53 protein-coding genes and 10 pseudogenes (1 of these 63 running past the window's edge) are annotated in these 56666 nt (G+C 68.1%); 25 read left to right on the plus strand and 38 right to left on the minus strand.

Going from position 1 to position 56666, the window contains the following annotated elements; genetic code table 11:
* On the plus strand, positions 1-373 hold a 373-nt coding region (locus H293_RS0141765), incomplete at its 5' end, for an integrase core domain-containing protein (RefSeq protein WP_020123723.1).
* Between the two features lie 31 nt (positions 374-404).
* Positions 405-575: pseudogene (locus H293_RS0141770) on the plus strand (IS110 family transposase); the annotation flags it as partial.
* A gap of 126 nt (positions 576-701) precedes the next feature.
* Here the strand turns inward: H293_RS0141770 and H293_RS58720 are convergent.
* The 9 genes from H293_RS58720 to H293_RS51215 form a co-directional block, all read right to left on the minus strand.
* Positions 702-1700, minus strand: coding sequence for a hypothetical protein (locus H293_RS58720; RefSeq protein WP_020123725.1), 999 nt, complete (start codon positions 1698-1700; stop codon positions 702-704).
* A gap of 319 nt (positions 1701-2019) precedes the next feature.
* The gene (locus tag H293_RS0141780) at positions 2020-3042 is read right to left on the minus strand and encodes a methyltransferase (protein ID WP_020123726.1); all 1023 of its coding nucleotides are present in this window, start codon (positions 3040-3042) and stop codon (positions 2020-2022) included.
* Complete coding sequence (locus tag H293_RS0141785) at positions 3039-5786, minus strand: non-ribosomal peptide synthetase (protein WP_020123727.1); 2748 nt, start codon at positions 5784-5786, stop codon at positions 3039-3041. Before H293_RS0141785 ends, H293_RS0141780 begins: the two co-directional genes overlap by 4 nt.
* Before the next feature lie 41 nt (positions 5787-5827).
* Positions 5828-6814 (minus strand): quinone oxidoreductase family protein, encoded by a 987-nt coding sequence (locus tag H293_RS0141790; RefSeq protein ID WP_259294653.1) that lies wholly within the window; start codon positions 6812-6814, stop codon positions 5828-5830.
* Positions 6815-7828: 1014 nt separating this feature from the next.
* Positions 7829-8200 (minus strand): ANTAR domain-containing protein, encoded by a 372-nt coding sequence (locus H293_RS51205; protein WP_020123729.1) that lies wholly within the window; start codon positions 8198-8200, stop codon positions 7829-7831.
* Positions 8201-8245: 45 nt separating this feature from the next.
* Positions 8246-8563 (minus strand): STAS domain-containing protein, encoded by a 318-nt coding sequence (locus H293_RS51210; RefSeq protein WP_020123730.1) that lies wholly within the window; start codon positions 8561-8563, stop codon positions 8246-8248.
* A gap of 135 nt (positions 8564-8698) precedes the next feature.
* On the minus strand, positions 8699-8980 hold the full coding sequence (locus H293_RS0141805) for a hypothetical protein (protein WP_020123731.1): 282 nt from the start codon (positions 8978-8980) through the stop codon (positions 8699-8701).
* Positions 8981-9630: 650 nt separating this feature from the next.
* Positions 9631-10398 (minus strand): SDR family NAD(P)-dependent oxidoreductase, encoded by a 768-nt coding sequence (locus H293_RS0141810; protein ID WP_020123732.1) that lies wholly within the window; start codon positions 10396-10398, stop codon positions 9631-9633.
* A 132-nt stretch (positions 10399-10530) separates the two neighbouring features.
* A complete protein-coding gene (locus tag H293_RS51215; protein ID WP_199790258.1) occupies positions 10531-12018 on the minus strand; it encodes an MFS transporter in 1488 nt (495 codons plus the stop codon).
* 60 nt (positions 12019-12078) lie between these two features.
* On the opposite strand from H293_RS51215, the gene H293_RS51220 reads away from it, so the two are divergent.
* Positions 12079-12720: a TetR/AcrR family transcriptional regulator gene (locus H293_RS51220; RefSeq protein ID WP_051138236.1), complete on the plus strand. Its 642-nt coding sequence runs from the start codon at positions 12079-12081 to the stop codon at positions 12718-12720.
* Between the two features lie 279 nt (positions 12721-12999).
* Here the strand turns inward: H293_RS51220 and H293_RS51225 are convergent.
* Positions 13000-13323: pseudogene (locus H293_RS51225) on the minus strand (transposase); the annotation flags it as partial.
* Here H293_RS51225 and H293_RS51230 point away from each other — a divergent pair.
* Both H293_RS51230 and H293_RS0141830 read left to right on the plus strand, forming a co-directional pair.
* Positions 13316-13837: pseudogene (locus H293_RS51230) on the plus strand (ATP-binding protein); the annotation flags it as partial. The pseudogenes H293_RS51225 and H293_RS51230 overlap by 8 nt on opposite strands.
* Positions 13838-13935: 98 nt before the next feature.
* Entirely contained in the window at positions 13936-14448 is a 513-nt protein-coding gene (locus H293_RS0141830; RefSeq protein WP_020123738.1) for a DinB family protein, read from the plus strand.
* 204 nt (positions 14449-14652) lie between these two features.
* Here H293_RS0141830 and H293_RS0141835 read toward each other — a convergent pair.
* Positions 14653-15012 (minus strand): annotated as a pseudogene (locus H293_RS0141835) (IS110 family transposase); the annotation flags it as partial.
* A gap of 69 nt (positions 15013-15081) precedes the next feature.
* A complete protein-coding gene (locus H293_RS0141840; RefSeq protein WP_033416326.1) occupies positions 15082-15945 on the minus strand; it encodes a helix-turn-helix transcriptional regulator in 864 nt (287 codons plus the stop codon).
* A gap of 154 nt (positions 15946-16099) precedes the next feature.
* Between H293_RS0141840 and H293_RS0141845 the strand changes: the two genes are divergently transcribed.
* From H293_RS0141845 to H293_RS60750, 4 genes and pseudogenes are all read left to right on the plus strand, one after another.
* The gene (locus tag H293_RS0141845; protein WP_028808666.1) at positions 16100-17092 is read left to right on the plus strand and encodes an aldo/keto reductase; all 993 of its coding nucleotides are present in this window, start codon (positions 16100-16102) and stop codon (positions 17090-17092) included.
* Positions 17093-17101: 9 nt separating this feature from the next.
* Positions 17102-17536, plus strand: coding sequence for a nuclear transport factor 2 family protein (locus tag H293_RS0141850; RefSeq protein ID WP_078612840.1), 435 nt, complete (start codon positions 17102-17104; stop codon positions 17534-17536).
* A gap of 241 nt (positions 17537-17777) precedes the next feature.
* Positions 17778-18263 carry a LamG domain-containing protein gene (locus tag H293_RS0141855; RefSeq protein WP_028808667.1) on the plus strand — a complete coding sequence of 162 codons (486 nt, stop codon included), beginning with the start codon at positions 17778-17780 and terminating at the stop codon, positions 18261-18263.
* Positions 18260-18337: pseudogene (locus H293_RS60750) on the plus strand (hypothetical protein); the annotation flags it as partial. The gene H293_RS0141855 and the pseudogene H293_RS60750, both read left to right, overlap by 4 nt.
* Positions 18338-18679: 342 nt before the next feature.
* Here H293_RS60750 and H293_RS60755 read toward each other — a convergent pair.
* The 6 genes from H293_RS60755 to H293_RS0141885 all read right to left on the minus strand — a co-directional run bounded on the left by H293_RS60755 (position 18680) and on the right by H293_RS0141885 (position 23551).
* Positions 18680-18976, minus strand: a complete 297-nt coding sequence (locus H293_RS60755) for an ATP-binding cassette domain-containing protein (RefSeq protein ID WP_020123743.1) — start codon at positions 18974-18976, stop codon at positions 18680-18682.
* Between the two features lie 179 nt (positions 18977-19155).
* Complete coding sequence (locus H293_RS0141865) at positions 19156-20022, minus strand: MurR/RpiR family transcriptional regulator (protein WP_020123744.1); 867 nt, start codon at positions 20020-20022, stop codon at positions 19156-19158.
* Positions 20023-20073: 51 nt separating this feature from the next.
* On the minus strand, positions 20074-21018 hold the full coding sequence (locus tag H293_RS0141870) for an ABC transporter substrate-binding protein (RefSeq protein WP_199790259.1): 945 nt from the start codon (positions 21016-21018) through the stop codon (positions 20074-20076).
* Positions 21019-21066: 48 nt separating this feature from the next.
* Positions 21067-21756, minus strand: a complete 690-nt coding sequence (locus tag H293_RS0141875) for an ABC transporter permease (RefSeq protein WP_020123746.1) — start codon at positions 21754-21756, stop codon at positions 21067-21069.
* Entirely contained in the window at positions 21753-22418 is a 666-nt protein-coding gene (locus H293_RS0141880) for an ABC transporter permease (RefSeq protein WP_020123747.1), read from the minus strand. Before H293_RS0141880 ends, H293_RS0141875 begins: the two co-directional genes overlap by 4 nt.
* Positions 22415-23551 carry an ABC transporter ATP-binding protein gene (locus H293_RS0141885; RefSeq protein WP_020123748.1) on the minus strand — a complete coding sequence of 379 codons (1137 nt, stop codon included), beginning with the start codon at positions 23549-23551 and terminating at the stop codon, positions 22415-22417. Before H293_RS0141885 ends, H293_RS0141880 begins: the two co-directional genes overlap by 4 nt.
* Positions 23552-23687: 136 nt before the next feature.
* On the opposite strand from H293_RS0141885, the gene H293_RS0141890 reads away from it, so the two are divergent.
* On the plus strand, positions 23688-24689 hold the full coding sequence (locus H293_RS0141890; protein WP_020123749.1) for an ornithine cyclodeaminase family protein: 1002 nt from the start codon (positions 23688-23690) through the stop codon (positions 24687-24689).
* Positions 24686-26212, plus strand: coding sequence for an HAL/PAL/TAL family ammonia-lyase (locus H293_RS0141895; protein WP_020123750.1), 1527 nt, complete (start codon positions 24686-24688; stop codon positions 26210-26212). Before H293_RS0141890 ends, H293_RS0141895 begins: the two co-directional genes overlap by 4 nt.
* Positions 26213-26390: 178 nt before the next feature.
* Here the strand turns inward: H293_RS0141895 and H293_RS0141900 are convergent, their stop codons facing one another.
* Complete coding sequence (locus H293_RS0141900; RefSeq protein WP_020123751.1) at positions 26391-27158, minus strand: alpha/beta hydrolase domain-containing protein; 768 nt, start codon at positions 27156-27158, stop codon at positions 26391-26393.
* On the opposite strand from H293_RS0141900, the pseudogene H293_RS57840 reads away from it, so the two are divergent.
* The 3 genes and pseudogenes from H293_RS57840 to H293_RS0141910 all read left to right on the plus strand — a co-directional run.
* A pseudogene (locus H293_RS57840) lies at positions 27126-27224 on the plus strand (IS5/IS1182 family transposase); the annotation flags it as partial. The gene H293_RS0141900 and the pseudogene H293_RS57840 overlap by 33 nt on opposite strands.
* A 482-nt stretch (positions 27225-27706) precedes the next feature.
* Entirely contained in the window at positions 27707-28507 is an 801-nt protein-coding gene (locus H293_RS0141905; RefSeq protein ID WP_020123752.1) for an alpha/beta hydrolase, read from the plus strand.
* Between the two features lie 102 nt (positions 28508-28609).
* Complete coding sequence (locus H293_RS0141910) at positions 28610-29122, plus strand: transposase (RefSeq protein ID WP_078612842.1); 513 nt, start codon at positions 28610-28612, stop codon at positions 29120-29122.
* 83 nt (positions 29123-29205) lie between these two features.
* On the opposite strand, the pseudogene H293_RS53225 reads toward H293_RS0141910, so the two are convergent.
* Positions 29206-30062, minus strand: a pseudogene (locus H293_RS53225) (SDR family NAD(P)-dependent oxidoreductase).
* Positions 30063-30143: 81 nt separating this feature from the next.
* Between H293_RS53225 and H293_RS0141920 the strand changes: the two are divergent.
* Positions 30144-30758: a TetR/AcrR family transcriptional regulator gene (locus tag H293_RS0141920; protein WP_199790260.1), complete on the plus strand. Its 615-nt coding sequence runs from the start codon at positions 30144-30146 to the stop codon at positions 30756-30758.
* Between the two features lie 26 nt (positions 30759-30784).
* Here H293_RS0141920 and ssuE read toward each other — a convergent pair whose 3' ends face one another.
* The 11 genes from ssuE to H293_RS0141975 all read right to left on the minus strand — a co-directional run bounded on the left by ssuE (position 30785) and on the right by H293_RS0141975 (position 42435).
* Positions 30785-31339, minus strand: coding sequence for an NADPH-dependent FMN reductase (gene ssuE, locus H293_RS0141925; protein WP_020123755.1), 555 nt, complete (start codon positions 31337-31339; stop codon positions 30785-30787).
* 72 nt (positions 31340-31411) lie between these two features.
* Positions 31412-32182, minus strand: coding sequence for an alpha/beta hydrolase (locus H293_RS0141930; RefSeq protein ID WP_020123756.1), 771 nt, complete (start codon positions 32180-32182; stop codon positions 31412-31414).
* A gap of 132 nt (positions 32183-32314) precedes the next feature.
* Complete coding sequence (locus H293_RS0141935) at positions 32315-34063, minus strand: FAD-dependent oxidoreductase (RefSeq protein WP_020123757.1); 1749 nt, start codon at positions 34061-34063, stop codon at positions 32315-32317.
* Complete coding sequence (locus H293_RS0141940) at positions 34060-35388, minus strand: LLM class flavin-dependent oxidoreductase (protein ID WP_020123758.1); 1329 nt, start codon at positions 35386-35388, stop codon at positions 34060-34062. Before H293_RS0141940 ends, H293_RS0141935 begins: the two co-directional genes overlap by 4 nt.
* A 35-nt stretch (positions 35389-35423) precedes the next feature.
* Positions 35424-36251, minus strand: coding sequence for an ABC transporter ATP-binding protein (locus tag H293_RS0141945; protein WP_020123759.1), 828 nt, complete (start codon positions 36249-36251; stop codon positions 35424-35426).
* Positions 36248-37111 carry an ABC transporter ATP-binding protein gene (locus tag H293_RS0141950; RefSeq protein WP_020123760.1) on the minus strand — a complete coding sequence of 288 codons (864 nt, stop codon included), beginning with the start codon at positions 37109-37111 and terminating at the stop codon, positions 36248-36250. The genes H293_RS0141945 and H293_RS0141950 overlap by 4 nt, the downstream gene beginning before the upstream one ends.
* Positions 37111-37998 carry an ABC transporter permease gene (locus H293_RS0141955; protein WP_020123761.1) on the minus strand — a complete coding sequence of 296 codons (888 nt, stop codon included), beginning with the start codon at positions 37996-37998 and terminating at the stop codon, positions 37111-37113. Before H293_RS0141955 ends, H293_RS0141950 begins: the two co-directional genes overlap by 1 nt.
* Before the next feature lie 3 nt (positions 37999-38001).
* Positions 38002-39000 (minus strand): ABC transporter permease, encoded by a 999-nt coding sequence (locus H293_RS0141960; protein WP_020123762.1) that lies wholly within the window; start codon positions 38998-39000, stop codon positions 38002-38004.
* A 32-nt stretch (positions 39001-39032) separates the two neighbouring features.
* Positions 39033-40595 (minus strand): ABC transporter substrate-binding protein, encoded by a 1563-nt coding sequence (locus H293_RS0141965; protein ID WP_020123763.1) that lies wholly within the window; start codon positions 40593-40595, stop codon positions 39033-39035.
* Between the two features lie 479 nt (positions 40596-41074).
* The gene (locus tag H293_RS0141970; RefSeq protein ID WP_020123764.1) at positions 41075-42004 is read right to left on the minus strand and encodes a DsbA family oxidoreductase; all 930 of its coding nucleotides are present in this window, start codon (positions 42002-42004) and stop codon (positions 41075-41077) included.
* Positions 42001-42435: an RrF2 family transcriptional regulator gene (locus tag H293_RS0141975; RefSeq protein ID WP_020123765.1), complete on the minus strand. Its 435-nt coding sequence runs from the start codon at positions 42433-42435 to the stop codon at positions 42001-42003. The genes H293_RS0141970 and H293_RS0141975 overlap by 4 nt, the downstream gene beginning before the upstream one ends.
* A gap of 127 nt (positions 42436-42562) precedes the next feature.
* On the opposite strand from H293_RS0141975, the gene H293_RS0141980 reads away from it, so the two are divergent.
* The 3 genes from H293_RS0141980 to H293_RS60765 all read left to right on the plus strand — a co-directional run bounded on the left by H293_RS0141980 (position 42563) and on the right by H293_RS60765 (position 45654).
* Complete coding sequence (locus H293_RS0141980) at positions 42563-43084, plus strand: cupin domain-containing protein (protein ID WP_020123766.1); 522 nt, start codon at positions 42563-42565, stop codon at positions 43082-43084.
* Between the two features lie 669 nt (positions 43085-43753).
* Positions 43754-44944: a glycoside hydrolase family 64 protein gene (locus tag H293_RS0141985; protein ID WP_033416340.1), complete on the plus strand. Its 1191-nt coding sequence runs from the start codon at positions 43754-43756 to the stop codon at positions 44942-44944.
* 587 nt (positions 44945-45531) lie between these two features.
* Positions 45532-45654, plus strand: a complete 123-nt coding sequence (locus H293_RS60765; protein WP_259294655.1) for a hypothetical protein — start codon at positions 45532-45534, stop codon at positions 45652-45654.
* Between the two features lie 410 nt (positions 45655-46064).
* Here H293_RS60765 and H293_RS0142000 read toward each other — a convergent pair whose 3' ends face one another.
* The 3 genes and pseudogenes from H293_RS0142000 to H293_RS57845 form a co-directional block, all read right to left on the minus strand.
* Positions 46065-46505, minus strand: coding sequence for a hypothetical protein (locus H293_RS0142000; protein ID WP_020123770.1), 441 nt, complete (start codon positions 46503-46505; stop codon positions 46065-46067).
* 137 nt (positions 46506-46642) lie between these two features.
* Positions 46643-46864 (minus strand): hypothetical protein, encoded by a 222-nt coding sequence (locus H293_RS62040; protein ID WP_020123771.1) that lies wholly within the window; start codon positions 46862-46864, stop codon positions 46643-46645.
* Positions 46807-47012 (minus strand): annotated as a pseudogene (locus H293_RS57845) (helix-turn-helix domain-containing protein); the annotation flags it as partial. The gene H293_RS62040 and the pseudogene H293_RS57845, both read right to left, overlap by 58 nt.
* 222 nt (positions 47013-47234) lie before the next feature.
* Here H293_RS57845 and H293_RS53980 point away from each other — a divergent pair.
* Together H293_RS53980 and H293_RS53985 are read left to right on the plus strand one after the other, a co-directional pair.
* Positions 47235-47510 carry a hypothetical protein gene (locus H293_RS53980; RefSeq protein WP_158694515.1) on the plus strand — a complete coding sequence of 92 codons (276 nt, stop codon included), beginning with the start codon at positions 47235-47237 and terminating at the stop codon, positions 47508-47510.
* Positions 47507-47707: a hypothetical protein gene (locus H293_RS53985; protein WP_020123773.1), complete on the plus strand. Its 201-nt coding sequence runs from the start codon at positions 47507-47509 to the stop codon at positions 47705-47707. The genes H293_RS53980 and H293_RS53985 overlap by 4 nt, the downstream gene beginning before the upstream one ends.
* Positions 47708-47982: 275 nt before the next feature.
* On the opposite strand, the gene H293_RS0142020 is transcribed toward H293_RS53985, so the two are convergent.
* Both H293_RS0142020 and H293_RS0142025 read right to left on the minus strand, forming a co-directional pair.
* Positions 47983-48795: an alpha/beta fold hydrolase gene (locus H293_RS0142020; RefSeq protein ID WP_020123774.1), complete on the minus strand. Its 813-nt coding sequence runs from the start codon at positions 48793-48795 to the stop codon at positions 47983-47985.
* Positions 48796-49160: 365 nt separating this feature from the next.
* On the minus strand, positions 49161-49973 hold the full coding sequence (locus H293_RS0142025; RefSeq protein WP_020123775.1) for an IclR family transcriptional regulator: 813 nt from the start codon (positions 49971-49973) through the stop codon (positions 49161-49163).
* 643 nt (positions 49974-50616) lie between these two features.
* Between H293_RS0142025 and H293_RS53235 the strand changes: the two are divergent.
* The 4 genes and pseudogenes from H293_RS53235 to H293_RS51255 all read left to right on the plus strand — a co-directional run.
* Positions 50617-51152, plus strand: a pseudogene (locus H293_RS53235) (transposase); the annotation flags it as partial.
* 291 nt (positions 51153-51443) lie between these two features.
* A complete protein-coding gene (locus H293_RS57850; RefSeq protein ID WP_158694516.1) occupies positions 51444-51917 on the plus strand; it encodes a transposase in 474 nt (157 codons plus the stop codon).
* The gene (locus H293_RS53995) at positions 51859-52650 is read left to right on the plus strand and encodes a hypothetical protein (RefSeq protein WP_028808672.1); all 792 of its coding nucleotides are present in this window, start codon (positions 51859-51861) and stop codon (positions 52648-52650) included. The genes H293_RS57850 and H293_RS53995 overlap by 59 nt, the downstream gene beginning before the upstream one ends.
* 3 nt (positions 52651-52653) lie before the next feature.
* Positions 52654-53190, plus strand: coding sequence for an IS5 family transposase (locus H293_RS51255; RefSeq protein WP_259294658.1), 537 nt, complete (start codon positions 52654-52656; stop codon positions 53188-53190).
* A gap of 324 nt (positions 53191-53514) precedes the next feature.
* Here H293_RS51255 and H293_RS51260 read toward each other — a convergent pair whose 3' ends face one another.
* Positions 53515-55242, minus strand: a complete 1728-nt coding sequence (locus tag H293_RS51260; protein ID WP_020123776.1) for a ricin-type beta-trefoil lectin domain protein — start codon at positions 55240-55242, stop codon at positions 53515-53517.
* Between the two features lie 929 nt (positions 55243-56171).
* Here H293_RS51260 and H293_RS60775 point away from each other — a divergent pair.
* Positions 56172-56300, plus strand: a complete 129-nt coding sequence (locus H293_RS60775; RefSeq protein ID WP_020123777.1) for a hypothetical protein — start codon at positions 56172-56174, stop codon at positions 56298-56300.
* A gap of 233 nt (positions 56301-56533) precedes the next feature.
* On the opposite strand, the pseudogene H293_RS54000 reads toward H293_RS60775, so the two are convergent.
* Positions 56534-56666 (minus strand): annotated as a pseudogene (locus H293_RS54000) (IS5 family transposase); it runs 738 nt beyond the window's last position.

Below are 56666 nucleotides of genomic sequence, written 5' to 3' on the forward strand. Positions count from 1 at the left end.
CGATGCCCTGGCCGCCGCCGAACACACCCGAGGCAACCTCGCTGGAGCGCTCATACACACCAACCACGGAGCCCAGTACACCAGCCGGGCCTTCGCCGACGCCTGCCGTCAAGCCGGCGTCCGCCAGTCCATGAGCGCGATCGGCTCCAGCGCGGACAACGCACTCGCCGAGTCCTCCAACGCGACCTTCAAACGCGAGACGCTCCAGGGCCGCAAGACCTGGCCCAGCAAACGCGAGACCCTACTCGACGCGTTCGGCTGGCTCAACCGCTACAACACCCGACGCCGTCACTCCCACCTCGGACAACGCAGCCCCATCGCCTACGAGACAGCGCTCGCCACGACAGCAACTACCCTGGCCCAAGCCGCATAGCCCGTGTCCATAAATCCGGGTTAAGGCCCAGCAGATGCTCGCCCTCCTCGTCGTCCAGTTGGAAGCCGCCTGCACCGCGGCCGACGACTTCGCCGGGGTGGTGGAGCAGGCGTGGCACTCGGACGTTGAGAGCTTCCTCAGCTTCCCCGGCCTGGGCGTCCAACTCGCGACCCGGGTGTTGGCCGAGATCGGGGACGATCGGATCTTGCCCGCGTGGGTATAGACGGTGAGATCCTCGGGCCGGTCAACAACGTGGCCGAGGCCGCGGCGTTCCCGCGCCGCGCCCGGCTGGAGATGGGCCGACGGACGTGAGCGGGGTGCCGTGGATCTACTGGCGCGGCGCGGGACCCGAGCGCTGGGGCCCGCCGAGGGGTGGTTGGAGGCCGGTCCCGGTCGGCGGCACCGCAGGTCGAGCGCTCGGGGTGAGGACCCCACCTTGCGGTGCGTCGCCGTGCAATCGTGCGATCAGGGCGTGAAGTGCGGGCATCTCGGCGCCTTCGGCTTCTCCGTACCCCAGCACGTCTTGGATCAGCCGACGGTCCTGGCGGTTCATCTTGCCGCCGTGGTGATACCTGTTGAACTCGGGAAGATTGAGCGGCAGCATGTCATGCTCCCACTGACCGAAACACCTCGGGATTCCCTCGGCGGTGATCTGCGCGCCGGCTGTGCGCCCCGTCGGCCCATACACGGACAGACGCAGAACTTCACGCCGGGCCTCGATACCGAGCCACGTCTCGTCGTCCGGGTCCACGTCCGCGACCGACGGCCAGTCCAACAGCTCGCATGCCATTCGCGAACAGTGGTGGAGGCTCAATTCGTACGCTTCCGTCGGGGTGATCGCACACTTCGAGAGACTGTTGCCGTCCCACAGTGCGGCGAAATCGTGCGCCTCCTGTGGCGCGCTGTCGGTGACGATGAAGTCGTGCGGCAACGGACGCCTGCGGTAGGCGTAATCGGCCTCGGCGAGCAAGCCCGCGTTGACGCCGGCGTGCGGCGGCAAGGTCACGCACTGCGCCTCGTGGACATGGAGGCCGGTTCCGCCTGCGGTAACCTGTGTGTCCGCGAGCGCGGAGCGTTTTAGGAACCAGGACCTGAGCCCGATCCCCACGGAAAAGAGGATCACTCGCGTCGGTGTGTTGCGGAACGCACGTCCGACCTCGTCTACCAGTTTTTCGCCGGCTTCCGCTCGAAGGGCCGCCCCGTCGAGCGTGATGACCACGAATTCGAATGAGGTGCCCGCCAACTCGGTGGCGTCGGTGCGGGTGGTGTCCGTCACCGTGGTGACCTCCGGTGCGTGCCAGGACTCCAGCCTGGCGAAGGCCAGCACGCTGCCGTGTCTGCGGCCGCCCGCCCCAGGGGCCAGAGTGGGCGGGGCCCGCGTTGCGGAGCATGACACGATCCGAGCGCAGGCGCTCGATGAGGACCACGGGCAGGCTGGCCAGGGTAGGGGGAGAGGTAGGCGCTTGTCGTACCCGGCGTCCATCACGATCAGCATGTCGCGGTCGCGCAGGCCCAAGGCACCTGCATGCCGAAGTAGTTCACGGAAAGCAATCACACCCGCAGTGAAGGGATGGCCCACACGTCTATGTCATGGCACTGCAGCAAACCGTACGGTCCGATGGCTACGCCAGTACATGCTTTCTCATTTACTCCTGGTTCGGTTCAACGGCGATGGCCTCGATGAGGCTGGTGCTCGACGAAACCATAGGCAGCACGCGTTTGACGTGGAATCCTGCCCTGCCCAGTAGCGTCTCGAACTGCTCGCGCGTGCGCTCTTGTCCGCCGTTGAGGACGAGCATCACCATGTCCAGGATCTTGCTGGCTGCTGGATCGTTTCCTGGTTCGATGACTGACTCCGCGACGAGCAGTGTGCCGCCCGTGGGTATCGCCGCGCGCACACTCGTTAGAATCTCGATGCAGTTCTCGTCATTCCAGTCGTGCAGCACCCACTTGAGTATGTAGGCGTCGCCGCCCCCAGGAACGGAGTCGAAGAAGTCGCCGCCGACGACCTTTGCGCGGTCGGCCAGCCCTGCCGACCTCAGCAGCGCGTTACTGACCACGTGTGGCTGGTCGAACACGATGCCGCGGACGCCGGGAGTGGCGGCGAGTACGCCCGCGATGAGCGCGCCTTCGCCACCGCCCACGTCGACCACAGTGCCGAACGAGCTGAAGTCGTAGGCCGCCACCATGTCGTCGATCATCACCTCGGATTCGCGGGACATCACCTGGTTCATCAGGTCGTTCGCCTCGGACCGATCGGCGTGATACTGCCACACCGGTTCACCGAACGCTTTGGTGAACGCCTCCTCGCCGGTACGGATCGAATGCGCCATCTCGCCCCACGCGGGATACAGCAAGCCGAGGGTGTGCAGTACGAACGGTCTCAGTGAACCGGGAATGTCCGAGCGCAGCGCGTTCGCCCTCGGCGTTGTGATGAACGTGCGCGGAGCGGTCTCGCTGAACAGACCGACGCTCGCCAGCAACCGCAGCAATCGATACAGCGATGGTTCGTGCGTGCCGGTGGCCTCCGCGAGTCGGGCGCTGCTGGCGGGACCGGTAGCGAGGTGGTCGGCGATCCGCAATTCCGCGGCCACATGTATCGCCCGGGCGGTGAGCAGGTTCAAGGCAATGTCGAACAGGCCTGTGCGGTCGATGGTCACGTCGTTCATCGGGTGGCTCCGGGGTCAGGTGCGGTCTCTGAGAGGACGCGTGCCAGCTCCGCACGCAGGAGTGCGGCGAACACGTGAACATGCCGGGGGCCGATCATGGTGTAATGCTCGCCCGGCACGTCGACGTACTCGACAGGTTCGCGGGTGTGTTCGTCCCAGCGCCGCAGTTCCTTCTCGACCCAGTCATGACGGGTGCCGCGGAGAGGGTCGGCGCAGAACACGGTCATCGCCCGCACCTGCCCTGTGGGGTGGTAGGTGCGGCCGAGCGAGGTCAGACCGTGTGCGAGATCGGCCCATGCGCTGAGCTGGGGCAGATCCAGGTCCAACTGGGCGAGTCTGCCCGGCGGGGCGAGGTCCAGCAGTGTGGCGATCTGATCGGTCTTCGGCAGCGGTCGCAATCTGCTGGGCAGTCGGCCCGCGTCGTCGGCGCCCACCAGGCCCAGGAACATCGCCAGATTGACTGCGGTCTCGATGAAGTCGAGCTCGTCCATACGGTACTTGATGTGTGGCGGGAGGTTGAAGCTGCCGAGGAAGGCCACGTGTTCGCTATCGGCCTCCAGCACCTTGGCGATCTCGAACGCGACGGCCGCGCCGAAGGAGTATCCGGCAAGCGCGTACGGGCCGTGTGGTTGGACACGGCGGATCGCCGCGACGTACGACTGGGTCATCTCGGTGAAGCTACCGAAGGGCTTCTCTCCGGGGTTGAAGCCACGGGCTCGCAACGCGTGGAACGGCCGCTCGCGCGCGAAGTGCTTGGCCAGGTTGACGAACACCAGAACCTCGCCGACGCCGGGGTGCACGCAGAACAAGGGAATCCCCTGGCCACTTGCCTGCAGCGTCACCACGGGGTCGTAGTTGCTGCCGGCCATGGAAGGCGCCCCGATGAGCCGGGCCAGCTCACGTACGCTCGGAGCGCGCAATACATCGAGCACTGCTAGTTCGACACCCAGTCTGGCCCGTACCGTTCGCGCAAGGCGCAGCACGTCGAGCGAGGTCCCGCCCAGGTCGAAGAAGCCGATCGTGGCACTGATCGCGGTGCGACCGAACAGCTCGGCGTAGATCTCGGCCAGTACCGCCTCGGTCGGTCCCTGAGGAGCGCTGTACTCACCGACCGCATTGGCGACCAACGCAGAGACCTCGTGTTCTCGTTCGGTGTAGGTCTCGGCTTCCCAACGAGCTCGCAGCACGCCACGCTGCACCTTTCCCAGACTGGTCTTCGGGAACTCCGAGCGGGGCAGAGGAAGGAGCACCGCGGGCCGGAAACCCCAGTGCAGGACTACCCGATCGCGGACCCTGGCGACCACACGAGGCAGCTCTTCCTCCGGGACCGTGGCGGCGAACAGAACAGCCAACTCCTCGGTATCGCTGCCGGGCGGCCGGACGGGGAACACAGCCACGAAGGATCGGGCGACACCTTGGACGCCTTCCAGGACGGATTCGAGGTCGTGGCTGTAGTAGTTGACACCATTGACGATGATGCTGTCCTTGCTGCGCCCCGCCAGCGTAAGACGACCATCCTTGAGCCTGCCGATGTCACCGGTGCGGAGCCAACCCTCCGGCGTGAGCGCGGCAGCCGTGGCGGCGGCATCGCGATAGTAGCCAGGCGTCACCATGGGGCCACGCAGCCACACCTCGCCGGGTGTGCCTGCGGGCATCTTGGTACCAGTCGCCGGGTCGGTGATGCGGACGTCCAGCCCTGTCACCGGGCGGCCGACCGCCGCGAACTCGCCGTCCGTGTCGGCGTCAGGGAACTCACGGTTATAGAGGGACCCCGCGCAGGTCTCGGTCATGCCGAACGCGGGCCACAACGCCGTTCGCGGGAGCCCGTGCGGTGCGAGCAGGTCGAGGAAACGCTTCCCGGTGGCGACCGGATTGGCCTCGCCGCCGGAGACGATGCGGTCAACGTGGGAGAGATCGATTCCGTCGCCGAGCGGGCTGACACCGAGCCGGGCATTGATCAGACCCAGCAGGAAGTTGGGGGTGAACGTTGCTGTTACCCGATGGGCGGACAACGTGCGCAGGAACACCACCGGGTCGGAGAGTACCCGTTGCGGTGGTATGTGCAGCTGCATTGCACCAGTGGCGAGCGGTAGGAGATGTCCTTCCAGCACCGCCGCGACATGGTCGTAGGACACCCAATTGAATGTGACATCGTCGGGCCGTGCACGGTGAGCTTCGGCTTTCGCCCGCATTGACGCGACCAAGTTGGCGTGGGTGAGTTGCACGGCCTTCGCCGCGCCGGTCGATCCGGATGTCAGGACCAGCAGCGCCAGGTCCTCTGGTCGTGCCGTGACGTCTACGGAGGGCAGCTGTGTATCCCCGGTGGCGAGTTCGGTCAGGTCGGCGACATCGAGCCCGGCCACCGCAGGCATGCGCGCGCGCAGCTCGCGCGTGGTGAGTACGAGCGGATCGTCCAGCAGAACGGCAATGTGGCGGAGTTGGGTCACCCAGCGCTGAGGATCGTCGCGCAGTGGTGTCAGTGGACAGGCGGTGAGCCTGCCGAGCAGGCATGCCCACAGGGCAGGCAGAAAGTCTTGCGGCTCCTCGAGCACCAGCGCAACTGCCCGGCCTGGGCGTGCCCCACGGGCCCGCAGGGCGTAGAGCAGCCTGGTTGCCTCGGCCAGCAGATCCGGGTAGCGCATCGTTCGCGGGGCTGCCTCAGGGTCATCGCCGAGGAAGCCGATGCCGTTGTCGGGGTGCTCGCGCGCGGCGCGCCACAACAGTTCCGACGCGGTCATGGGCATGCACTGCTCGTCATGCGCGGAAGAGGGTGTACATTCCACGTTCACGTTCGTGCTCCCGCCTTGTTGGGGGTGGTCCGTCCGGGAAGAAGCACGATGCGAGCCGTGAGCCGGGACGCGTCCTGCCACGACTGTGCGACGTCGGCCAGGGGACGAGCCTCGGCTTCAACGATGAGGTCGCCCACCGCGACCGGAGCGGCCAGATCGGCCAGGCCGGCGACGATTGTGTCCGTGCTGAGCGCCCCTCGGCCGCTGCCGACGATGTCGATATGGCATGAACGCAACGCGGCCGACGGCAGCGATGCATGGGGGCCTGCAGCCGAACCGATCTCCACCCAGGTGAGCTTGTGGCCTGGATCGCGACGGTGGGCGGCGATGGCCGCCATGATGGCTGCGGTCGGAGTTCCCCACACGTAGTCGAGCACGACATCGACATCAGCCGCGGTGGCGCCGAGCAACTCGGGATCACCGATCGCTACGACATCGGTCGCGCCCAGTGCGGGAAGTTCCGCGAGCCTCCCGGAATCGCGGCCTGCGGCGATCACCTTCCGGGCGCCCAGCAGCGCCGCGATGCGCACGGCCATCCGGCCGGAGTTGCCTGTGGCGCCGAGTACGAGCACATCCTGGCCGGCCCGGAATTGAGTGCGTCCGCGCAGTGCCAGCCACGCCGACATGGCGGGGTTCATAGTGGCGGCCACAGCGACCGGGTCGGCATCAGGCGGCAGCGGCACGATATGCCGGGTGTTCACCACGACCTGCTCCGCCATGGCTCCGCGGTATTTCGATTCGAACAAGATGAAGTAGTACAGCACTCCGTCGCCGTCTTGACCGACACCGTCGATTCCCGGCGTGAAAGGCACTGCCTGCGGACTCATGTAGTGCGTTCCGTCAGCCTGAGCACGCACGATGGGGTGCAGACCGACGGCGAGGACGTCGAGCAGCACGTTGTCGGCGCCAACGATCGACGGGGCGGGCTGTTCCACGAACTCGGGGGGCGAACCGAAAGAGACGACTGAGGCGGCCTTCATCATGAGTCCTTACGTCTTCTCGGAATCGGGGTGTTTTTACATGGGGGCCAGTTTGAGGATGTGCGGCACCCCAGGCCTTGGGACCCACTCGAAGTTGCCGAGACATCTGTATCAATCGCCGAGCTGTCTGCCGGAGGGCAGCGCGAACTCAGGAAGCCACGTCGCGCTTACCGTACGGCTTTGTCCAAGGCCTGCACGCTGGCCGCCCCGCCCACCGGTAACCTGCACAACTCACGGGTAACAATGGTGATCCACCACGAAAATGCCAACGCCACCCCATCGAGTTGTGGAATCACGCTCTTTCCATCTCTCCGCCACACCGCTGGACGCGATGGCAGCCAGCCCCGGGACCGAGCACCTCTGACTTGCGCGAGCTCAGCTGATGAGGCCATGCTCGGACGGGATGCGCACAGGTCGCAGTGGTCCCGCAGGGAGTCGATGTCAGGCGTTCGCCTTTTCTCGTCGCCCTAACAGTCGGACGGAGGACTGTAGCCGATCACGAACTCGAGCACTGCGCGTAACTGGTTCGGCCAGTGGTCATTGGACGGGCTCCGGTGCAGCGGGCCGTTCGTGTGTAAACCGAGGGCTGAGCGTGAGGGCTCGCGACCTGCCTGTCCCGCATATTGCAGACCCCAACATGCCATCTGTACCCCTCAGTTAGACCCGGCGTTCCGTCTCGCCCATCGTCACTTTTCGAAGTAGATCTTGTCAAGACCGAACGTTCTACCTATATTACGTCGGGGCTGGCTCTCCAAGCCACGCTCAGCACTACGGAAAGAGTGCAGGCTACGACCACCGTGCCTGGCTCGCGGCTGCCAAGTCCTACCGCAGAGACGCCGCGCTATGATCCGCGGGGCCATAGACGACTCCGGCACCCCATAGCCGTGCAGCAGCGCAAGACGATGCCGCTTCCCAGTGAGATCGGGTCTGCGGCGGCCGAGGCAGTGATGCGTGGGAGGGGTCGTGCGGACCTCCCCAGGTGTCACGGTCCTTCCCACGCATCGCAGCTCGGTGCGTCTACGCGGATGATCCGTTCTCATGTCCTTCGGTCTGCCAGGTGTGTACGGCTGTCGCGAGGTGCTCCTGGAGGGGCGCCGGCATCGGCTTTCCGGTCGCGGCGTCCGTGATGGCCTGGGCGATCTCCCGCGGTTTTGTGTTGGTGTGCTGGGAGACGGCCAGCAGGATCTCCCACGCTTGTTGCGGCTGGCAGCCGTAGCCGACCATCAGCACGCCGCGCGCCATGTCGATCACGGGGCGGCTCTGCATCGCCTTCTTGAGCTGATCGCGCTCCTTGAGCAGTTCGGCGGCGGGATCGAACAGATGCCGGTCTTCGGTGCCGCCTTCTTTGGCCTGCTCAAAGGTGGCGTTGTGCCGTGGGGGAGGTCGCATGGCCTACGCCTGCCCTTCACTCCCACCGGCACACGCAAGCGCCAGTCAGTGGCCTGTTCCGTGCCACAGAAAGGCGTCGGTGACCGTCGCCCGGACGTCGAGCAGGGTGACGGCCCCGGTCAGTTCCAGTATCTGCAGCAACTCCTGCGAGGGCACCACACGCAAGGACACCTGATGCTTCGCCCGCAGCAGCCGGGTCAGGAACATCGAGCCGGCGAAGGTGACGCCTGAGGCGTCCAGCACCACCGGGGACTGGTCCCGTGCAGCACTCTCCACCGCGTTACCGAGCAGCTCCATGGTGTCCATGTCGGACGCGCTGCGGGCCACGACCACTGCGGCCTGGCCCTGCGCATACCAGCTCACCGTGGCTTCGGGTGCGCCCTCGTCCGGGCGAACTGCGCCGGCCCGCCCGATTCTTCATCGAGTCCACCTGTCATGTGCTGATTGTCGCGGACGAACGTCTCGGTGGGGACGGTGCGACGTCTTGCGGCCGGATCCTCAGCAGGCGTGGAAGGGCGCTGTGCCTTCCCCCATGAAGGGCACCGAGGTGCCATCGATCGGGGCTGCCAGAGGACGGATCCGGCGTTTCTGGCCGGAGGACAGGCGCACGTGGGCCTCGTGGGCACTGCGTACCTGGTCCACCATGGATGGCGGGATGCGGTTGAGGACACCGCCCCACACGCCCGTGTCCGGGAGGAACAGGCCCAGGTCGACCTCGACCGCGATCTGCTGATCACCGACGAACAGCAGAGCGTCATCACAACGCAGGTCAGCCCTCATGTCCTGTGTCCTCCAGCTAGATGAAATACAGCGTCCGGCACGGCAACGCGAGCATCGCCCTTCCACGACCGGAGCAGCCGACGGCATGGCGCAGCGCACCCAGCCAACGGGCCACACCCGGAACGGTCACGGCATCGTCACCAGCGGGCGGGTGCTCACGCTGCACGAGCTCGGGCCGAAGGGGCGCCCTGGTGCGAGGTGGTTGCCCCGCTCTACGATGCGGACGGAAACCGGCTTCCCGTCCGGCAGAGTGCGGGGGCCGGCTGCCGGCAGCGCCCCCTGGGCGTTGGCTGGGGCAGCCAGAGCACGCCGGGCCGGCGCCCGCTTTCGCCGTGCACTGTCCGCAGGCCCCGGCCCTCGGCCTCGCGGTAACTCGAGCCGGGGCGACTCCCGCGCGTCCCGTGCCGCAAGGGTGATCCCGCGTGTGGCCTTGCACGAAGGGGAATTGGGTGACGGCCTGTCCGCGGACGGAGTCCTGCTGGCCAATCAGCAGCACGTCGGCCAGGTCTCGGTGGCGGACGGAGCCGAACTGAGCGTTCTCACCGTGGCGTTCGTACATGGCGCAGATCTTGTCGGCGGCGTGGCCGAAGCCGCGCCACTGTCGGTGTATGCCGGATCGCACGGAGGGCCGTGCGATCCGGGCTGGTGGCTCAGAGGGCGGTGCCCCCCGAGGCGTCGATGACCTGGCCGGTGACCCATCCCCCGTCGTCGGAGGCGAGGAAGGCGGCAATGCCGGCGACGTCTTCCGGCTGTCCGAGCCGGCCGAGCGCCACGCGCGCCACCACCTGTGCCGCTGCCTGCTCGTTGTCGCGCAAACTGGCGTTGTTCCTGGTGAGGATGACGCCGGGAGCCACGGAGTTGACGGTGATCCCGCGGGGTCCGAGGTCCTTGGCCAGGGCGAGGGTGAATGCGTCCAGAGCTGCCTTGGCCGCGCCGTAGGCGATCATCTGCGGGGACGCGAGAGTGGCTGCGAGGCTGGAAATGTTGATGATTCGGCCCCCGTCGCGCAGCCGAGGCAGCGCGAGCTTCGTGATGAAGAAGGGCGCCTTCACGCTCGCCGCGTACACCTTGTCGAAGTCCTCCTCGGCGAGCTCGGCCAGCCTGGCGAAGCTGCCTTTGGCTGCATTGTTGACGAGGATGTCGAGCTTTCCGTCCTCCGCGTGCTCGTGGCCCGCCTCGTCAAAGGCTTCCCACAGACGGGCCGCGTCACCGTCGGTGCCCAGTTCCGTGTGCACGGCGAAGGCGCGCCCGCCGTTCGCACGGATACGTTCGACAGCGTCGTGGGCAGCCGTCTCGTCGTGGGCGAAGCCGATTCCGACAGCCGCACCGTCACGCGCGAATCGTTCAGCGATCGCACGTCCGATGCCGTGGCTGCCGCCGGTGACCAGTGCCACCTTGTTCTCCAGTGCTGACGACATAACAAATTCCTTAACAGATTTCTCTTGATCTTGACGACGGTCAGAAACGCCCTGTTCAGACTGCATTCGCGCCTGAACAGGAACAGGGAGGAGGTATCTCGCGACGAGCCGTCCCAGCGATAGCCCGGTAAGTCAGCTCGGCCGTGCCGGGTACGGTGCGGGCTTTCCTTCTGCGCCCGCCCTGAGGGTCGCTGCTGGCGTTGCCTGTCGCCCCGGAGGCAGGAACCAGCGAACAGTGGCGGCGCAGATCACAGCCAGAACGGCGCCGAACACGAAGACGGCCACGAACTGTTCCTCACGCGGTATCGGCACCGGTCCAGGGATCGGGTTACGAGTCGTCAGGGTCACCACGAACGCGGTCCCCAGCGACATACCGACCGAGCGGGCAATGGAGTTCACACTGTTGGCGACGGTGGTGTCGGCGGGCTCAACCTGGGCGTTGATCAGGGCGGGCAGGGTGGCGTACCCGAAGGTGACCGCCGTGCCGACGAGCAATACTCCGACGATGACCTGCCAGGTGGCCGAGTGCAGAACCGCGAGCATCGCGAATCCGATGCCGGCCAACGCTGCCGCGATCACCAGCGTTGCCCTGGCACCGAAGCGGGCGACGAGCCGACCGCCCATTGGCGCGGAGACCACACCGCTGGCCGAGGCCGGTAGCAAGTACACCAGGCTGGCGGAGAACACCGAGGCGTCAAAGCCGTAGTCAGCGACCGCGGGCGACGTCTGCACCAGCATGGTGATGGAGAGGAACACAGCGAACAGGGAGAAACCCAGGAACAACCCGACCGCGTTGGCCACCACGATCGGGCGCCTGCTGAGTATCTGGACGCTGACCAGTGGATACGTGACACGCTGCTCGACCAGGACGAACGCGAACAGTGCGACGACCGCGGCGCCCAGCGAGCCGAGCACCCGGGCCGAGCCCCAGCCCCAGCCATTGCCCTCTTCCAGCGGCAGGATCAGCAGCACCAGCCCGAGACCGAGCAGAGCCGCGCCCGCCCAGTCAAGGCTGCCGGAAGCCGCACCCGGTCGGCGAGGCAGGAGCAGCACTCCCGCCAGACCGATTGCTGCCAGTGCGGTGGAAAGCCAGAACAGGTTGTGGTAGTCGCCGCCGCCCCGCATGAGCAGCCCGGTGACCACGAGCCCGGCCCCGGCGCCCACGGAGAGCATGCCGCTGGTCACGGCCATGGCACCAGTCAGGCGTTTCGGTGGCAGTTCCTCCCTCAGCACACCGATGGACAGCGGGAAGAGCCCGTAGCTGGCGGCCTGGGCGACCCGGGCGACGAGCAGCAGCGCGAGGCTGGAAGTTGTGGCGGCGAGCACCGAGCCGAGCAGTACCACGCTCAGCACCCCGACCATGACCGGACGTCGGCCGTACAGGTCTCCTAGCCGGCCGACTACCGGCGTAAGGACTGCGGCCGCGAGCAAGTTGGCGGTTACCGCCCAGTTGGCCGAGCTGGTGGAGACGCCCAGGTCGGCCTGGATGGCGGCGATGACCGGGACAAACAGCGTCTGCAAGGCGGAGACAAGCAGTACCGCGTAGCAGGCGACGGGCAGAACAGAGCGTGTTCCTAAAGACATGTACGTCAAAGTAGACGCACGATCTGTGATCGTCAACGCGGTGTCAAAAATAAAAGGCATGCGTCAATTTTCTCTGACGTCTGGTACGCTCAGGCTGTGTCAGCTATCACGAGCCGCCGCACCCCCACCAAGGGCGACCAGCGGGAGCAAGCCTTGATCGAGGCCGCGCGAGCCGCCTTCCGGGAGCGGCCGACCAGCCAGGTGACAATCGACGAACTCGCCAAAGCCGTCGGCATCACGCGCTCCGGTTTTTACTTCTACTTCGATTCCAAGCAAGCGCTGCTGGCCGCCGTCATCGACCAGGGCATCGCCGAGGCCGACCTGGAGATGGCCGAGTGGCTTGCCTCCGACGGTCTCGACCGGAGCGCACTGCGCCGAGGCCTGGCTGCCGGGTTGGCTCGCTGGAAGGTCGACGGGCTCTGGCTGCGCGAGGCGTTCATCACGCCCGACCCCGGCCCCGACGTGCAGCAGATCCGCGACCGGTTCGTCGACCAGGGCTGTTCACTTTTCGCCAAGCGCTTGGAGCGCGACGCGCGCACCGCAGCGGTGGCCGGCGGCCCGCCGGACCTGCTCGCCAAAATGGCTGTCCACTTGCGCAGCGCGATGTTCGCCGACGTCTACGCGAACCCCGGCTCCTATAACGAGGACGAGCTGCTCGACACACTCACCGACGCGATCCTCCTCCTGCTCTATGGTGTGAATTCCGACGACGCGAGTCCCACCGACGCCGCACACTGAGCCGGTGAGGGCGACGCTGCAGAGCTGCCGGTCCGGCCAATACGGGGCAGGCGGCCGGGGCACCGCCTTCGGCGCGCGGCTGGCGGTCGGGATCGTGGTGCTCACCGGTCCGCTCCCGTCTCCCAGAGCACTGCCCCAGGCCGCCGCCGGGTGTCCTCGTTACCGAGCCGCTTGAGCTTGCGGCGGACTCGTTCGCCTGCCGCCTCGGGATATGACGAGCGGCTTGAGGCGGCTCGTCGGAGGCTTCGGCCGGAGGACTGATCGAGCGGCCTGAACTCCTCAGCTGGCTGCGGCGGGTTGGGGTTCGTAGAAGGTACCGTCGTGGAGCATCGCGAAGAGGACGTCGGCTTGTCGTCGGGCGAGGCAGAGCAGGGCCTGGGTGTGGTGCTTGCCCTGGCTGATCTTCTTGTCGTAGTGGGTCCGTGATTCGGGGTCGCCCAGGGCAGCGAACGCGGGGAGGAAGAAGGCCCGTTTGAGCTGTTTGTTTCCCCGCCGGGAGGGCTGTTCGCCGCGGATCGAGGAGCCTGAGCTCCGGGTCGCCGGGGCGAGGCCCGGATAGGCGGCGAGGTGGCCGGCGGTCGGGAAGGTGCTGCCGTCGCCGACCGTCGACGCAGCGGTCATCCACACCCTGGCGACTTGCGAATGGGTCAAGAAAGGACTGCCACTCTGTCTGATCGGCGACTCGGGCACCGGCAAGTCCCACCTGCTGATCGCGCTCGGCACCGAGGCCGCCATGGCTGGCTTCCGGGTCCGCTACACCACCAAGCTGGTCAATGAGCTCGTCGAAGCTGCGGATGAGAAGATCCTGACCAAGACCATCGCCCGCTACGGACGCGTCGACCTTCTCTGCATAGACGAGCTGGGCTACATGGGGCTGGACCGCAGGGGCGCTGAGCTGCTGTTCCAGGTGCTGACGGAGCGCGAGGAGAAGAACAGCGTCGCCATCGCTTCCAACGAGTCGTCTGGAGCGTGGACGAGAACGTTCACGGATCCACGGCTCTGCGCGGCCATCGTCGACCGCCTCACCTTTGGCGGGAACATCATCGAAACGGGCACGGAGTCCTACCGATTCGCCAGCACCAGGGCGGCCCGGGCGCAGGACGCTGCCGCAGGCTGACCAACATCAATTTCATCGTCGTCACCACGATGGCAGAAACCCACCCCTGCAGAGACAGAGCCGAGATCAAAGCAGCTCCCAGCCACTAGGGTCTGGGCATGGTCAAGCACGTGCCGTTCACCGGCGGCGAGAAGGAAAGCCTGCACACTGCCCTGGACCGACACCGCGACGCGGTCCTATGGAAGCTTGAGGGCCTTGACGAGGACCAGCTGCGCCGCTCGGTGACTCCGTCGGGCACGAGCCTGATCGGGATGCTTAAGCACCTCGTCGGCGCCGAACTCGGCTGGTTCTGCCTGACGTTCGGCCGTGAGTGCGACCCTCTTCCCTTCGAAGTCGAAGGCGACGAGGCGTCCGACTGGCACGTGGCTGCTGACGAGCCGGTCAAAGACATCCTGGACTTCTATGCCCGCGCCCGGGTTGCCGCCAACGAGGCGATCGAAAGCCTCGACATCGACGCCACCGGCACTGCCTTCGCGTTCTTCGACGGCGCCACCGTTTCACTGCGCTGGACACTGATCCACATGATCGAAGAAGTCGCCCGGCACGCGGGTCATGCCGACATCCTGCGCGAGTCCATCGACGGCTTCACCGGAGATCACAACTGGGGCTGACGCAACTACCGATCGAGGCTCGCCCCGATCGGCTTCTGACCCAAGACGTCCGGAGGCCCCACTCCCGCAACGACACATCCGCTGCCACGGAAGCTCGGCTGCTTCAGCGTTGTCAGTTCTCATCGACATTTCCGAGCCGTTTGATCGCTAAGTGCTGCCAAGAACCATCGACAAACGTTGCCCGCTCCCGCTTACGAAACGAGTGACAAGCCGTCGGCGTCCGGCCTTGCGGATCTGAGCCGGGGAACCGAAGCGTTCCAGCAGTGTCAGGACGGCCGGGTGCTGGATGCGCGGGCCGACAACTCGCTCCAGGTGGGGGTGGATCTGGGTCATCAGCAGCCCACGGAGCCGGTTGGCGACCCGAGTGGCCTCACCTGCGAGGTCGTCGTCGAAGCCCACGATCATCTTCAGCTCGGCGATGGTCTCGTCGGTGAGCTCGATGGACCGCAGTGTGTGTGGCATCGCCCGGGCGGCGTCCGCGATGATGAACGCGTCGCGGGCATCGGTCTTGGCCTCGCCCGGGTAGAGGTCGGCGATCCGCCGCATCGTCAGTCCGGGCAGGTAGTAAGCGCCTCGAGCCCGGCGGTCTTGCAGACTGAAAGAGATCGGAGGTGTCCGACGGGCTCCCCGATGTCACGATCCGGGGACGTCGTGGCGTACGTCTGAAGAGAATTCCTGGAGGCCGATCACCTGGAGCAGTTCTAGGCGTTCGCGGCTGTCGCGGTCGGCTGGGGTGAGCACCATCAGCCGCTGCTGCTGGTCAAGTGCGACGAGAGTTTCGACGTCAAGGAGCAGTGGGCCCACCCGCGGGTGGATCAAGGTTTTGCGGTCGGTCCGTTTGACGGCCACCTCGTGCTCGGTCCACATCCTGCGGAAGTCGTAGCTCTTCGCCCGGAGTCGTGCGACAAAGGCGGCAACGTCAGGATCGCCGGAGCGTCGGCCCACAGCCGAGCGCAGGTCGGCCACGAGGTCGCGAGCGTGGCGTTCGTGCTGTTCGGGTGGGTGTGTGGCTCGGATGGCAGGTTCGGTGAACCAGCGATGCACGAGGTAGCGCCGGTCACCGGTGAACACGGTCTGGTCGCCCATCAGTAACTGGGATGCCTGGTTCTGGGCGAGAGCTTCGCCCATGTCGGTGAACACCACCGCCGGCGTGTTAGTGAGAAGGTCCAGCATGCGCACCAGGCCGGCGCGGGCAAGCTGAGCCAGCCCGTCGGTGGGCGGCGGCCGGTGGCCGGCGAGGTGGAACAAGTGGTCGCGTTCGTCGCCCGACAGGCGTAGCGCGCGGGCCAGCGCCTCGATCAGTTGGGCCGACGGTTGGCTGCTGCGACCTTGCTCCAGGCGGGCGACGTAGTCGACCGACATACCGGCGAGCATTGCCACGTCTTCGCGCCGCAGGCCGGGACTGCGGCGACGTGGTCCTGCGGCCAGCCCGACATCGCCTGGGTGAATCGCCTCACGGCGACGACGCAGGAAGTCGGCCAGTTGATCGCGCTCCATGAACTCATGTTCGCACGCGGACGGTGGCTCAACCAGGGAGCGGCTCTCCGAGGATAAAGCGTGCTCTGCCGCCTGAATCGCAGCCGTAGCAATGTGGGCGGCAGATCCACAGATGCACGAGCGGGCCTCGTTGAGCCCGATGAAAGGAAACTTGATGCGTACACGCACCTTCGGTACCGCTGGTCTAACCGTCTCCGCACTGGGTCTCGGTACGATGGGAATGTCGGGCAGCTACGGCCCTGCCGACCGTACCGAGAGCATCGCCACTGTGCGCGCAGCGCTGGATGCAGGCCTTACGTTGATCGACACTGCCGACTTCTACGCTGCTGGGCACAACGAGTTGCTGTTGGGTGAAGCGCTGCGTGGCAGGGAACGTGGCAGCTATCAACTGAGTGTGAAGTTCGGAATGCTCACCGCTCCGGGAGGCATGTTCATCGGGATTGACGGCCGTCCCAAGTCGATGAAGAACTTCCTCGTCCATTCTTTGACGCGTCTGGGTACCGACTACGTCGACGTGTACCGCCTCGCACGACTGGACCCGCTCGTGCCGATCGAGGAGACGGTGGGGGCGATGAAGGAAATGGTCGACGCCGGGTACGTACGGCACATTGGACTCTCAGAAGTCGATGCCGATGCCGTGCGCCGAGCCCACTCTGTGCACCCGATCAGCGACCTGCAGATCGAGTACTCACTGCTGACACGCCGCGCGGAAACCGACGTCCTGCCCACGCTGCGTGAACTGGGGATCGGCATGACCGCCTACGGCGTTCTCAGCCGCGGACTGCTGTCCGGACGCTGGGAAGCCGGTACCTCCATCAGCCCCGGAGACTGGCGCGCCTTCGACCCAATGTTCGCCAACGGGAACGTGGAGCACAACCTCGCCCTTGTAGAAGCCCTAGGGCAGTTCGCCAAAGCGAAGGGATGCACCGTCGCCCAACTCGCCATCGCCTGGGTGGCAGCCCAGGACGTCAGCATCGTGCCGCTGGTAGGTGCCCGTACTCGCGACCGACTCACAGAAGCGCTCTCCGCGATCGACCTACGGCTCACTGCGGACGATCTCGCCCGTATCGACGAGATGGTCCCGCACGGATCCTCACGCGGCGGCATCAGCGCGTCCGAAGGCCTGTCCCAGCTGGGCCTGGCCTGAGGAGGTCCCGTGTCACCCGAAGGAATTCACGCTAGCTCCCTTGCCGCCGCCGCAACCTACCTAGACGCGTTCGAGGCCGGAGACGTGACAGAAATGGCGAAGGTTCTCACTGACGACGTCGTCCACACCCTCGCGATGTCCTTCGACGGCGGTACCGAGCCCCATCTCGTCCTCACCGGCAAGGACCAAGTGCTCGGGTTCTTCTCCGACGTTTTGCAGCAAACCAGTCGGCGTGATCTGTCCGACCGGCGCGCCAACGCGGTCGCAGACGGGGAAGTTGTCTTCATTGAGGCCGTGGGAGAAGCCGTCCTCGCCAGCACAGAAACCCTCTACCGGAACGTGTACGTGTTCAAGTTCGAGTGCGCAGACGGGCAAGTGAGGCGCATCACCGAGTACGCCAACCCGGTCGCGGCCCACAAAGCGCTGCACATCCCGCTGGGATGACCGCGAGTTGCCGCCGTCGCTGTACAGCGAGTGCCCGCTCCCGTGCACAACGCCTCGCAGACCAGATCCGCATAACTCCACTCACGGCTGCGCTTCCGCATGGACGGCGTCAGCGTCGTCGGGGACGAAAGACGCGGTCGGCAGTGGACGTACTCAGCGACGGCGGCAACGGTCAAGCCGATGAACCCACCACGGTCTCGTGTTCACCGGCCCGGGCGGACGTCTTCACGAAAGGTACGCAGTGGACACCAAGGGCGCGTCCACGATCCAGAGCATCCCGCCGAACCAGGCCGGTGAGAACACCTTCCAGGTGTGGGGTTTTGACGCGGCCCAGAACAGTTGCCTGACCGGCTACTACGGCTTCAAGGTGAAGGGCGCTGAACAGCCCTCGGGGATCTGGCACCTGGACAGCACTCTCACCGACTCCACCACCGCCACCCAGCACCCGCTGATTTCCTCGGGCGCCACCTGGGACACGCTCGCCCGCAACGGCGCCGGCGGGGCGAAGCTCAACGGAACGAGCGCCCATCTCGCTACCTCCGGCCCGGTGCTGGACACCATCAAGTCCTTCAGTGTGTCCGCCTGGGTGCGGCTGACGAAGAAGGACGTCAACTACACCGCTCTGTCCCAGGCGGGCGCGAACGCCGCCGGGTTCCAGCTGTACTACTCCACCGCCTACGACGCCTGGATCTCAACCGGCACCAGACCGATGTCGCCAGTCCCGTGATCACGCGCTCGATCGGCGCCCGGCCGCCGGTCCTGAACGCCTGGACTCACCTGGCCGGCATCTACGACACGGCGGCGAACACCGTCCAGCTCTACGTCAACGGTGTCGCGCAGGAAGCCCGGTGCCGTTCCAGGTCATCCCGTGGAAGGCATCGGGCGGCCTGCAGGTTCTTCGTCTGCTGGTGGTACATCGTGCGCGTGGCGCTGACCGCGGAAAATGCGATGTGTGCGGAGTGGCCTGTGCCAACCGGTCCGTGTGTGGTCCGGATCTTGTTTCAGGACCACGTCGCGGGCTGGGAGGTGGACGAGTTCGCCCTGCGCGAGGGACACCGCTACGGCACGACCCTGATCGGCATCGAGACCCGTCAGTCGATCGACCTGCTGCCGGAACGAACGACATCGACGGTGGCTCGCCGATCACCCTGGAGCCGAAGTGATCAGCCGAGACCGCTTGCAGTGCCGGTCGCCCTCGCGGGTGATGTCGAGGGCGGTGGTCGGTTCGTCGGCGATGAGGAGCAGGGGCCGACCGGCGACCGCGCCCGAGATGAGGACGCGTTGGGCCATGCCGCCCGAGAGCTGGTGCGGGCACGAGCGGAAGGTGCGTTCGGGGTCGGGTCTGCCGTCCCGGGCAGGGAGCGCCAGGAGCCGCTCGCCGACCTCGCTGCACGACATGGGCGTCACCGCGCGCACGCTCTCGACGAGCTGTGTGCCCACCGTGGCGGACGGGGTCAGGTGGGACAGGGGTTCCTGGGGACGTAGGTGATGGACGTCCCCCGTACCGCCCGCAGTTCGCGGCCGTCGAGCCGGATCGAGCGGCGCGCGGTGGACGGCCTCCTCGTCGGTGCCAGGCCGTACGGGCCTGGCTACGGCCGGCAGGGTTACGTGCCCTCGGCTCAGTCGACGAACAGGCCTCGCGTCGCGGCCCGCGCGTCGAAGTCCTCCAGGCGGGCCTGGGCGTCCGGCAGGGCGTCGCACATCGCTTCCAGAAGGACCTGCCCCAGCAGCATGGGGGCGCTCACGGTGTCGAACACCAGGCCCGTCCCCACGGCCGCCGGCAGGAGCAGATCGCTGTGGGCGGCCACCAGGGAGAACGTGCCGTCGGCGATCGTCACCACGGTCAGCCCCGTGTCCCGGGCGTGGCTGAGCGCGGCGAGGGTCTCCCGCGGGTGGCGGGGCAGGGCGAAGCACAGGAGCGCGCTCGCGCCGGCGTGCCGGGCCGCGTCGACACGGTCGGCGAGCAGGGAACCGCCCTCGTCGAGCAGACGCACGTCGGGGTGGACCTTCGCGGCGAAGTAGCAGAAGCCCCCTGCCGGAGCGGCGGAGGCGCGCAGCCCGAGCACCGGCAGTGGCCGGGAGGCGGCGAGCAGGCGGCCTGCGCGCTCCACGGGCCCCGGATCCGCGAGCAGCGACGCCAGGTGTCGCAGGTTGTCGATCTCGGCCCGCACCGCTTGCTGGTACGGGTTGCTCGGCTCCTGGTCCGAGCCGGTTCCGGGGATTGCGAGTTCCCGCACATGACGGCGCAGCCCCGGATACCCGTCAAAGCCGAGGACGAGGGCGAAACGGGTCACCGAAGGCTGGCTCACGCCGGCCAGTTGAGCCAGTTCCACACTCGACAGAAAGGGCACGTCCGTCGCTCGCCGCACCAGGCAGTGCGCGATGCGACGCTGCGTCGGGGTGAGCCGGCGGCCTTCGAAGAGCCGGTGCAGTTGTGTGGAGGCGCCGACACCGGCAGGCACGTCGGTCCCTGCGCCCTCACTCATCCGCTTCTCCCGCCTCTTCTGTTGCCGGACCGGTCAGGACATGCCCACCGGTCAGCTCGCGAGACCGGCCTTCGTCAGCCACTCCTTCGCGACCGTGCTGGCGTCCTCCTTGTCGTTGACGAGCTTCTTCATCATGTCCTGCAGGTCGGCGGTGGTGAGCTTGGCGGAGACGGCGTTGAGCGCCGTCTTGGCCGTGTCGTTGACCGCGGACTTGTAGACGAGGGGTGTGACGTTCTGCGAGGAGAAGAGGTTCTTCGGGTCGTCCAGGACCACCAGCTTGTCCTCGACGATGGCGGGGTCGGTGGTGTAGATGTTGGCGGCCTGCGCTTTGCCGTCCTTCAGCAGCTTCAGCAGGGTGCTCTGGGCGCCCGCGTCGAGCGGCTGGAACTTCCCGAACTCGACGCCGTAGATCTTCTCCAGACCGATCCAGCCCTGCTGGCGGGTCTTGAACTCCGAGCCGGCGCCGAGAGTCAGCTTGCTCGCGACGGGCTTGAGGTCGGCGAGGGTCTTGAGGTGGTACTTGGCTGCGGTCTCCGCGGTGACCGTGACCGAGTCCTTGTCCTGGGCCTCGGCGGAGTCGAGGATCTCCACCGACGACGGGAGCTTCTTCTTCAGCTCGGCGTTGATCTCCTCGGTGCCGGTCGCGGTGCTCGTCTTGTCGACCGCCACTGCCAGCAGGGCGCCGTTGTACTCGGGGAAGACACTGATGCCGCCCTTGACGATCTGGTCGTAGTAGACCTCACGGGCTCCGATGTCGAACTTGCGGGTCACCTTCAGACCCTTGGCCTCGAGTGCCTCGGCGTAGATCTCGGCGAGCAGCTGGTTCTCGGGGAAGTTCGCCGAGCCGACGACGAGGGTCTTTCCGTCGCCGGCGGCGCTGCTGCTGCCCGTCAGCGGGTTGCTGTCGCTGGAGTCGCTGCTGCCGCAGGCGGTCAGCGAGAAGGCGGCGATCAGGCCGAACGCGGCGGCGCGGTGCACAACTCTCTTGGGGCTCATGGGTGTTTCCTTTCTTGGGGCCCTCAGGGCCTGGAAGCTCGGAAGAACTCAGGATCTGGACGCCGAGACCCTGAGGCCCGGCGAGACGACGACGCGCCGCAGCGCGGTGAAGACGATCTGGACGACGAGCGCCAGGAGGACGACGACGGCGGAGCCGCCGATGACGAGCTGGTAGTCATTGCGGGAGAGTCCGTCGACAATGAATCGGCCCAGGCCACCGAGGCCGGGGTAGGCAGCGACGGTCGCGGTGGCCACGACCTGGATCGCGGCGATCCTGAGGCCGAGGAGGATCAGCGGCAGCGACATCGGCACCTCCACCCGTATCAGGACCTCCCACTCGGTCATGCCGACGCCGCGCGCCGCGTCCCTGGTGACGGGGTCCACACCTCGCACGCCCTCGAACGTGTTGATCAGGATCGGCGGGATCGCCAGCGCGACCAGGGCCACCAGCACCGGTGTGGTGCTGAGCCCGGCGAGGGTGACGACGAGGACCACCAGCCCGAAGGTGGGGATGGCCCGCGCGAGGTTGGCGACGCTGGCCACGGCGAACGCGCCGCGGCCGGTGTGCCCCACGAGCAGCCCGAACGCCAGCCCGATCAGGGCGGCGAACAGGAGCGACACACCGCTGTAGGTGAGGTGTTCCGCGAGCCGGTGGGGGATGCCGTCGTCGCCGTGCCACTGCTGCGAGGACGTCAGCCAGTCTCCTACGAGCCGGACCTGGTTCAGGAAATCGTTCATGACGACGTCACCTTGTTCCGGGACCACGGGGTGAGCAGGCGCTGTGCGAGGACCAGCAGCGCGTCGGTGGTGAGCGCCAGCAGCATGATCAGCACGATCGCGGTCACGATCGGGGTCGGGAAGTCGAGTTGGAGGCCCCGGGTGATGTAGTAGCCGAGACCGCCCTGTCCGATCAGCTGGCCCACGGCGACGAGACTGATGGACGAGACGGCGGCGACGCGTACCCCGGCGATGACGACGGGTACGGCTATCGGCAGCTCGACCTGGACAACCCGGCGCACCGGGCCGAATCCCAGCGCGGTGGCCGCCTGCCGGACCGGCTCGGGGACGGAGGCGAGGCCGTCCACGACGTTGGGCACCAGAACCGACAGCGTGTACAGCGTCAGCGGGATCATCACGGTGCGTTCCGTCAGCCCGGTGTAACGGACGAAGATCATGAACAGGGCCAGTGACGGGATGGAGTACAGGATGTTGGTCACGGTCAGCACGGGCGCGTACAGCCAGCGCCAGCGATGACACGCGATCCCCAGCGGCACCGAGACGATCAGCCCGAACAGCACCGGCAGCAGGCCCAGTCTCAGGTGCACGCCGGTGTAGTCGGCCAGCTCGCCGGCATGATCGCCGATCCACTGCCACCGGACCAGCGGCTCACCGTCGCTCATCGGTCATCTCCGTCGGCCTTCTCAGCGTTCGCCGCCGGCTCGCCGACTTCGGCGGCCGCCACGGCGGACAGCTCCTGAGCGTCCGCCACGCCGACGACCGCGCCGTCCGCGTCGACCCCCACCGCGAGCCGGGCGGGCGACAGGAGGGCGGAGTCGAGGGCAGCCCGTGCCGAGTCGCCGACGAGGCTGAAGGTGTGGCCGAGGGGGACCAGAGACGCGTCGGCCAGGGTGCCGCTCGCGGGCAGCTCGGCGGCCGGGGCCCACCCGAGCGGTCGCCGGCCGTCGTCGACGACCAGCAGCCATGCCTCGGCGGCCGCCCGGGCCTGCGCCACGGGAGTGGTGGCTGTCAGGACCGGACCGTCGCGCAGCGGCACCTCGCCCGCCTTGACGAAGGACAGCCTGCGGATGCCCCGGTCCTGCCCGACGAAGCCCGCCACGAAGTCGTCGGCGGGATGGGCGAGCAGCTGCTCGGGCGTGTCGAACTGGGCGAGCTTGCCGCCGGTCCGGAACACCGCGATGTTGTCGCCGAGTTTGATCGCCTCGTCGATGTCATGGGTGACGAACACGATCGTCTTGTGCAGCTCCTTCTGCAGCCGGATGAACTCCGCCTGCAGCTCCGCCCGGACGATCGGGTCGACCGCGCTGAACGGCTCGTCCATCAGCAGCACTGGCGGGTCGGCGCCCAACGCCCTGGCCACCCCGACGCGTTGCTGCTGTCCGCCGGAGAGCTGGTTCGGGTAGCGCTTGGCCATCTCCTCCGGCAGCCCGACCAGTTCCAGCAGCTCCGCCGCCCGTGCCCGCGCCTTCTTCCGGCTCCAGCCGAGCAGCAGCGGAACGGTCGCGATGTTGTCAAGGATGGTGCGGTGCGGGAACAGCCCCGCGTGCTGGATCACGTACCCGATGCCTCGGCGCAGCTCGGGCGCGTGGACCTCCCGGATGTCCCGGCCGCGCAGGCTCACCGTCCCGGACGTCGGCTCGACCATGCGGTTGATCATGCGAAGGGTCGTGGTCTTGCCGCAGCCGGAGGGACCGACGAGAACCGTGATGCCGCCCTCGGCGAGCTCCAGGGACAGGTCGTCCACGGCTGTGGTGCCGTTCGGATAGCTTTTGCTCACCGCGTTGAATCTGATCAAGACTGCCCCTCACCCGGACTGCATATGGTCATGCAGAGTCATGCCTGGATGAATGGCAGTCAATGGCTATCTGTTAACGACGTATTACGTTCGTACGAAATCAGCAACTGCCCAGCTCGAACGAGGGATTCAGCCCATGGACTCTGTCTGGTTCACCTTCCTCAACGGCGCGGACATAGAGCAGCTGGAACTGACCGACACGGAGATACTCGACGCCGTCGAGGACGGACTGCGTGCCCAGGGCCGCGGCGAGACGGTGATCGAACCCCGCGTCCACCTCGTGCCCGATCCCGCGTTCAACGGCCACTTCAACGTCCTGCGCGGCTACATCGCCCCGCTGGCCCTGGCCGGAGTCAAGATCGTGGGCGACTACGTCGACAACTACAAGGCCCAGCTGCCCTCCGAGATGGCCCTGCTCAACCTCTTCGACCCGCGCAGCGGCATGCCGGTGGCCGTGCTCGACGCCACCGCCCTCACCGAGATGCGCACGGGCGCCCTGACCGCCCTCGGTGCGCGTCACCTGGCCCGCCCGGACGCCAAGGTGCTCGGGCACATCGGCGCCCGGGCCACGTCGTACTGGAACGTCCGGCTGCTCGACCGGATCTTCGACCTGTCCGAGATCCGCATCCACTCGCGACGCCCGGAGAGCCGCGAGGCCTTCGCCGGGCGGCTGGAGGAGGAACTCGGCAAGCCCGTCGTCGTGACCGAGGACTGGAAGAGCTGCGTGGAAGGAGCGGACATCGTGGTGGAGGCGTCCCGGTTGGAACGCCCCGAGCCGCTGCTGAGGACCGAGTGGATCTCCCCGGGGGCGCTGGTCGTGCCCTACGGGACGAACAGCGCCGTCGAGCTCACCCTCACGGACATCATGGACAAGATCGTCGTCGACGACTGGGGCCAGGCGCATGCCGGGCCGTTCGGCGCCCTGCGCGCACACGTCGACTCCGGCAGGCTCAACAGGACCAATCTGCATGGTGAGTTGGGGGAGATTGTGGCCGGTGCCAAGCCCGGTCGGCAGAGCGCCGAGGAGACGAACCTGTTCTGGCACCGCGGTCTGTCCCTCTCCGACATCGCCCTGGGCGCCGCCATGCTGAGGAAAGCCGAAGAGCGCGACCTCGGCCAGAAACTGCGGTTCGCATGACCGGGGTCGTCATCGACGGCAGGACGCTGTCCTACGACGATGTCGTCGCCGTCGCCCACCACGGAGCCCGGGTCGAACTGGCGGAAGAGGTGCTCCCGCGGCTGGCGCGCGAGCGGGCAGCCGTGGACGACGTCGTCGACCGCCAGGTGCCGACCTACGGCCTGACGACAGGGCTGGGCACCCGCTCCTCGTACGCACTGCCGCGCGACGAGCTCGAGGCGTTCAGCGTCCGCACGGTCCGGGGGCGGGCAGGCGCGGTCGGCGATCCGCTGCCGGTCCCCGTCGTACGCGCCGCCGTCCTCGCCCGCGTGAACGGCCTCGCGGGCGGCGGCAGCGGAGTCCGACCGGAGATCCTGACGCTGCTCGTGGCCCTGCTCAACGCGCGGGTGCACCCCGTGATACCCGAGGTGGGATCGATCGGCGCCGCCGATCTGGTGCAGATGGCCCATGTCGGTCTGGTCGTCATCGGTGAGGGCGTCGCCGAGCTCGCCGGCGAGGTGCTCGACGGAGCCTCGGCGCTGCGGCGGGTCGGTCTGGCCCCGGCTGCACTGGGCCCGAAGGACGGGCTTGTGCTCTGCAGCGCGAGCCCGCTGGCGGCCGGTCAGGGCGCGCTCGCCCTGCACGAGGCGGCGACCGTTCTCACCTTGGCCCAGGCAGTCACGGCTTTGACCTACGAGGGCTTTAGGGCCAATACGAGCCCGCTCGACGCGCGGGTCATGGGACTGCGGCCCGCCCCCGGGCAGTCCCGGGCAGCGGGCGAACTGCTCTCTCTCCTGGAAGGCGGTGAGCTGGGCGATCCCCGCAACGCCCGGCGCATCCAGGACCCGGTCAGTCTGCGCTGCTCGGCCCAGGTGCACGGGGCGCTGCACTCCGCGCTGGACTTCGCCGACGCCGCGCTGCGGCCGGAGCTCAACGGCTGCGGCGACAACCCGGTGGTCCTGGCCGGCACCGGCGAGATCCTCTCGTCCGGGAATTTCCACACCCCGGCCCTCGCCCTCGCCTTCGACACCCTCGCGCTGGCCCTGGCGCAGACCGCGGCGATCTCCGCCGAGCGCATGCGACGGCTGCTCGACCCGGCCGTCAGCGGACTGCCCGCGAACCTCTCGCCGTACGGTCCGGAGCGCTCGGGCTTCGCCCCACTGGCCAAGACGGCGCAGGCGCTGGTCGCCGAGATCCGCATGCTGTCCGCACCGGTGAGCACCGACCCCCGCCATGGCGCGCACGCCGTCGAGGACGACTCGACCAACGCGGCGCTCGGCGCACGCCGGCTGGCCACGATCCTCGTCCGGCTACGACAGTTGCTCGCCGTGGAGTCCGTGGTCGCCGCGCAGGCGGTGGATCTGGCGGCGCCGCCCGTGCTGGGGCGAGGACCGGAGTTCCTGCACGGCGCGATCCGGAGGGTCGTGTCCCGCCTGGACGACGACCGGGCCTGCGGGGCGGATGTGGAGGCGGTGGACCGCGGCATCATGGGTTCGGACGAGGTCCGGGGCACCCTGAGCGCCCTGGCAGGAGGATCGGCATGACCGACGACGTGTACCGGCAGCTGTGTACCCCTCCCTGGTGAGGTTCTGCGGCCCTGGCGCGAACCGCCGCCCAGTTGCCCCGACGAGCCCGTGACGCGGACGCCCGCTTCGGCCGCCAGGCCATCCGGTGTGCCTGGCCGTCTCCTGCCTCGTTCAGCACGCGGGGATCGCCTGAACATCACGGCTGCTCGAAGCGGTGACGTGGAGCCGACCAGTCCGCTGCCGCCGCCGGCGCGCGTTCGAGGTCCTCCTCGAGCAACAGTCGCCGTGCCACGAGTTCCTCGGCGGCGGCCTTGATCATGGCGACGTAGTCGGTCGAGTCCCGGTAGCGTTTCTGGATGCTGGGACGGAGGTCGCCGGTGATCAGCCGTTCGTCCTCCGTGGCGGCGAACGGGAACGTGGAGCCGCTGAACTCGTGCAGCGCACCGTGCCCTTGACCGGGAGCTCGCGTGTTCCATCCGGTGTACGTGCCGAGCGGCACGGCCACCATCGGAGCGCGTACGCCCGCGGTTTCGTTGCCGTCGGCGTCGACGGCGGGAACCAACACCGTGTACCCGCGTGAGCGGTCGGCGACCGGCGGAACGGCCGAACGGTCCACGGTGTAAAGCTCGTTGGGACCCTGGGGCCGCAGGACGGACGGCACGGCGGGGAACTGACGCGACCATGCGTTCATCGTCACCAGAGTGCCGTCCGCGACGATCGGCACCGCGCTGGGCGGCGGCTCCACGCCCTCGCTCACCCATGCGTCGAGGGAGTCCAGGACTGCGCGGAAGAGGGCGGAGGTGGCGACCACGTTCTGAAGGTGGTTGCAGATCCCCCTCGCGGGAGCCCCGGCGGCCGGATCGGCCTGACCGTCAGCGCCGTCCTTGACGAGAACGGCGACCAGGGGGCCCTGGTGGTTCCGTATCCTGCCATGCTCGACGTCCCGCACGAGCTCGTCGAGCATGTTGCCTGGCTGCTCTACGAACACCGGCGCGCACGCAACGCCCGTTGGCGCAGACTCGGTTGCTTCCAACTCTGGGCAGCTCGTGGCCGATCGGCTTGGATGTAGCCGGCCAACTGCTTCTGGATGCGCCCTTGGACCAGGTCATGAGGTAGGGCAGGGGCGACTGGGGACAGTCCGGCAGGGTGCGGGCGCGGAGTTCCGCCCGGGCCAGCTCCACGAGCTCGGCATGTCCGGTTGGAAGGGTGGGAGCGACGTCCAGTTCCACTGAGCCGCGATAGCCGGGCTTCCGGGGTCCGTTTTTCGTCCGCGGCGTTCGTGGCCTCGGCATGCTCGGGCTGGTGGCCGGATCGGCGCCCTCTCGGTGTCCGGCTCACGGCGTCATTCAGGTCCGAGACCTGGCCAGGAGGGTGAGACGATCCTCACGTCGAAGTAGAACGTTCTGTCTTGCAGACACTGCGTGCAATTGTCATGCTGTACGAGACAGAACGTTCTTTTTATCGAGGTGAAATTTTCCCATGGCACGTCGAATCCCCGTTCGTAGGACGCTGGTGGCCACCAGCGCGGCCGCCCTCGTTGCGGTCGGTGCCGCGATGGCGGCGCCAGCCACCGCGTCCCCGGCCCCGGCCGCGCACGAGGCCAAGCCGACAGTGGTGCTGGTGCACGGCGCTTTCGCCGACTCCTCCGGCTTCAAGACAGTGATTGCTCGGCTGACCCAGGACGGTTACCCGGTGCGAACGGTGTCGAACCCGCTGCGGGGCCTGCCCACCGACACCGCCGCAGCCAAGGACGTACTGCGCAGCATCCAGGGTCCCATCGTGCTCGTGGGCCACTCGTACGGCGGCGCAGTCATCACCAACGCGGCGGCCGGCGATCCCGACGTCAAGGCGCTCGTGTACCTCGCGGCACTGGTTCCGGACGTGGGGGAGACCCCCTTCGGGCCGTCCGATGTCCCCATCGAGCACCCGGCGCCGCCGCAGTCCCTGGTTGAGGTTCCGACGGTGGCCGCGGACGGGACTGCCGGCGACGACCTGTACCTGGCGCAGGATGGGTTCCGGGCGACGTTCGCCGCTGATGTCGATCCGGCGACCGCCGCGGCGATGGCCGCCACGCAGCGGCCAGTCGCGAAGGCCGCGGTGGGCTTCAAGACCACTGCGGCGGCGTGGCGGACCATCCCGTCCTGGAACCTGATCACCGAGAATGACCAGGCCAACGCGCCGGAGATGCAGGAGTTCTTTGCGAAGCGGGCCAACTCCCACATTGAGGAGGTCAACTCCTCGCACGCCGTCTACGTCAGCCACCCCGACGCGGTCGTCAAGATAATCGAAGACGCCGCTCGCGGGACGCGCTGAAGCGTGCTCTCAACCGCTGTCGCTGCGATCGAGGACATCCACCCGTACGTGCTTCTTCATCTCGCGTAGCCGCCGTCGGAAGCCTTCCGGCGTGAGGCAGGTCTGTGCGGCGAGCGCGGGCAGGGAGCGAAGTACTGGCTGCAGGTGTTCACCGAGCTGAACAACCGCGGCCTCGAGGACGTGTTAATGCTGGTCTGCGACGGGCTGAACGGCCTGCCCCGCGGGGTGGAAACCGTCTGGCCACGGACGATCGTCCAGACCAGCATCGTCCATCTTCTGCGCAACTCGTTCGGTTACGGGGCCCCCAGGACTGGGACAACTCGCCAAGGCCCTCAGGCCCGTTTACAACGCCCCGACCGCGGAGGCGGCCGGGACGCGGTTCCTGGAGTTCGCTGCCGCGTGGGGCAGGACGTATCCGGCGTCGTGAAGCTCTGGTCGGATGCGTGGGCCTCGTTCCTCCCCTTCCTCGCCTGCGACGTGGAGATCCCCAACGTCATCTGCTCGACGAATGCGATCTGGGTGCTGTACTTCTGCCACCTCATACTCCAGCAGCGTTTCGCTATTCCTGCTGGTCAGGAGCCTGATTCTGAGGGTAGGCGCCTGATGCTCCGTTAGGGGACGATTCGGCGGGTCCAAAAGGTGTGCAGGCTCGGCGGTGGTCGTGGCAGTGCCGGGTGACGGCCACTTCGCGGTGGCTGTCAGGCCGGTGCGGGCAGTCGCCCGGCGAGGAGTTCCTCGGAGCGTTCCCACAGTCTGCGGGCGAGGTCGGCGTCCAGGGCCTGCGGGTTCTCGGGCGGCACATCCTTGCGCTTGTAGTAGTAGGCCCCTGAACGCCAGTCCCTGCCGGGTGTGCCCTCGGCGAGCCAGACGATCTGGTCCGCGCCCTGTTCGGGCGTGGACAGCAGGATGTTCCGTATGACCGGTTTGGTGCCGAGGAAGCGGACCGTACGCATGATCGCACTGGTGGTGTCGGAGGCGAAGTTCGTCCGCACGTTGCCCGGGTAGAAGCAGGCCGCCGAGAGGCCGTCGGCGTGGTGGCGCCGGTGGAGTTCGGTCGTGAAGAGGATGTTCTCCAGCTTCGACGCGCCGTACGCCCGGACCGGGTCGTAGGCGCGGTCGTGGTCCAGGTCGTCCAGGTGGATCTCCTTGGCGAACCGTACCGTGCTTGAGGTCTGGAGCACCGACGCCCGCGAGGCGGTGAGGACGTCCAGGAGCAGCCGTGTCAGCAGGTACGGCGCGAGGTGGTTGACCTGGAAGGTCTTCTCGAAGCCGTCCACGGTCTTGGTCCGGGTGCCGAACACACCTCCGGCGTTGTTGGCGAGCACGTCGATCCGGGGGTATGCGGCGCGCAGTTCGGCAGCGAGACGCTCGACGTCGTCGAGTCGAAGTCGGCGACGAAACTGTCGGCCCCGATTTCCGCGGCGACGGTGCGGGTCTTCTCGGCGGAGCGGCCCACGACGACGACGGTCTGCCCGTCCGCGTGCAGCTTCCGCGCCGCTGCTGCCCCGATGCCGTCGCTCGCGCCTGTGACGACGACCACCTTGGTGTCACTCATCGCTTGTCACTCTTCCTGGAGAGATACTGAGTCTCATAAGTGAGACACGGTACCAATAATGGCCTGTAGTACCGTGAAGTGATGAACCCGGACCGAACCGCAGGCGGCGCACGAGCGCGGGCACGCCAGGCCATGCGTGCCGCGGTGGCGGTGACCGTCCAGGACCTGGTCCTGGAGCACGGCTATGAAGAGACGACGATCGACGACATCTGCGCGGCCGCCGAGATCTCGCGCAGCACGTTCTTCCGGTGCTTCCACTCCAAGGAGGAAGCCCTCTTCGGCCCCACGGCCGGCGCCCCCGAATACCTGCGGGACGCGCTCGCCGCCCGCCCGGCCGACGAAGCACCCTGGGTCGCGATCCGGCACGCGCTCAATCCATTGATCGACCAGTACGAGGGCCACGACGAGCGCACACGGCGCCTGACCCGCCTGATGGTGAACACGCCGGCGCTGGCGGCCCGGCACCGCGAGAAGAACGCCCGCTGGCACGAACTCCTGCGCCCCGAGATCGCCCGCCGCTTGGGGGCCGACCCGGCCGACGCCGCCGACCCGCGCGCCGACGCCGTGATCGCCGCGGCTCTGGGCTGCGTCGAGGCCACGCTGGCCGCGTGGACCGCAAGCGATCGGCCACGATCGCTGTCGGAGATCCTGGACCAGGCGATGGGGGTGGCATTCGTCCCTCAGCGGCCGGAATAGAAACTCCGTCGGAGGATCCGACGGATTCATCCCGCGGCGGCGAGCCTGCCCGTACGGCCGCCAAGCGCGTCGGAGAACTGGTCAGTGACCTGCTCCAACGCTAGCGCGGCGGCCGGTGTGACGGGCGACGCGCCACCCTCCGCGGCGATGTCCTTGTCGAGGGTGAACCAGCCCTGCACTATGTGCGCCGCGCCCATGGAGCTGAGCACGGGGCGCAGGGCGTAGTCGATGGCCAGGACGTGGGCCGTGCTGCCGCCGGTGGCCAGCGGCAGCACGGTCTTGCCGGTCAGCGCGTACTGCGGGAGCAGGTCGAGCAGTGACTTGAGCAGCCCCGAGTAGGCGGCCTTGTACACGGGCGTGCCGATCACGACCCCGTCCGCCTGTGCGAACAGCTCCGTTGCAGCGGTGATCGCCGGATGCGCGAAGTCGGCGCCGAGCAGCGCTTCGGGTGGCAGGGAGCGCACCTCCAGCGGGGTTACTTCGTGCCCTTGCCGCCGCAGCCGGTCGTCCACGTGACGCAACAGCCGGGTGGTACGGGAGGTGGGGGAGGGGCTTCCGGAGACGGACAGGATGGCAGCCATGAGGGACCTTCCGGGGACGGGGTTCAGACGTGCGAACGGGGCGGATTCGTAGGGCGGTTGCTCACCGGTTGCTCACCACGTGCTCGACCGCACCGTGACGATGGGGCTCAGGTCGTTGCGGAGCGTTTCGAGGAACGTGACGACCTCACCCGCTGCGGAGCGGTGCTGGAGGTCGTTGAGGACGTCGTGGTGAGCGCCGTGCACGACCGAGAGGCGAGCGCGGGGCAGTGACTTCGCCGTTCGCGCCAGCACTTCGTGGTCGGCCAGCGGATCGGCGTCTCCGACGAGGAGCAGGACCGGAACGTTCACGTCGCCGTCGTTGAGGGCGGTCAGCAGGGCGTCCGGTACGGCGTCGTCGAGCGCGCCTCGCCGCACTTCGGGGTCCTCGGTGAGCACGCCCCGGTGCGCGGGGCAGGAGGTGCGGACGGCGAGTTCGTCGTCCCAGGTCTCGACGGTGTCCGGGGCCCGTCCGGGCAGGCCGGCGAGGACCACGGCGTCGGCCAGCGGGGCGGAGCTTTCCCCGGTCCGGCCGGCGAGCGCGGCGATGGCCGCGGCACCGGAGTCGGCTCCGACGAGCACGATGGGCCGGACCACGTCACCTTCGGACGCGGTGCCCTCGACCGCCTCGGCGACCTGCGCGGCGAAGTCGGACGTCGCGGCCTCCAGGTCGTCGAAACCGTCGAGGTGGGGACCGTCGATCACCCGCACGCGGTAGGCGTCCGCGGCGAGCCGCCTGCCGAACCGGGCGTAGGTCGCCCGGGTCTCGCCCCGGCCGGGCACCACGACGACGGTGCCGCGGACGCGCAGGCCTTCGGGGCCGTAGTAGTCGCTGTACTGGGTCATGTCACGCTCCTGTGGATGCGGGTCGGTTCGGCCGGGGGCGGGAAGTGACCTCGCGGGCCGCCGGGGACCGGTGCTGGAGGCCGAGTCGTGCGCCCCGGGCCGCTCGTTTGTCACGGGGGATGCTTTGCATGGTCAGGCCACGGCGCTCGGAGCGAGCCGGTCGGCCCCGTCGGATCTCGGGACGGAATCCAGGCCCAGCAGCCGGTCCAGAACCGCGCCCGCACCGCCTTCCGGCAGCCGGGCACCGCGCCACACGACGTGCTGGTCCGGACGGACGAGCACGTTGCCGGTGCCGTAGACGGCGCGCGCCGGGGCGTCGGTGAGGTGGACGACGGTGAAGGGCAGCGAACGGGCGGCGGCCTCCGCGGCGAAGGCACGCTCGACGGTCCGGTCCTCGGTGAGGACCAGCAGTCCGAAGGAGGTGCCGAGGCGGTCGTAGAGCGTTCCGCCTCCCGGATCGACGGGACCGTTGGGCGCGCGATGGCCTGGGCGCGGGTCGTCCTCGTACACGTCGGCTCGCCACGGCGCCTCCGCGGCCGGCTGGCCCGGCTCGTACCAGACGACCGCCGAGGCGTCGTAGCGCTCGTCGAAGGTGACCCCCTCGGAGCCGATGCGGTCCCGGCGCAGGCGTTCACCGATCTCGGCCCGTCGCCGTACGGCCTGGGCGCCGAGATCCGCGTCGTCGGGAATGCCGCCGCGGCGGATCTCCCCGAGGGTGGCCTCGGTACGGCGTGCCTGGGCCAACGAGTGGTCGGCGACCCGCCAGTTGTGCGGCCGTCGCTCCTGGTCGTAGGAGTCCAGCAGGGACTGCGGGGCCTGCCCGGCGAGCACGGCCGCGAGCTTCCAGCCGAGGTTGACGACGTCACCGATGCCCTCGCCCAGGTTGCCGCCGGGTGTGCGGACGTGGGCGGCGTCTCCGGCCAGCAGTACCCGGCCCCGGCGGAAGGTCTCGGCGATTCGGGTGGCCTGGTAGAAGGTGGTCGCCGATACCAGTTCGAGGTCGGCGTCGAATCCGAACGCGGCCCTGCCCACCGCCAGCAGCTCGTCCTCGCCGGGTTCGTGGTCGAGGGGGTACGGACCGGCGTACACCCGCCACTCACGGGAGCTGATCGCGGCGAGGAACCCCGAGGCCTCCGCGTTGACGACGATGTTGGTGGCGCTCGGGGCCGGCCCGAGCCGGTCGGAGACGTCACCGGTGCGCACGACGAGCCGCAGCCGTTTCTGGGTGGCGTGGTCCCCTTCCCGGGCGATGCCGGCCAGCCGGCGGGTGGTGCTGCCGCCGCCGTCGGTGCCCAGGACGTAGGACGCCCGTACGGCATGGTGCTCGCCCGACCGGGTGTCCACGACCTCGGCCAGGGCCGTGTCGGTGTCCTGGCGCAGGCCGGCCAGCTTCCAGCCACCGGCGACGGCGACCCCCTGCTCGGACAGGTGCTCCAGGAACACCTGCTGGAAGACGGTCTGGGGACGGCGCAGGGCCTCCTCGGTGAAAGGGCCGCCCCGGTCTGCGAAGGACGGGCGGGGTGCGGCCACGAGTTGATGCCCGACGAGGGAGGTGACCAGCCGGGTGCCCCGGTGCCACTCGGGCGGATAGGTCCAGGCGTCCCGGACCCGCTGGAGCAGCCGCCAGCGGCGCAGGTGCTCCACCACCCGCGGGGTGTGTCCCATCGCGCCGGCCCGTACCAGGGTCGCGGCACGGGCGCGTTCGACGACGGCTACCCGCACTCCGTGTGAGGTCAGTTCGACGGCCGCCGCCAGGCCCACCGGTCCCGCGCCGACGATCAGTACGTCGACCGCCGGCGGGGGAGTGGCCGAGGGGAAGCGGACGGTGTGGACGTCACGTCCGCCCGTCACCGACAGGTCGCTTTCCGGCAGTTCACTCACGGCCGCACCAGCGCGTGCCGGTTGACCGGAATGGGTAGCCCGAGGTTGCCGCGCAGCGTGTCCGCCGTGTACTCGGTGCGGAACAGGCCCCGCTTCTGGAGGATGGGGACCACGCCGTCGACGAAGAGGTCCAGCTCCTCCTCGGTGCGGAAGGCGAGGTTGATGCCGTCGAAGGCGCGGGCCTCGAACCAGTGCTGGATGGTGTCGGCCACGGTTCGCGGATCTCCGACGAACGGCGACTGGCGGAACTGGTTGACAGACTGGGCTACTTGCCGCAGCGTCAGTTTCTCGCTCCGGGCCCGCTCGATGAGTTGCGCGGCTCCGGTGCGCCCGCCCTTTTCGGCCAGGTGGGCGACGTCCGGGAAGGGGGCGTCCAGGTCGTGGACGCTGAAGTCGTACGCGCCGAAGGAGCGGCCCAGCAGCGCGAGGTTGCGGTCGAAGTCGTCGTCCTCCTCGAAGATCTCGCGCTCGCGACGGAGGGCCGCCTCGTCGGTCGCGGCGACGACCGGACCGCCGTGGATGAGGATCTTGACGTGGTCGGGGTCCCGGCCGTAGGCGGCGGTGCGCTTCTTGACGTCGGCGTAGTAGTCCCGCGCCTGCTCCAGGCCGCCGCCGGGCGCGAAGATGCCCTCGGCCACCTGCGCGGCGAGATCACGGCCCTCCTCGGAGACTCCGGCCTGGAAGATGACCGGCTGGCCCTGCGGGGAGCGGGAGAGGTTCAGCGGGCCGGCGACCCTGAAGTGTTCGCCGTTGTGGTCGAGTTCGTGCAGCTTGGTCGGGTCGAGGAAGACGCCGCGCTCGACGTCGGCCGGGAACGCGTCGTCCTCGTAGGAGTCCCACAGCCCCCGGGCGACTTGCACGAACTCCAGGGCGCGGCCGTAGCGGGTGGCGTAGTCGAGGTGCTCGTCGAGCCCGAAGTTCTTGGCGGTGCCGGTGTCGAAGCTGGTGACGACGTTCCAGCCGGCCCGGCCGCCGCTGATGTGGTCGAGTGAGGCGAAGCGGCGGGCCAGGTTGAAGGGCGAGTTGTAGGTCGAGCTCGCCGTGCCCACCAGTCCGAGGTGCTTGGTGTGGGTGGCGACGGCGGACAGCAGGGTCAGCGGTTCGAGGCGGTTGAGGTAGTGCGCCGGGTAGGTGGTGTTGATGAACTGGCTGTCGACGATGAACAGGGCGTCGAACAGGGCGTGTTCGGCCGCCTGCGCCAGCCGGATGTAGTAGTTGATGTCGATGCTGGCGTTCTTCGCGATCCGCGGGTCCTTCCACAGGCCGTGCTGGCCGGGGCCGCCGACGCCGTAGGGGTGGAGGGCGAGATGGAGCGTGCGGGACATGGCTGTCCTGTCCTTTTCGGTCGTGGGCTGTCGGCTCAGGTGTGCAGCAGGGCGCGCAGCGCGTCGCGTTCGGCCCGGTCGGCCGGTGCGCTGTGCAGGGTGGGCGCGGACCTGACGAGCAGGCGGGTGTAGGGGTGTTGCGGTGCGGCGATGACGTCGCGGGCGGCGCCGGTCTCGGCCAGCTCGCCTCGGTAGAGCACCGCGATCCGGTCGGCGACGCCGGCCACCGAGCCGAGGTCGTGGGAGATGAAGACGAGGGCCACCCCGTCGTCGCGGAGTTCCTTGAGGATCTGGAGCACCTGGACGCGGTTGGCGGAGTCCAGTGCGCTGACCGGTTCGTCCAGAATCACCAGGCGCGGATCGGTGACCAACGCCCGTGCGACGGCGACACGTTGGCGCTGCCCGCCCGAGAGCTCGCCGGGCAGGCGGTCCAGGAGGTCCTCGGTGAGCCGGACCCGGTCGAGGAAGGCCCGCACCCGGCCGGCCGCCTCGGCTCGGGGCACCCCTTGGACGAGCAGCGGCTCGGCCAGCGAGTCCGCGACGGTGAGATCCGGGTCGAGACTGCGCAGAGGGTCCTGGAAGACGTACTGGATGACCCCCCGGCGGCGCAGCGCGCGCCACTGGCGGGGACCGTACCCGACGGCCTCCTCACCGTCCACGACGATCGAGCCGCCCGAGGCGCGCACCAGGCCGAGCACGGCCCGCGCGAGCGTGGACTTGCCCGAGCCGGTCTCGCCGATGACGCCGACGGTCTCGCCCGGCGTGATGCTCAGGGAGACGTCGTGCAGGACACGGCGGCGTCGGCGGCGCGCGCCGTAGTGCACCGTCAGGCCCTCGACCGTCAGAACCGCGTCGGTGCTCATAGGTCCTCCTCGGGTGTCAGGAACCGGTCGAGCCCGTACTGCTCGTGCTCGGCGATCAGGAGCCGGGTGTATTCGTGGCGAGGACGGTGGAGGACCTCGTGGGTGGGGCCCTGCTCGACCACCTCTCCCTGCCGCAGCACGAGCACCTCGTCGCACAACTGGGCGACGACGGCCAGGTCGTGGGAGACCACCACCAGCGCCAGACCGGTCCGGTCCCGCAGGTCGGCCAGCAGGTCGAGGATCTCCGCCTGGACGGTGACGTCGAGCGCGGTCGTGGCCTCGTCGGCGATCAGGACGCGCGGACCGGCCGCGATCGCGGCGGCGATGAGCACCCGCTGGAGCATGCCGCCGGACAGTTCGTAGGTGTACTGCCCGTACACCAGCTCCGGATCCCGCAGATGCACCGCGTGCAGCAGCTCGATCGTCTGCCCGCGCGCCTCGCGCCGCCCGACCTTCTTCTTGACCCGGATCACCTCGGCGACCTGTGCGCCCACCCGGATCGAGGGGTTGAGGTAGGAGGCCGGGTCCTGGAACACGGCGCTGATCGTCGAACCTCGTAGGCCGGTCCACTCGGCCGCGGAGAGCCCGGTGATGTCCCGGCCGTCGAGTTCGATCGCACCGCCGGTCACCTCGAAGTGGGCGGGCAGGATGCCCAGGGCGGCCCGGCAGGTGAGCGTCTTGCCGCTGCCGGACTCGCCGACGATGCCGACCGTCCGGCCCGGTGTGAGGTCGAAGCTCACTCCGTGGACGATCTCCCGGCCGTGTGCCTGGTCGCTGATCCGTACGTCGCGTACCGACAGAACGGACTGGGCGAGGGTGCTGTCGGCAGGTGTGCGCAGCTTCTCTGACAGTGGGCTCATCACGCACCTCCGGCGGGAGCGGGGTCGGCTTGGTCGCGCCGGTTGGCGCGGGCCTTGCGGCTGTTGAGCAGCGCGCGGCCCGCCTCGCCTGAGACGTCCCGAATGGCGTCGGCGAGGAGGTTGCAGGCCCAGACCGTGACCACGATCAGCAGGGCCGGCGCGAGCGGTGCCCACGGGCGCTGGCTGAGGTAGCCGAGGTCCGAGGCGAGCAGGCCGCCCCAGGTGGGAGCGGGCGGCTGCACCCCGATCCCGAGGAAGGTCAGGCTTGACACGATCACGAAGCCGACGCCGACGGTCTGGGCGAGGGCGACCGCGATGGGCGGCAGCACCTTCACCCAGACATGGCGTCGTACGACCCAGCCGAGCGAGGCGCCCGAGATGAGCGCGGCTTCCACGTACGGGGAGCGGGCCACCGCGAGGGTCGCCGCCCGGGAGACCCGGTAGAACAGCGGGGAGACGAGTACCCCGGTGACCAGCATCGCCTGGGTGATGCCGTTGCCGAGCAGTGCGACGACGGCGACGGCGAACAGCAGGAACGGCAGGGCGACCAGGGTGTCGGTCAGCCTGAGCGTGATCCATTCGAAGGCCCGGCCCAGATAGACCGACAGGATGCCGGGCACCACCCCGACCACCAGCGCGGTGAGCGCGACCTCCAGCGAGCCGAGCACGCTCACCCGGGAACCGTCGAGCAGCCGGCTCAGGACGTCCCGGCCCAGGTAGTCGGTCCCCAGCCAGTGCGATCCGCAGGCGGCGCCGAGGGTGTTGCCGCTGGTGGCCAGCGGATCCTGGGGAGCCAGCCACGGGCCGAGCACGGCGAGCAAGGCGATCACGGCGAGAATGGCGACGGCGGTCCGTCCGGTCGGCAGGGCGAGTACACGACGCACCATGGGTCACACCCCCCGCTGCGATGCGGGCGTCACACGCGCCAGCACCAGGTTGACGAACAGGTTGAACACCACGACCAGCACGATCGACACCACCAGCACCCCCTGTACGGCCGGTACGTCACCGGCCTGCGCGGAGTCGTTGGCGAACCGGCCAAACCCCTGAAGTCCGAAGATCCACTCCGTGACGACCGAAGCACCCACGAGGGAGGGGAACTTCAGGCCGAGTGTCGCGAGCGCCGGCCCGAGGCCGTTGCGCAGCACATGGCCGAAGAAGATCCGGCGCGGAGAAAGTCCCCGTACCACCGCGCCCGTCACGTAGTTCTCGCGGTAGGCCGCGACGAGACTGGAGCGCAGCTGACGGGCCACGTCGGCGACGACGTCGAAGCTCAACGCCACGGCGGGCAGGGTGATATGGGCCAGCCACGGTCCGATCCCCTGCTCCGCCGGGACGTACCCGGCGGAGGGGAACAGCTTCAAGCCGACCGCGAGGACCGCGACCAGCACGATCCCGACGACGAAGGCCGGCATCACCGAGATCGCCGTGACGAAGCCGGTGATGGCCCGGTCGACCCAGGTCGTGCGGCGCAGGGCCGCCACCGTGCCGAGGGCGAAGCCCACGACCACGCCGATCAGCAGCGCGAACGTCGCCACCGACAGGCTCACTCCGAGGCCGAGACCGATCAGGGTGGAGATGTCGGCGCCGTTGGCCCAGCTGGTGCCGAGCTGTCCGTGCAGGACGCCGTCGAACCAGTCGGCGTACTGCACCAGGAAGGGCCGGTTCAGGCCCCACTGCGCCTCGACCCTGGCGATCGCCTCCGGTGTCGCGTCCTCGCCCAGCTGGATGCGCGCCGGGCTGAGCCCGCTGAGCGAGCGCAGCGCGAACGTCACGAACGTGGCGAGCAGGAAGACCGGTACGAAGATGGCCACCGACCGGGCGAGGGTGGCCAGGACACGACCCAGTGCGTGTCGCGTCGTCCCCGCCCGCTTAATGTCCGTTGTCATGGGATGCCCCCTCTCAGTGGTGTGACGGGGTGTCAGTTGCCGCCGATGGTCACGCCGGTCCAGTCGATGTGGGCCGGGTTCTTGGGCAGCGCGGAGATGGACTTGCTCTTGGCGATGAGGTTGGGCTGGGAGTACGTGAACACCAGCGCCTTGCTCTCCAGGCCGGCCCGGGTCGCCGCCTGGAGGACCTGGGTGTAGTCGGGGGAGTCCAGCGGGGTCTGGCGGACCTTGGCGACGGCGGCCTCGAAGCCGGACGGCTCGTACGGCGAGCTGAGATTGAGCGGACCGTTCGGGCCGAAGTGCGCGGTGAGGGTCTGCAGCGCGGAGTCGCGGCCCGTGGTGCCGTACAGCGAGAAGGTGAGGTTCTTGGCGAAGAACGGCGTCGCCCAGTTCTTGTCGATCTTGATGGTGACCTTGATGCCGACCTTCGACAGCTGAGACTGGACGATCTCGGCCTGCGGGTCCTCGGCCGGGATGACCAGGTTCAGCTTGAGGTCACCGGACTTGTAGCCCGCCTCGGCGAGCAACCGCTTCGACTTGGCCGGGTCGTAGGGGTAGGTGTCCGCCGACTCGGGGTCGTAGGCCACGTATCCCTTGGGGAAGGGCTGGTCGGTCACCTCGCCGTAGCCGAAGGTCAGCTTGTCGACGAACTCCTGACGGTCAATGGCGTGGCGGACCGCGGCGACGACCTTGTCGTTGTCGAAGGGCGCCTTGTTGATGTTGAGGCTGATGTTGGAGGCGTTGAAGCCGGGCTGGACGAAGACGTCGAGTCCGGCCTTCTTGGCGGCTTCCGCCTGACTGGGCTCGATGTCGGCGAAGTTGTAGACACCGGTCTGGAGGCCGGAGACGACCGTGGACGCGTCGGGAGCCGAGGTCAGCTCGACGTTGTCGATGTGGATGTTCTTGGCGTCCCAGTAGGCGGGGTTCTTCTTCAGGACCGCCTTGGTGCCCGGCACGATCTGCGTCACGATGAACGGGCCGGCGCCGACCGGGTTCAGGTCCAGCTTCGTGGGGGATTTCGCCGCCTTGGGGCTCGCGATCTGCAAGACGCGCTCGCCGAGCAGCTGCGGGATCTGGTAGTCGACCTGGCTGAGATGGACGACCGCGTCGAGCCCCTTGGCGTCCACCGACTTGATGGAGGTCAGGTCGCCGAAGAGCGCGGAGTTCTTCTGGTTCTTGGCTCGTTCGATGGCCGCCTTCACCGCGGTGGCGTCGACCGGCTCCCCATCGCTGAACGTGAGTCCGGAGCGCAGATGGAAGGTTATCTGGTCGCCCTTCGCGTTGTACTCCCAGCTCTTGGCCAGGTCGGGGACGGCCTTGCCCTTCTCGTCGGTGCGAGTCAACGAGGCGTACACCAGAGTGAGTTCACGGAACTGTGCGCCGCTGCCGCTCACTACCGGGTCCCAGTGGGTGGGGAAGTAGGAGGAGGTCCACTTCAAGGTGGCGTTGCCGCTCGCGGACGCGGCCTCGCCGCCGCAGGCGCTGAGTGCCGGGATGAACACGGTGGCGAGGGCGGTTCCCAGGGCGGTGGAGCGCAGCCGGCGCGGGGAGCGGGGCTTGGGTGCGGGGCGGGGTGGTGCGAGGCGTCCGAACATGTCGATTCCTTCTGCGAGGGCTCCGGCGCCGTGTCAGGGCTACGGGCTCGGGGACGAGTGAGGTGTGCCGCGGCGTCGGACGTCGGCGCACACCGGATAGGGACATGCCGGCGCGCGCCAGGTGTGCGCACAGGCATGCCGGACTCAGGGTGTGAGGCGTCGGCGAAGCCGCGGGGAAGAGCCGGGAGGTGAGAGGGAGGCGAGCGCCGAGGAGGCGGCCGGAGAGGACGGGCGCTCGGTGGAGGACCGGCATAAGGCGGGTGCCGTCGCGAGCGGTCGGGCGCCTGTGGGCCGGGTGCGGCCGGTGGTCAGCGACAGAGAGCGCTACAGGTGCGCCGCAGGTCCACGTAGCGGCACACCACACCGGGGTGCGTCGTGAGCATGGTGAACATCCTGGGGCCGTCCGTCAGCGGCTGTCAATGGACACCAAAAGGTGTCTCATTCGGCGGGACGGCCTCTGAGTGCAGATCAGAGCCCTGTCAGGGGGCGGCGGGAGCGCCGCGCCCGACGGCCGGGTGCGTGCGCGCCTCCTCGGGATGCAGCCACAGCGGGCCGCCCGCCGTGTCCACCCGGACCGCGTCCGCCGGAGGCCACGCCCCGCGTGTGAGCAGCCTGCGCTCCGGCTCGGTGAGGCTCCGGTAGCGGGCGAGCGCGTCCGCCGGATCGAGCCGCACCGGGGCGGTGGCCGGCAGTCCCGCCTGCGAGCCGATCGCCGAGGCGTAGGTGTCGTACGACCGCCAGCCGGGCACCGCGCGGACACCGGCGGCCGAACGGACGAGCAGCGTCGGCAGCGCGTACCGGCGCCCGCCGTCAGGGGTCTCCTTCGCGGCGCCGGGATGCGGCGAGGACCCGTCGTTCCGCACGGACAGCACCTCGCGGACGGGGCGGCGGGCCTCGGCGTGGTCGGCACGTACCCGGTCGAGTACGGCCGCCGAGTTCGCGTCGGCCGCAAGGCGCTCCAGGTCCAGCCCCGGCACCCCGTGCACCGCCGACAGCGCGAGGGCGCGTGTGTCAGCGGGCTCGCCGAGCACGAACACGCTCTCCCGCAACCGGCGCAGCACCTGCTCGGCCACCTCGGCGCCCTGCGGCTCGGCGGCCTTGGCGACGAGCGATGCGGGCCACGAACTCGCCGCCACCCGGCCGAGCTTGACCGCCCTGGGCGCTTGCGTGTGGCGGGCGATGTCCTCGATGTAGCGGGCGTACCAGGTGGTCTCGGCGGCCGCGTCGGGCGCCGGGTCGTCGTCGTGGTCGAAGAGGATGCAGAACACACGACGCCAGCGCACCCGGCCTGCGAAGGCCTCCCGCAGTCCGCGCAGGACCGGCTCCGCCCCCCACGACCAGGGGCACAGCGGGTCGGTGTACTCCACCACCTCGACGGTCGCGCGATCCGTCTCCGGCTCACTCGTCACGCGGCACCCTTGCGGTCCAACTGCCCGCCGGCTTCCCCGGGCAGCAGCGCGGTGAGCGTGGTACGGCCGAGGACGGCGGCGGCATCCGCCTCGATACGGCGCCACACCCCGGGCAGGCCGGAGGCGGGGCCGGGATAGTCGAGCCCGGCCAGCGGCTCGCCCCGCAGAGTGATCAACTCACCGTCCACGGCACGCGTGACATCGAGCAGGGTGATCTCTTCGGCGGGCCGGCCGAGCCAGTAGCCGCCCTCGCAGCCGCGCTGACTGCGCACCAGCCCGGCTCTGCGCAGCTCACTCACCACGGACTTCAGGAAGCGGAACGGGATCTGCTGCGAGGCGGCGATGGCCTCGCACGTCAACGGGCGGTCGGGTTCGCGGGCGAGCTCCAACAGGGCCCGCGTGGCGTAGTCCGCCTTCGCGGAGATATGCATGGGCACATGATGCCCGACGAATGGCCGACGCTCAGGCCCTCATCGCATATTGCGGGAACATTGCCGCAGGTGAAGTGGAATGGACACCTCTTGACATCCTTTCCGGCGCGCTCCTAGCGTCCGACCCATGAGCGAGCCGCTGACCACTCCTGGCGAAGGTTTCCACCCTCATCTCCACGACACCGGGAGCCACCCCGAAACGTCCCTGCGCGCCCGGCTGCACCACATCCGCGCCGACGAACTCGACGGCGACACCGCCCAGTCCGGAGGCATGCGCAGGTTCGCCGCCGTCAGCGGCAAGACCGTGGGCTCCGAGAAGCTGTGGATGGGCCAGACCCACGTGGCCCCCTCGACCGCGTCCTCGGACCACCACCACGGCGAGTCCGAGACCGCCATCCACGTGCTGAGCGGACACCCCGAGTTCGTCTTCCTCGACGACTCCGGCGGAACGCCGGAGGAGATCCGCCTGCGCACCTCTCCCGGCGACTACATCTTCGTCCCCCCATACGTGCCCCACCGCGAGGAGAACCCGGACCCGGCCGAAGAGGCCGTGGTGGTCATCGCCCGCAGCACGCAGGAGGCCATTGTGGTGAACCTCCCGAACCTGTACGTCCTGGGAGGCGAGGAGGACGCCGGCGTCCGGGGGTGAGCCGATTCTGCGCCCGGTGGCGGTGGTCTACGTCGCTCGACTCGTCCCGGTCGCTCTCGCCGTGACCGGATCGGTCCGGCGCGGGAGTCGATGGCCCGGTTGCCCCTCGGCCGCGCCGGTCGGGCTGGGCGACATGGCCCGGGCACTGACCGTCATCGACGTCCGGGAATCCTTCCGCGCCCGCCCGCCGTGGGAGACCGTGGTGAAGCCCACCACCCGCGTCGCGAGCGACCTCGGCTACCGGCTCACCTTCGTCACCGACGCCACCGCGACCAACCCCATCCCGCACCGCGACGCGCCCGCCGACCATGGTGTCGCCACGCTGCCGGCGGACCCCGCGCCCTCGGCGCCGCCGAGGTGGGTGCGGCTGCCGCTGAGAGGTCTGTCCCGGTGCGTAGCACGGCTACACGCCGGGGTACCCCCTCGTACAAGAAGAAGGGTGCCGGACGGTACTGGGCAGTGCTGCCCGATCCCCAACGCCGCACCTTCCGGCCGATCTGCAAACCCCACGACGACACCCGCGGAGCGCGATCCCCGGGCGCTGACGCGCATTGAGATGTTCCATCCGTTGACATGTACGCAATGGCGATGTCACTTTGAGAGCGCTCTCACAACAGGTACGGACCAATCTCCCCCCTTCCACCCACACGGAGGTGGAGCGTGCTCAAGATGCTCACTCGCCGGATCATGGCGCCGACGGTGGCGGCCGCGCTGCTCGGCGCCGCCCTCACGGTCCTCACACCGTCCTCCGCGGACGCGGCGGTGCCCGCCACGATCCCCCTGAAGATCACCAACAACTCCGGCCGCGGGGACGCGGTCTACGTCTACACCCTGGGCACCCTGCTGAGTACGGGGCAGCAGGGCTGGGCGGACGCGAACGGCACCTTCCACGCCTGGCCGGCCGGTGGCAATCCTCCGACACCGGCGCCCGACGCGTCCATCGCGGGCCCGGCGAACGGGCAGACGAAGACCATTCGGATCCCGAAGTTCTCCGGCCGGATCTACTTCTCCTACGGCCAGAAGCTCGTCTTCAAGCTGGCCACGGGCGGACTGGTGCAGCCCGCGGTCCAGAACCCGTCCGACCCGAATCGCAACATCCTCTTCAACTGGTCCGAGTACACGCTCAACGACTCCGGCCTGTGGATCAACAGCACCCAGGTGGACATGTTCTCCGCTCCCTACGCGGTCGGTGTGCAGCGCGCGGACGGGAGCACGCTCAACACCGGCCACCTCAAGTCGGGCGGCTACAACGGGTTCTACAACTCACTGCGCGGCCAGGCGGGTGGGTGGGCGAACCTGATCCAGACCCGGTCCGACGGCACCGTGCTCCGTGCCCTCTCTCCCACCTACGGGTTGGAGACGGGAGCCCTGCCCGCGTCGGTGCTGGACGACTACATCAACCGGGTATGGCAGAAGTACGCGACGACGAACCTGACGGTCACCCCGTTCACCGACCAGCCGAACACCAAGTACTTCGGCCGGGTGTCGGGCACCGTCATGAACTTCACGAACAGTTCGGGCGCCGTCGTCACCAGCTTCCAGAAGCCCGACGCGGCCAGCATCTTCGGCTGCTACAAGAACCTCGACGCGCCCAACGACGCTGTGCGCGGCCCCATTTCACGCACTCTGTGCGCGGGCTTCAACCGTTCCACCCTCCTGGTCAACCCGAACCAGCCGGACACCGGAACCGCTAACTTCTACCAGGACGCGGTGACCAACCAGTACGCGAAGAAAATCCACGCGCAGATGGCGGACGGCAAGGCCTACGCCTTCGCTTTCGACGACGTCGGCAACCACGAGTCCCTCGTCCACGACGGCAACCCGCAACAGGCGTACCTGACACTGGACCCCTTCAACTGACGGGCGGTCATCAAGCGGTCCATTCAGCGCATACCGCTGACAAGCGGCATGCGCTGTTGGTGTCGGCGTAGCCGTGGCCTGTCTACCGAAGGCGAGGACCCCACCGCCCCACTCCCCGACCCCTGGGAACCATTTCGCAACCGCTGAGCTTGTCTGCCATCGCGGTCAGCTCCAGGGCTCGCCCCCCGACCTCCCGCACCCGGCGTTGCACCCGGTGCGTTGAGATGCCTGATGGAGCTCTCTGACAACGGCCACCACCTCCGCCGTTCCGAACGAAAGGACAACAGGCCCGCCAGTAAACTGGCGGGCCATCCTACGTCGAGCTATCAGCGGTCACCCATCACGGGTGGCCAGGCATGCGACGGCAAGGGGTCGTTCGGGGCGCGCACGCGCATCGCCACCGGCTGGCAGGGCTACAAGGGCCTCTTCTAGGAGGGCACTTCTCGGCCACGTCGCGACGTGTGTCATGCCCGAACAACAGCCCTCAGCGGCCTGGTCACCAGCGCATCAACCTCACATTGGCCGGTCTGAGCAGTGGGCCGCCCGCCTTTTTGGTCAGCCCGCGTCACACCAGCGGTCTGACCGGAATGGATCTGGCGATGCAGCACGCGGCGGAGCTCGATGCCCAGGCCGGGCGGCGTGGCACCGAGCTCACCAAGCATCTGCTGATGCGGGCCATGGGCTCGATCGATCCCCGCCTGCGGAGCTGACGGCATGGCTGCGCGAGCGGGGCGTGAACGGCAGTGGCGCTGCCGGATGGTCACCGCCGGGCCGGGCTCGGGCAAAACGGCAGTACTCGGGCTGATCGCCGCCCTGTCCCATCCCGAACACCGCCTTACCGTCCCGGCCCGCTCCTTTGGGCTGTCGGAGCGTCTGATGCCGGATGCGGGCAGCGTGGATGTCGCCATACCGCCCACTGGTCTCGGTGACCCGCGCGAACACGGCCAAGCCGGCCCACGGGCCGAGGCGGCGCTCGTCCGAAGCGCCCAAGCCGCGGCGATGCGCGTACCTCCGCCTCCGGCCGCCCACCAGACTCGCCGTGCACGCGGGCTCTCGACGGCAGCGCTGGCCTGCCTCTCACACTCGGGGCATGGTGGCGTTCAAAACGTGAGCTGTACCGCTACGAATCCTTGGTGAACTTCACGTCCAACCCGCACGGCGCATCCGGGTCGTCCGTCGCGCACAGTGCCTTGCCGCCATCCACCACCGCCAGGTCGATATGGCAGTTCTCGGCCGCGCCATCGAATGAAAGAGCAATCCAGGAGCCGGACTTGGCGGTCTCGTCGGAGATCTGAGTGTGCTTGCTGGTCGCGACGTAGAAAGCCCAGCCACCTTTGGAGGATTTTCCGGTGCACATTTTATCGGCGAGGTTCTTCGAATCGAGACCGCTGGCGGTAAACGTCCGGGCGGCGGCAAAGGCGAACTTCTCGCCGTGCGGTCCCGCCCAGTTCCCGGTGATGCGGTCTGCCGCGACCTTGGTCGTCGGCTGGCTGCCCGCACAGGCGGTGAGCAGCAGAAACGGCGCCAGGGCGGCGAGTGTTCTCAGGGCGGTACGGTGCACGCGGCCACTCTAACAAGGGGGCGGTACGGAGCCTGACTCAGCTCCTTACCGCCCCTTTGTGTGCTATCTGCTGATAATCCCGGCTAGTTCAGCCAGTCCGAGGTGTCGATGCACTGGTTGACGGGCCACTTCTCCTCTCAGTGGAACTCCTCGCGCACTGCCGCCCCGTGGTAGCTCTCGAATAGCGGGTTCCAGGAGCGCGGCACCGCATGTGTGGCGGACCGCCAGTCGGAGGTGTTGTACGCATAGAACTTCAGCGTCACGGTGCCGGACTTCTTGTTGATCGACTTGATGCTCGCCTCGCCGGACGAGGTACAGCCAGGGCCCGGGGCCCGATCTGCGACCAGGCTCTGCGCCACCGCTGAACCGACCGGACGCTGACCCGAAGGTCGTGAGCGATGACCGGGTTCTCGTCGCCCTGCCTGAACCGCTCGGCGGCCTCCATCCTCAACTTCTCGCGGAAGGCACGCCGTTCGTCGGTCAGTCCGCCCCTTGCGCATACCTCATGCGTTCGGCATACCGCAGGGATCAAGAGGCGTCAGCCTCTACGACACCACCCTTTGAAGGTCAGAAACCGCTACGTTGCCGAGAAGACTTCAGTGCGCGCCGAACCCCTCCACCAGCACGCACGGATGCTGGTGGAGGAGTTCGGCGCGCACTATGCCTTTCCCGTGAAACGCAACCAGTTGCAGTTGTGGAAGGCGTTCCGGAAGGTTGCCCTGGCACAAGGTGAGGGCTTCCTTCCGCTCCACGGTGCGTGCCCATGGCCGCATCGACACCCGGGTGGTGGAGGTGGTCACCTTCGCCGGCCTGGACTTCCCGTATACGCGGCAGGTCGCGCGCATCACCCGGTACCGTACGATCAAGGCGAGCGGGAAGCGCAGTCGGGAGACGGTGTACGCGATCACCAATCTGCCCTTCAGGGCGGCGGGTCCACAGCGGATCGGGGAACTCGTGCAGAGCGAATGGGGCATCGAGAGCAAGATCCATTGTGTGCGGATGTGACCTTCGGCGAGGACGCCTCCCACGTCCGCACCGGCCACGGAGCCCAGAACATGGCCATGTTGAGGCCGACCGTCATGTACTTCCTGCGCCAGGCCGGTAGTTCGATCGCCGACGCGCGCCGCCAGCTCGCCCTCGCGCCGCACACCGTCCCGCTCGACATCTTCGGTATCCCCTGTGGCCTGCACACTCACGCCTGAAATGCGACCTTGCAACATCCCTGCAGGGCAAGCCCAGTCGCGGGCGGCCTGCACGATGGTGGACCCGGCGTCGCGCACCCGCCACCCCGTAGCCTGGCGTAATTGCTGGGTGAACCGGATTTCGGCCGGGACTTGACGGCTCGGCGTGAAACGAACGCCGCTTGCTGCCGGTTCAGCTCACGGCACGGCATACCGCGCGGCAGGATGACCGCCCAGCCTCGGCCTTCATTGTGAACGCCTCGCTCGCGGGGGAAGGCCACACATCCGGGTAAATTCTAGCGGCCAGCTGCCTCTTCGATGACAGAGGCAACCTTGTCCGGATGCGAGATGTAGACAGCGTGGCTGGACTCGGGGACCTCGGTGATCTTCGCATGCGCCCGTGTGTACATCCAGCGCTCAAGATCCGGGCTGGCGATTAGGTCCTTTCCGGCGACAATTCCGTAGCTAGGCTTGGTCTTCCATGCGGCCGTCGTCACCGGTGTGTCAAAAACCTCTGCAGCGACCAGAACTTGCGATTTGGCCATGAAATCGGCCTGACGCGCGGGGAGATCGGCTGCGAAATCGGCATGGAATTTCTGCGGATCGAGCATGAGATACCCGTCATCGGTGGGCTTGATGTCATGGGTGGGAGAGGGGATGCGCTCAAACAGATTATTGAGGCTCTCGCCAATGTCGGGTACGGCAGCTGCTACATAGACCAGCGCCTTCACCTTGGGGTCGTCGCCGGCCTGGGTGATGACCTCTCCGCCGTAGCTGTGGCCGACCAGCACGACGGGCCCGTCCTGCATTGCGATAGCGCGGCGCGTTGCCGCGACGTCGTCTGCCAGGCTGGTCTCGGGTTCCTGGACAATACTGACGTTGTAGCCCTTCGCCACCAAGCGGTCATAAACACCCTGCCAGCCCGATCCATCGGCAAGCGCACCGTGCACCAAGATAACATTGCGGACCTCGGGCGTCTTGCTCTCGACCTGTACAGGCGAGGCATGGCCGTTGGCCGTAACTTCGGCCGTTGCCGGTGACGCCAGAATAGCCGTCGCCGCGATGCTGGCCAGCCCCAGAGTAACCGCGGGGAAAATCTTCTTCATCATCTGGATTCTTCCTACTACTTAATCGTTCAGCTCGTTGCAGTCGCAGCGAGGAAGGCGATCGGCGCAATCTGACGATTCGTCGAAATTGGACATTCATCGTACGGACCGGCGCACCCGCCGTGAGTGGAGTCACGGAGGGCAACTTCTTACGTTGACGCCGTGAGGCCAATCGTGGGGTGGTGGCCGACCCTGACGCCACGCAGGACGCAGAATATGCAACTAACGGACTATGGCCTCAAACACGGCCGAAGACGGGAATATCTGAGCCTTCGAGGCGATGACCTGCCTGCGCTTCCGCTACATCGTCTGCGCCGGAACGCGGATTCGTGAGTGCCGGTTCGCCGCGTACGGATGATCTCGGGCCGCTATTCGACGCTGTGGGTGTCAAGAACGTCCTGGATGGTCACATCGAGCGATTCGAGCCTTACTGAGGAGCTCGGTCCGAGCACGGTGGCGAGGCGGGGGCCGAGTTCGGCGCAGGCGGCGAGCAGCGGCGTCGCGAAGCGGTGCAGGACCGGCTCGGCCACCCGGGAGGGATGACCGGCGATGGCAAGCGACCCTAGGGCATGGCCTGAATCGGGGTCGAGTACCGGTGCCGCGATGCCGTTGAGCGCCGGGTGGTTGGCGGACTGCGAGATGGCGTAGCGCTGGCGGCGAATCTCGGCGAGCTGCTCGGGTAGATCGGTACGCACGGGGTGGCTCTCCGGTGCGAGGAGGACTTCGTCGACCTGTTGGGCGGGGAGGAACGCGAGGATTACTGCTCCCGCGCACCCTGAGGTCAATGGCGAGCGTTCGCCGATGTGCGCGATCGGATGGACGGCTGTGCCAGGGGGGTCGGCACGGAGCACGATGACACGGTGGGCTCCGCTGCGGAGTAGCAGGCTTATTGTCGCGCCCACGTCGGCGGAGAGTCGCGTGAGTACCGGGCGCACGCGGTGCAGGAGTGCGGGACGTGGCCCCACAAGTGAGGCGAGGGCGAGCGCGCGACCGCCGACCCGGTAGCCGCGGCGCCCGATGTGGTCGACGTAACCGTGCTCCTGCAAGTTTCGCAGCACCCGGTAAGCCTTGGTCTGGGGCAGGCCTGCGCGCTCGGCGATCGTCTTCAGGGCGGCTGGCTGCTGTAGGCCGGCGAGCGTCTCGAGGATCCAGAGGGCGCGAATGTGCCCATCCTCGGGCATGATCAGGGCCTTTCTCCGGTGGTTGCATGTTCAGCACCTTGTGTCGTCGAGGATAGCGGGCACCGACGAATGGCGAGATGACGCTGGTCACCTTCCGCCAGGCGTGGAACTGCCCGGACATCGACATGCCCGCCCCATTCCAGCGCCCGCAGGGGACCTGCGATCGCCGGCCGATCGCACGTGACGCGGTTGCCGAGATCACGCCTGCACGGAGTCAGTGCCAGGACCCAGTTGATGACAGTGTTGAGGTCGCGGGGCGTAATCGGACCGAGTAGCGGCGGGGCTGCGCCCGGTGCGTGGCGCCGCATCTATCGCGCCTGACGCCGGCTGAGACTGTGGCTGCCACAAAATTCGCGATCTGCTCAACGGGGACACAGGGGGCAAGTCACCACCCATTCAGTCGAGACGAAACCCGAGCCATCATCGTCAACATCTTCGATCTCGCCGACATGATCGTCACCGAATGCAGCCTGCCCCGCGGGACATCGCCAACTCCTTGCTGGGCGAACGCCAAGGTCGCTGACAGTGAGGCTTTTCAGCGTGGTCACCGATCGGGGGACGGCGTAGGCGTCCGCAACGCACAAGGCTCCGGTGCCGATGAGGGAGGTGTTCGACGTCTCAACTCGCTCGCGCAGGAGCCTTGTTGGTTCGCCATCCTGCCGCACTCGACCTGCCTCATACCCTGGTCGAGTGGGTCACCATGCTCATCGTCACCCGCGAGGGTGACCGCCGCTGCAAGCTCCCGCCGCACCAGCGTGCGCTGGTCGGTCTGGTGTACCTGCGCCAGCACATCACGCTCGCGCAGCTTGCAGCCGGCTTCGGTATCTCGATCGGCACCGCCCATGCCTACACAGCCGCGGTGATCGGCCTGCTCGCCGATCGCGCTCCTGGCCTGCTGCGTACGTTGCGCGAAGCCGATCCCGACTTCGTCCTGTTGGACGGCACCCTTGCCGAGTGCGACCGAGTCGGCGACAGCCGCGCCGACTACTCCCACAAGCACCGTCGGCACGGAGTGAACGTGCAGGTGGTGACCGACCCGGCAGGGCGACTGCTGTGGATCCCGCCCGCACTACCCGACCGCGCTCACGACCTGACGGCGGCCCGCACCACCGCATCATCCGAATCTGTGAATGCCAAGGCGTCCCGATCCTCGCCGACAGGGCATACATGGGCGCCGGTGTCAACGCTCCCTGAAATCTGGTTCTGGATCACTTTTGGTGCAGAGCCACGGAGCGTCACCGAATCCACAATCATGAACGGTCGTGGCTGACACTCTCCTGCAGGACCTCTGGTTCCACCACGCCGACGACGTCGCGCTGGACGCCATCACCATCCAACCCCGACGCGTGACCCTCCACGCACCACAACCAGCAGGTCAGCTGCTTGCCCGTCGTGCAGAGCCGTGTCGGCCAGCGTTCACAGCCGGTACCTGCGCCGACTCGATGAAGCCGCCGCTGCGGGGCGCAGGTGGTGGTGGAGTTACAGGTCCGACGGTTCCGCTGCCACGGACCCGCCTGCCCCAAGACCACGTTCGTCGAGCAGGTACCCGGGCTGACCTTCCGTCACAGACGGCGAAGCCAGGGACTGCAGGCGGCTCTGCAGCGGGTGGCGCTGATGCTGGCCGGCCGGGCCGGAGCCAGACTCGCGGACGCGGTGGCCTCTCCGGTGAGCCGCTCGACGCTGCTGCGGCTGATACGGGCCGTCCTTGAGAGCGCGCCAGCCACACCGCGCGTGCTGGGCATCGACGAGTTCGAGTTCGCCCTGCGCAAGGGCCATGTCTACGCCACCGTCCTGGTCGATATCGAGACTCGGCGCGTGGTCGACCTGCTGCCCGACCGCACCATCAAAACTGTCCCGCTGCCTGGCCGCCCACCCTGGCGTCGAAGTGATCTGCCGCGACCGCTCCGCCTCATTCGCCGAGGCCGGACGCCTCGGAGCCCCTGAAGCGATCCACGTCGCAGACCGCTACCACCTGTGGCACAACCTCGCCGAGGCCGTCGAGAAGACCGTGGTTCAACACCGGGCTCTGCTGCCCGAACCCGTACCGGAGCCCGATCCCGCCGGAGCAGCGCCCGTGTCGCTGCCACCGCTGTCGGCGCCGCCCAGGAGAACGGGACGCCTTGCTGACCGGGTCCGCGAACAGCACGCCGCGGTCCACAGGCTCCTGGCCACCGGCGCCGGCCTGAAGACCATCGCCCGCCAGCTGGGCGTGGCCCGCAACACCGTCCGCCGCTATGCGCAGGCGACCGACCCCGATGAACTGCTGGTGGGACGCTGGACCGGACGGCCCAGCATCCTCGACCCCTTCAAACCGCACATCGACCAGCGGTTCGCCCAGGGCTGCACCAACGCCCGGCGCTTGTTCGAGGAAATCGCGCAGCGCGGCTACCCGGGCAAGGAGCAGATCGTCCGCAAGTACGTCCACCGGCTCCGCCTGGCTTTCCCGCACCAGGCCCCGCCCCGGCGCAGGCGCTCGGTCCGCGACGTCACGGGCTGGCTCACCCGCCACCCCGACCGGCTCGACGCCGACGATGCCCAGCGTCTGAAGGAGCTCCTGGCCCGTGTCCCGGTCCTGGCCGCGACCTCCCGACATGGCCGACAGCTCAAGGAGTGGACCGCCGCAGTCCACGCCGACCAAGTCCCGGCCCTGCACCCGTTCGCCGCCGGCCTCCTCTAGGTCGTGTTTTTGAAAGTCGGCTCGTTCCTCGTCCCGTGCCGTAATGATCTCGGTGTGGGGCGAGGCGATCTTTCTGACGAACAGTGGGCAGTGCTGGAGCCGTTGTTGCCGGTCGCGGCGTTGGGCCGGCCGTCGCTGGGACGGCGGAAGCTGATCGACGGGATCCGGTGGCGGGTGCGCACTGGTGCACCGTGGAGGGATCTGCCGTCAGCGTACGGGCCGTGGCAGACGGTCTACGGGCTCTTCCGGCGCTGGCAACGCAACGGCACCTGGCCTGTGCTGCTGACCGGACTGCAGGCTCAGGCAGATGCGGCAGGGCTGATCACGTGGGAAGTCAACGTCGACTCCACGATCTGCCGGGCTCATCAGCATGCTGCAGGCGCCCGCCGCGACAGCCCGGCCCAGAAGGAACCGCCCGGCGGAGTCCACACAGAGCCCGACGACCACGGTCTGGGACGACGCGCGGGTGCGATGACGATGTGCTGGCGCGACGGGCACAGAGCCGTCGTCCTCGACGGCCGGGAGGAGGTCGATCTCTGACCGGCGAGCGTGGCCGGCCAAGGGAGCAGGTCTGGTTGCTCCCTTGGCCGGCCGGGGTCGCTCAAGCAGCTGGACAAGGCGGTGGGGGAGACCGCGCTGGTCAGGGGACGACCGGGCGACCTCGGCTATGCCGAGCACGACATGGTCGCTGCGGGTCGGATGACGCCCTCCAGGCCCGATCGGTCCGGGGGGGGGCGGTTCACGGTGACATCCGCACAGCGGCTCACGCTGACGGTAGCCGGCCGGCGAACTCGCTGAGAACCGACGGACGGTCCGGGCCGAGCGGAAGCCGGTGTCGGCCGGTGGTCGAGGTTCCCCTCACTCTCATGCCAGGCCGAACTGTTGCGCGCTGGAGCCGTTGCAGTCCCAGATCTGCAGCCGGGTTCCGTTCGCGGTGGCACCCCCTGTTGAGTCGATGCACCGGCCCGTGGTGGGGTTGGACATCGAGCCATTGGAGTTGGGGACCCAGTTCTGGTAACCGCCGCCGTTGCAGGTGGCCAACTGGAGTTTCGTGCCGTTCGCGTTGACGCCGCCGGCGATGTCCAGGCACTTGCCCAGGGTCTGCAGGGTCTGGCCGCTCCAGGTCCACTTCTGGTCGAGCGAGGTCGACTGCTGGCAGTCCCACAGCTGGACCGCGGCGCCGTCGCCGCCGATGTCGTCGCCCGCCACGTCCACGCACTTGCTGCCCGGAGCGTAGATCGGGGTGCCGATGGCGAACTTCTGGGCGCCCGCGCCGTTGCAGTCCCAGATGTGCAGCCGGGTGCCGTTCGCGGTGGCGCCCGACGGCGAGTCGATGCACCGGCTGCTGGCCGGGTTCCGCAGCGAACCGTCCGTCTGCCGCAACCAGTTCTGGTACGCGCCACTGTTGCAGGTGGCGAGTTGGAGTTGCGTGCCCGCGGCGCTGTTGCCGCCGGCGATGTCCAGGCACTTGCCAAGGGTCTGCAGCGTCTGGCCGCTCCAGGTCCAGTGCTGGTCCTTGGCCCCCGACTGGCAGTCCCACAGCTGGACCGCGGCGCCGTCGCCGCCGATGTCGTCGCCCGCCACGTCCACGCACTTGCCGCCCGGACCCGTGATCGTCTGGCCGGTCACCGAACTGCCGCCGCCCCCGGAACCGGGCGCCTTGTTGTACACGGCCACCGAGTCGATGACCAGCTTGCCGCCGGAGACCGTGGCGGCGTTCGGGCCGCCGCCGAACGCGTCCGGGAAGCCGCCGCCCATCGCCAGGTCGTAGATGATGAAGAACGGGTGATCGATCGCGTCGGACCAGGTTGTCGGGTCCACCTGGTTGGCGTTGACGGTGAAGAAGTTGTTCCCGTCGAGGTAGAACCGGATCTGCTCCGGCGACACGGAGCGGTCGATCTCCGTCGCGTAGTCGTGGAAGCTGGTCTGGCAGCCCGAACAGGCGCGCTCACCCGAGCCTATGCCGGTCGACTCGTTGCACGGTCCGCCCGGGTTCACGCCACAGTGGATGGTGCTGAAGTCGGAGCTGCGGCCGTTTATGTCCTCCATGACGTCGATCTCGCCGGACTTCGGCCAGGTCACACCGCTGCGTAGCGGTGCGCCGAGCATCCAGAACGCCGGCCAGTAGCCCGCGCCGTTGGCGGTGGTGACGTTGGGCTGCTGGAGGACGGACTCGATGCGGACGACCCCGCCGGCTGGGGCGCCGAAGGCTGCAGACTGGGTCTCCACGCGCCCCGACGTCCATCCTGCCCGCGGGTCGGAACCGGAGTGCAGGGCCTGGAGCACCAGGTGACCCTGGCCGTCGTAGTAGACGTTCGACGTGCTGTTGGTCATGGTCTCGATCTCACCTGTACCGAAGCTGCTGCCCGGCCCGGTGTCGTACTTCCACAGGTTCTGGTCGATGCCGGTGCCGGCCGCGCCGTTGAAGTCGTCGCTCCAGGTGAGCGTGAAACCCGGCGGGGTGGGGGGCACCGCCGCCTCGGCGTTCAGCGTCACGGCGAGGCTGGTCGCCACCGCGACCGCGACGACTGGAACCAGGAAGAGCGCCCTCTTCCATCCGCCGCGCCGTGCCTTTGTGAAATTCAAGCGCATCTTCTGTCCGACCTCCGGGGCAAAGACGTGATTGTGGGAGGTTCGCTACGCGGCCCTGTGGCGTATGCGGCAGGGCGCATGGCGTTGGAGTACACAAGCTCGGCGTGCGTTATAGGAGCTTCAGAGGTGTCACGAACGCAGCTTGTCGATCAATCTGACGTTCGACAAGATGGCTGACTCGTAAACTTTCCTGGAGGACCCGAGAACCGGCCTACGGCGTCGGACCGGACATGGCGGAAGCTCCTGCTTTCATCCGCCGTGGTGCTTTCACCCGGATCGGCCGTCCCTCTCGCCACCTCCCCTCGGTGTCATCCTCCTCGCGCTCGATGGCCCGCCGGATGGGGCTGCCGCCGGGCAGTGTCCTCCGGGCCGTCAGGCCGGCGGAGTTGACCGGGGCGTCCGCGTTGTCTGGCGATCGCCACCGACGGCTCCCGGGCGCGCACTCGCCGGACGCGGCTCGTTGACATGCGGCGCCGGTACGACCTCGGCAGTGAGCCGTTGCAGCCGGTGCCGAACTACGACGAGTTCAAAGAAGAGCTCGCCGCCTTGCGCTATCAGGAACGGCTTGCACATCAGGACCGGTCCCAGGAACCGGCGACACTCCCCGAACTGCCAGCCACCGAAGTGGCCATGGCAGCAAGCGCACCATTGTCAGAGCCGCAGGCGACCTCAGCGGAAGCACCTACGAGGTCGTCAGCAACAAACGAGCCGACAGCAGAGTGACCGGGGAACGACGGTGAAAGACCATCTGCTGTGAGACGTATGCAGTCGTGATGCCGGTAGACGCACTCCGGGGCTTCGCCCAGGTTGTCTGCTGCACCTTTGGTTGATGCGCTCCTGACCACGTTACGGACATCATTCAAGGCAGCCGGTACAACCAGCCGGTCAAACTGCGCCTCCATGCACTCGCCGCGAGCCTGAGCCAGACCGTGGGCTGGCACCGATTCGACTACGGGTTGCACGCCGAGGCGAGCCAGTACTGGATCGCCGGACTGCACAGCGCCCACACCGGAGGCGACCGCGACATGGGCGCGGCTATGCTCGGCGACCTTGCCTAACAGGCCTCTTGGCGCAACGATCGGCGCACGGCCGCCGACATTCTCGAACGGGCCCTTTCGGGCACCCGGCTGCCCGGTCCTTGCTCCAACTCCGGCTCGCGCGTGCTCTGGCGGCACAAGGCGAGCGGCGAGCTACCTTGCGCGCCCTCACGACAGCCGAACGTCTTCTCGATGCCTCGTCCATGCCGGCGTGGTGCGCGTGGATGTCTGAGAGGGCGTTTCATCCCGGTGTTTTATCCCGGAATCTGGTGTTTGGTGCACGATCTCGGGTCGCGCCAGGAGATGGTGTTCTCGCCGGTGAGAGGGCGGGCCACGAGGTCGGTCATGGCGATGTGGATCATGGCTTCGGATCGGGCGGACAGGGTC

The sequence above is a fragment of the Streptomyces canus 299MFChir4.1 genome, assembly GCF_000383615.1.
GTDB lineage: Bacteria > Actinomycetota > Actinomycetes > Streptomycetales > Streptomycetaceae > Streptomyces > Streptomyces canus_C.

Coding starts and splice junctions, on each gene's coding strand:
- H293_RS0141780 (WP_020123726.1), bottom strand. CDS start 3,042: ATGAACGACGTGACCATCGACCGCACAGGCCTGTTCGACATTGCCTTG.
- H293_RS0141785 (WP_020123727.1), bottom strand. CDS start 5,786: ATGCCCATGACCGCGTCGGAACTGTTGTGGCGCGCCGCGCGCGAGCAC.
- H293_RS0141790 (WP_259294653.1), bottom strand. CDS start 6,814: ATGATGAAGGCCGCCTCAGTCGTCTCTTTCGGTTCGCCCCCCGAGTTC.
- H293_RS51205 (WP_020123729.1), bottom strand. CDS start 8,200: ATGCGACCTCCCCCACGGCACAACGCCACCTTTGAGCAGGCCAAAGAA.
- H293_RS0141805 (WP_020123731.1), bottom strand. CDS start 8,980: ATGAGGGCTGACCTGCGTTGTGATGACGCTCTGCTGTTCGTCGGTGAT.
- H293_RS0141810 (WP_020123732.1), bottom strand. CDS start 10,398: ATGTCGTCAGCACTGGAGAACAAGGTGGCACTGGTCACCGGCGGCAGC.
- H293_RS0141830 (WP_020123738.1), top strand. CDS start 13,936: ATGGTCAAGCACGTGCCGTTCACCGGCGGCGAGAAGGAAAGCCTGCAC.
- H293_RS0141840 (WP_033416326.1), bottom strand. CDS start 15,945: ATGGAGCGCGATCAACTGGCCGACTTCCTGCGTCGTCGCCGTGAGGCG.
- H293_RS0141845 (WP_028808666.1), top strand. CDS start 16,100: ATGCGTACACGCACCTTCGGTACCGCTGGTCTAACCGTCTCCGCACTG.
- H293_RS0141865 (WP_020123744.1), bottom strand. CDS start 20,022: ATGAGTGAGGGCGCAGGGACCGACGTGCCTGCCGGTGTCGGCGCCTCC.
- H293_RS0141870 (WP_199790259.1), bottom strand. CDS start 21,018: ATGAGCCCCAAGAGAGTTGTGCACCGCGCCGCCGCGTTCGGCCTGATC.
- H293_RS0141875 (WP_020123746.1), bottom strand. CDS start 21,756: ATGAACGATTTCCTGAACCAGGTCCGGCTCGTAGGAGACTGGCTGACG.
- H293_RS0141880 (WP_020123747.1), bottom strand. CDS start 22,418: ATGAGCGACGGTGAGCCGCTGGTCCGGTGGCAGTGGATCGGCGATCAT.
- H293_RS0141890 (WP_020123749.1), top strand. CDS start 23,688: ATGGACTCTGTCTGGTTCACCTTCCTCAACGGCGCGGACATAGAGCAG.
- H293_RS0141895 (WP_020123750.1), top strand. CDS start 24,686: ATGACCGGGGTCGTCATCGACGGCAGGACGCTGTCCTACGACGATGTC.
- H293_RS0141900 (WP_020123751.1), bottom strand. CDS start 27,158: ATGCTCGACGAGCTCGTGCGGGACGTCGAGCATGGCAGGATACGGAAC.
- H293_RS0141920 (WP_199790260.1), top strand. CDS start 30,144: ATGAACCCGGACCGAACCGCAGGCGGCGCACGAGCGCGGGCACGCCAG.
- ssuE (WP_020123755.1), bottom strand. CDS start 31,339: ATGGCTGCCATCCTGTCCGTCTCCGGAAGCCCCTCCCCCACCTCCCGT.
- H293_RS0141930 (WP_020123756.1), bottom strand. CDS start 32,182: ATGACCCAGTACAGCGACTACTACGGCCCCGAAGGCCTGCGCGTCCGC.
- H293_RS0141940 (WP_020123758.1), bottom strand. CDS start 35,388: ATGTCCCGCACGCTCCATCTCGCCCTCCACCCCTACGGCGTCGGCGGC.
- H293_RS0141945 (WP_020123759.1), bottom strand. CDS start 36,251: ATGAGCACCGACGCGGTTCTGACGGTCGAGGGCCTGACGGTGCACTAC.
- H293_RS0141950 (WP_020123760.1), bottom strand. CDS start 37,111: ATGAGCCCACTGTCAGAGAAGCTGCGCACACCTGCCGACAGCACCCTC.
- H293_RS0141955 (WP_020123761.1), bottom strand. CDS start 37,998: ATGGTGCGTCGTGTACTCGCCCTGCCGACCGGACGGACCGCCGTCGCC.
- H293_RS0141960 (WP_020123762.1), bottom strand. CDS start 39,000: ATGACAACGGACATTAAGCGGGCGGGGACGACGCGACACGCACTGGGT.
- H293_RS0141965 (WP_020123763.1), bottom strand. CDS start 40,595: ATGTTCGGACGCCTCGCACCACCCCGCCCCGCACCCAAGCCCCGCTCC.
- H293_RS0141975 (WP_020123765.1), bottom strand. CDS start 42,435: ATGCATATCTCCGCGAAGGCGGACTACGCCACGCGGGCCCTGTTGGAG.
- H293_RS0141980 (WP_020123766.1), top strand. CDS start 42,563: ATGAGCGAGCCGCTGACCACTCCTGGCGAAGGTTTCCACCCTCATCTC.
- H293_RS0141985 (WP_033416340.1), top strand. CDS start 43,754: ATGCTCACTCGCCGGATCATGGCGCCGACGGTGGCGGCCGCGCTGCTC.
- H293_RS60765 (WP_259294655.1), top strand. CDS start 45,532: ATGGATCTGGCGATGCAGCACGCGGCGGAGCTCGATGCCCAGGCCGGG.
- H293_RS0142020 (WP_020123774.1), bottom strand. CDS start 48,795: ATGATGAAGAAGATTTTCCCCGCGGTTACTCTGGGGCTGGCCAGCATC.
- H293_RS0142025 (WP_020123775.1), bottom strand. CDS start 49,973: ATGCCCGAGGATGGGCACATTCGCGCCCTCTGGATCCTCGAGACGCTC.
- H293_RS51260 (WP_020123776.1), bottom strand. CDS start 55,242: ATGCGCTTGAATTTCACAAAGGCACGGCGCGGCGGATGGAAGAGGGCG.